Consider the following 56,577-nt stretch of genomic DNA (forward strand, 5'->3'; position numbering starts at 1 on the left):
GGTGTGCGCCGTGCGGCGCGGTTCTCGGGGGAGAGGAGGGTTCTCGGGGGCGGTGCAGGAGGAGCGCTGCGGGACGCTCCTCCCCCGGCCCGTCGCGCGGGGGCGCTCCGGGCCGGGTGGAGAGGGGATCAGCTCGCGAAGGTCCAGGTGAGCGGGAGCGAGGCGGACAGGCCCTGGTAGGCGTTGGTGGCCGACGAGTCGAGGGTCACGGCGATGGAGAAGGGGGTGGAGGTGCCGGGGGTGACCGGGGCGGTGTTGAGGGTCTTGACGGCGGAGCCGGCGAGGGTCGCGGCGGTGCCCGTGAAGACGGTGGTCCCGCCGGAGGTGATCACGACGTTGAGCTTGCCGCAGAAGTCGGTGGCGGAGCCGGAGGCGCCGGCCGCGACGTTGTTGCTCTGCGAGCAGGTGGCGCCGGGAGTCAGCGTGAAGGTGTTGGCGGCGACGGTGCCGGTGTTCTTCAGCGTGATCGCGGTGGTGACGGTCTGGCCGGGGACCATCGTGGTCGATCCGCCGAACTTGTTGATGGTCGCGCAGGTCGCGGTGTTGGTGCTGATCGAGCCGCCGTCGGTGCTGAGGCAGGTGATGGGGCTGGCGCCGGTCGACTTCTCCTCCATGACGAGCGAGCCGGAGGCGGCGGTGTTGCCGGTGTTGGAGATGCTCGCGACGAAGCCGGACAGGGTGCCGGACATCGAAACGGAGAGGAGAGCGGCGGCGGCGATGCTCGTCGCGATGGCGAGGGGAGCGAAGCGGACGCGCTTGGACTTGGCGGTGTGGGTCGACATGGCAGGACTCCTGATCGGGTGGGGCGGGCTGATGCTGAAGGGGAAGGGTCCGGCTGGTGTTCCGCCGAACTCGATTGACCGCTAAGTTACTTGATGGCAAAGATACATTGCAATCGTTCTTTCACCCCCTGTCCGGGTGACAGGCCGGGACCCCCGAGGGCGACCCGTACGATGACCCCAGCCCTACCCCGAGAAGGACGAATGACCACCGAGAGACCGACCCCGCGCGACGTCGACCAGGACGCGCCCGCCGTGCAGCTGCGGCAGTCGCTCCGCCTGCTCGAGAACGCGCAGCGGCACCTCCGCGCGAGCATCGCCGCGGGCGTGGGCGTGGGCATCTCGGAGCTCACCGCGCTCGAGGTCCTCGGCGAGTCGCCCGACCTCACGCCGAAGTGGCTGGGTCTGGAGCTCTCTCTCTCGACGGGCGCCGTGACCGCGCTCCTCGACCGGCTGGCGACCGCCGGCCACGTCGACAGGCTCGCCAACCCGCAGGACCGCCGCAGCGTCCTCCTGCGCCTCACCGCCTCCGGGGAGCAGCTGCTCGCGCAGGTGGACGAGCGCTACGACGAGGTCAGCGCGGAGGTGCTGAAGGCCTCCCCCGGGCTGAACGGCATGGCGGACGACCTGGCGCGTGCCGCCGCGGTCATCACCGCGCACACGATCCGCTGATCCGCGCCAGTCGCTAGGAGTCCAGCGCCCGGGTCAGGGTCCAGACGTTGCGCCCCTCCGAGCGCTCGTGCTCGAACGTGGTCGTCAGAGCCTGGATGAGAGCGAGCCCGCGGCCCGACTCCGCGAAGACGTCCGGCATCTCCCGCGGCCCCGTGCCGATGTCCGGCGGATCGGCCGTGTCGACCAGCTCCGCGTGGATCGCGTCTCCCTCGACGCGCACGACGAGGCGGCAGACGATCGTCGTCGTCGACGTCGCGTGCTGGATGACGTTGTCGACCAGCTCGACCAGCGCCGTCTCGACGGCCATGCGGTCGCGGGCCGGCAGGTCCGGCCGCTCGCCCCAGAGCCCGGCGAGCATCTCGTGGACGACCTCGGTGTCGTCCGGGGGCGTGCGGAACCCGACGCTGCGCTCAGTCACGGTACGCGTCGCCGGCCGTGTCGAAGAGGGTGAGCACCCGGTCCAGATTGGACAGCTGCAGCACCATCACGACCTGCTCGCTGGGCGCCGCGATCCGCAGGTCGCCGCCCGCCTGCCGCGCGGTCTTGAGAGCGCCGACCAGGGCGCCGAGGCCGGAGGAGTCCATGAACGTCACCGCGCTGAGCTCGACGACGATGCGGGGGCTGCCCTCGTCGATCGCCCGGCGGACGGCCGAGCGCAGCTCCGGAGCCGAGGCCGCGTTGAGCCGCCCCTCCCCCCGCAGCACGGCGATGTCGGGGGCGGTCGTCTCGGTCGTGAACGTCATGCGGGGTCCTTCTCGGCGGAGCGGTCGGCGCCCGTGCGGGTCAGCACGAGGGCGGTGATGTCGTCGGACGCGGAGCCGGAGGCGGCGAGCGCCTTCAGCGCCTGCAGGAACGCGGCGGTGTCGGCGGAGTCGCGGGCGAGGTCGACCGCGCGCGCCAGGGACTGCAGCGTCCCGTCGTAGAGGTCGAGGACGCCGTCGGTGAAGGCCAGGAGCGAGTCGCCGACCGCGAGCTCCACGGTCTGGGTGATCCAGCCGCCGTCCTCCGCGATGCCCAGTGGGAGGCCCAGTGCCGCGAGCCGCTGGAACGAGCCGTCGGCGCGGAGGAGGACGGTGAGCCCGTGGCCCGCGTCGACGAAGTCGATCCGGCCGGACGCGGTGTCGAGGCGCCCGTGGAAGAGGGTCGCGAAGGTCTCGGTGGCCGTGAAGTCGTCGTGCAGCTGGGCGCTCACCGCGCTGACGACCGCGTCGGGGTCGCCGCCCAGGCGCGCCCGGAACGCGGAGCGGATCGACGCGGCCACGATCGCCGCCGCCGTCCCCTTGCCCATCACGTCCACGAGGGTCAGGTCGACCGTCTCGTCGTCGCCGCGCCAGCTGTAGAAGTCGCCGGTGATCGTCCACCGCGGCAGCGAGAGCCCCGAGAGCTCGTAGCCGGCGGGGTGGTGGAGGGAGGAGGGAGCCATCTGCGTCTGCATGTCGGCGGCGCGGTCGCGCTCCGCCGTGTCGCGCAGCTCCCGCTCGACCCACTCGCCGAACTCCTCGAGCAGCTGCCGCTCGTCCGGGGTGAGGCTCCGGGGCACGAAGTCGATGAGGCAGAGGGTGCCCAGCTGCAGGTCGCCCTCGACCGACAGCGGCCGCCCGGCGTAGAAGCGGACGTGCGGGTACCCCGCGACGTGCTCGTGCCCGGCCCACGCCTCGTCGGCACCGAGGTCCGGCACGACGAAGGTGGTGCGCTTCTCGAGCGTCGCGTCGCAGAAGGTGCCGGCGCGCGGGTAGGCGAGCACGGCGTCCGGACGCTGCGGGGACTTCGTGAACAGCGTGGTGTCGTCGAGGAAGTGGATCTCGGCCACGGGCACGCGGAACAGCTCCTCGGCCATCCGTGTGATCCGGTCGAAGCGCTCCTCCGGAGCCGACCCCATCATCTCGAGCGCCACCAGCCGCGGATCCTGCTCGGCCTCGATCATCCGTGCCCCCTTCCCCCTGCGCGCCGCGCCGGGACTCCCCGGAGCGCACACGCACCTCCGACCGTATCGCCCCGCTTGACGGGTGGGGGACCTTCGGCGCCTCTGTACCCCTCACGGGGTACGGCTGTCGCAGATCGCGCGGTCGGGAGCGTCGGCGGTGGCCGATCCCGGCCGTCCTCGCCTCCGCCTCTTGCCGCCGGACGGAGCGGACCCCTACTCTTCACCCGACGCTCCCCCGGCGACCCGCGAGCACCCGAAGCCCGCAGGCTCGTGGGCGTCGCCTCAGGAGCGCCCGTGCCCACTCAGCCGCGTCCCCTCCGCCGATCGCGCGCGGAGACGAACCGACCCTCTCGATCCGACGCGCCCCGGCGCGGGAGCCCACTCGCTGCGGCGCTCCTGCTCGTGACCGTCCTGATCCTCCCGCTCGCCACCGCGCCGACAGCGTCCGCCGTCGACTCGGCGGGCGACGAGTACGACGCGATGCGCCTCGCCCTCGTCGCCGATCTGACGGGCACGATCCCGGGAAGCGGGAGCGTCGGCGGCCTCGCCGCGGCGAAGGGCCGCCTCGTCGCCGAGGCCGAGGGCTACTGGTCGACGCTCGAGACCGACGGCGGCGAGCCCTGGCCCGATCTGGTCACGGGCACCTCGGCGGTGGAGGTGTGGACCGCCTACAAGCGGGTCACCGTCCTCGCGACCGCGCTGAAGACCCCCGGCACCGCCCTCAGCGGCGACCCGGCGCTCCTCCGCGACGTCGTCACGACCGCCGACTGGCTCTCGGCGAACCGCTACAACCGCTCCACCACCGGCACCTCCCGCTGGTGGGAGCAGCAGATCGGCATCCCGCTCGAGCTGAACAGCATCACCGCCCTCCTCTACCCCGACCTCTCGGCGGCGCAGGTGCAGGCCTACCTGTCGGCCTCGACGCGCTTCGCCGACACCGTCACCCGGACCGGCGCCAACCGCGTCTGGACGGCGGCGGTCATCGCCGGGCGGGCAGTGCTTCTGAAGCAGCCGGCGAAGATCGCGGAGGCGGCCGCCGGCATCGACCCGGCGCTGAGGACGGTGGCGTCCGGCGACGGCTTCCACGCCGACGGCTCCTTCGTGCAGCACAGCGTCTTCGCCTACAGCGGCGGGTACGGGCTCTCGATGCTCGACACCCTCGACGACCTGTACTCGCTGCTCGACGGCTCCCGCTGGGAGATCACGAGCCCGGAGGGGCTCGGCGTGTACGACCGGCTCGCCTCCTCCTTCGCCCCCGTCACCTGGTGCGGCGCCGTGATGTCGACGGTCCGCGGCCGCGAGACCGCGCGGGCGGAGTCGGAGGACGGCGACGTCGGCGTCCAGCTGCAGGCGGCGGTGCTGCGCCTCGCCGACAGCGCCCCTCCCTCGGCCAGGACACGGACGAACGCGCTGGCGAAGAGCTGGCTGGCCTGCAACGCCGGCAGCCCCGTGAGCATCGAGACGGCCGGGTCCGTCAGCGACGTCGTGCGCGCGCGGCTCGTCCTCGCCGACACGGGCCTGATCGCGACCCCGATCGGCTCGGGCGTCCGGGCCTTCGCCGGGATGGACCGCTTCACGCGGACCACGGCGACCTCGGGCTTCGCCGTCGGCCTGTCGAGCACGCGGATCGCCCGCTACGAGTCGCTCAACGGCGAGAACCGCAGCGGCTGGTACACCGGCGACGGAGCGACGTCGCTCCACCTGGGCAGCGGGCGCCAGTACGACGACGGCTACTGGGCCACGGCGAACCCGTACCGGATGCCCGGCACCACCGAGGACACGATCGTCCGGAGCGCGGGCGAGGGCGCGTCGTCCCGCCCGACGACGACCTTCACCGGGAGCCTCGAGAGCCCGTCGCGGCGGACGGGGATCGCGGCGCTCGACTTCGACGCGGCGTCGGTGAGCCTGGTCGCGAAGAAGGCCTGGTTCACCTTCGACGACGAGATCCTCGCGCTCGGCTCCGGGATCACGGCGACCGACATGTCCGGGACCGGCTGGGACGGGGTGCGCCGGCGCGCGGAGACGGTGATCGACGACCGCCGCGACGTCGCTCCCGACGCGAGGCTCCGCGTCGACGGCGTCCTCCGCGGTGCGGAGGCGACCGCCACGAGCACCGCCCGCTGGGCCTCGATCACCGGCTCCGCGGAGTCGGTGGGCTACGTCTTCCCGACGCCGATCGCCCTGACCGCGCAGGGGCGGACCCGCACCGGAGCCTGGAGCGCCGTGAGCGCCGCCGGTCCGACGGCGCCGGTGACCGGCCACTACTACTCCCTCACGACGAGCCACGGCACGAACCCGACCGGCGCCTCGTACGCGTACACGGTCCTCCCCGGCGCCTCCGAGGCGGCGACCGCCGCGTACGCGGTGGACCCGGACGTGACCGTGCTCAGCAACACCCCCCAGCTGAGCGCCGCCCGCGACCGCTCGACCGGCACCGTGAGCGCCGTGTCGTGGAAGGCCGGGACCACGAGCCCCGTGCTCGTCGGAGGCACCCGGGTCGCGAGCATCACCGGCGCCGGCCTGGTCTCGATCCGGGAGGACGCGGACACGGTGACCGTCTCGACCGTCGACCCGACGCAGGTCTCGACGAGCGCGCTCACCGTGACGCTCGCGCGGCCGACCGCGGGCACGGTGTCCTCGAGCGCCGCCCTGAGCGTGACGAGCAGGACGAGCACCGCGACGACGATCACGTTCCGGCCGAGCGGGCTGAAGGGAGCGACGGCGTCCATCGTGCTCGCGAAGAGGGCCGCCACTCCGGTGCCGACGGCCACGCCCACGCCGACCGCCACCGCCGCGCCGACCTCGACCTCCACGCCGACCGCCACCGCGACTCCGCTCGCCGCCGTCGGGGCCGGCACCCACCAGAACGGCTCGCCGGCCGTCGCCGTCACGGGCACCTGGTCCACCACCTCCTCCTCCGCGGACAGCGGCGGCGGTGTCTCCTTCTCGTCGACAGGGGGCGCCTCCGCCACCCTCCGCTTCACCGGCACCGGAGTCTCGTGGGTGAGCCGCCGGTCCAGCACGTCCGGGATCGACGAGGTCCGCCTCGACGGCGTCCTCGTGGCCTCGGTCGACCGCTACAGCGCCACCACCCGCTCCGCCCAGACCGTCTGGACCAGCGGGACCCTGCCCGCCGGCACCCACACCGTCACGATCACCCGCGGCAGCACACGGAATCCGGCGGCGACCGGGGGCAACCTGATCCACGACGCCTTCGTCGTGAGGGGCTGACCGCCCGGCTATCACCGGCCGCAGTGCCTGGCCAGGCCCTCGCCCGGTGGCGGGCGGGCCCGTAGCGTCGCCCGGACCGATCGACCCGCCGGGGTCACGACGAGAGGACGCGCCATGAGCAGCACGAGCGACATGATCCGGAGCCACCCCGAGGAGCTGCGAGGCGTCGATCCGGAGGTCCTGGCCGAGTGCATCGACGCGTGCGGCGCCTGCGCACTCACCTGCACCGCCTGCGCCGACGCGTGCCTCGGCGAGGAGTCGGTCGCCGAGCTGGTCCACTGCATCCGCACCGACCTCGCCTGCGCCGACGTGTGCGCCGCGACCGGCGCCGTGCTCTCGCGCCGCGGCGTCGTCGGATCCGCGGCCGTCCGTGCCCTCGTCGAGGCCTGCCTCCTGGCCTGCCGCGCCTGCGCCGACGACTGCGAGCGGCACGCCGGGATGCACGAGCACTGCCGAATCTGCGCCGAGGCCTGCCGCCGCTGCGAGCAGGCGTGCGAGAGGCTGCTCGCGCAGCTCTGAGCGCGGGCTCCACCGCGGAACACCTCCCCCACCGGACTCGACGGGCGGCTGTCAACCGTCCTGCCCTGAGCGTCCGGCGCTCCTACGGTCGGTGGCGAGCACGGCGTCGTCGGGGCTCGGAGCGATCGCAGGCGGTCCTTCCGTCCCCGACGATCCGCAGACGCTCGAGATGGAGGACGACCGTGGCCCAGACCAGCACCGAGCGCGACCGCACCGCGCCCGACCCCGACGACTCCCGCAAGCCCGACGGACCGACGGACGTCACCAAGCGCTCGTGGGGCTACGTCCTCAAGAAGACGCTCCGCGAGTTCGGCGCCGACCAGTGCACGGACATCGCGGCGGGGCTGACCTACTACGCCGTCCTCGCGCTGTTCCCCGGGCTGCTCGCGATCGTCTCGATCCTCGGCCTCTTCGGCCAGGCCGAGACCACGACCGACACCGTGCTCGAGATCGCCGGCGGGTTCGTCTCGGCCGACGTCCTCGACACGGTCCGCGGCCCGATCCAGGAGCTCACCTCCAGCCCCGCCGCCGGCCTGGCGTTCGTCACCGGTGTCCTCGGCGCCCTCTGGTCCGCCTCCGGCTACGTCGGCGCCTTCGGGCGCGGCATGAACCGCGTCTACGAGATCGACGAGGGCCGCCCGATCTGGAAGCTGCGCCCCACGATGCTCGCCGTCACCCTCGTGACGGTCCTCCTGCTCGTCATCGCCGGACTGATCCTCGTGCTCAGCGGTTCGATCGCGCAGACCATCGGCGACGCGATCGGCCTCGGCGAGGTCGCCCTGACCGTGTGGAGCATCGCCAAGTGGCCGGTGCTGATCGCGATCATGGTCGTCATCGTCGCGGTCCTCTACCACTGGTCCCCCAACGTGCGGCAGCCGAAGTTCCGCTGGACCAGCATGGGCTCGATCCTCGCCCTCGTCGTCTGGGCGCTGGCCTCGGCCGGCTTCGCGTTCTACGTCGCCAACTTCAGCAACTACAACAAGACCTACGGCGCCCTCGGCGGCGTGATCGTCTTCCTCCTCTGGCTCTGGATCACGAACCTCGCCCTGCTCTTCGGGGCCGAGTTCGACGCCGAGCTCGAGCGCGGCCGCCAGCTGCAGGCCGGCATCGAAGCCGAGGAGCACATCCAGCTCCCGCCCCGCGACACCCGGCAGAGCGACAAGAAAGCCGAGAAGCACGCCGAGGACGTCGCCGACGGCCGCGAGCTCCGCGAGAGCGCCGGACACCCGGAGCGATGACCCCGATCGGGCGGGACCTCCCGGCCCATTAGGGGCACCGCCTTCCCAGGGCAACCCTCTTGAGGCCCCGCGGGCGGCGCGCGGAGGCTGGATGCATGCGGAAACTGCACTACTCCAGCGGCCACCTGCTCGTCGGCGACCTGACCTGCAAGGCGGTCCTCCGGTACGCCCGGGCCCTCGCGGACGTCAGCAAGTCGGATGTCGTCTCGGTGCCGGTCCTGACCGAGGGCGGCGGACGCGCCTACGCCCACCTGCTGATCGGGCCGGCGAGCCAGCTCTGGTCGGTGCCGATCGACAGCAGCGAGGTGGAGGAGCCGGACGACGCGGAAGTCATCGCCCACATCGAGCTCGAGACGCGCCGCATGCAGCCGGCCCGCCCCTCCTGGAGCGAGGAGATGACGGACATCCCGCCGCTGGACTTCCTCGAGTACACGGACATCGCCGACCTCGAGGACGCCCGGCGCGACACGACGGACTAGGCCGCCGCCGGCTCCTCGGTGGAGCGGGAGTCGCTGAGGGACAGCGAGCCGATCGTCGCGATCACGCCGACGAGGACCGCCACGACCAGGAAAGCGACCCGCTCACCCGCGAAGAAGCTCCGGACGAGGTCTGCGCTCCACGCGCCCGCCGGGAGGGTGGTCGCCACCAGTGCGGCGATCAGCGTGCCGACGACGGCCGTGCCGATGCTGGTGCCGATCTCCTGGGCCGTGTCGTTGAGCGCCGCACCGATCGAGGTGCGGTTCGCGGGCATCGCCTCGACGAGGGCGACGGCGCAGATGGTCATGATCGTCCGCAGGCCCACCGTCATCACGACCATCATCACGGCGATCGCGAGGTAGCCCCGGTCCACCGCCCAGGACATCCCGAGCAGCGCGCCGACCAGGAGCCCGGTGCCGATCAGGCAGGCCGCGCGGTGCCCCAGCTTCGCGGCGAGGCGCTCGGTGACCGGAGTGGCGGCGAGCATCGTGACGATGACGGGCAGGTTCGCGAGGCCGGCGCGCACCGGGCTCCAGCCATAGGCGTACTGGAAGTGCAGGATCAGGCCGAACAGGACGCTCGCGAAGGCGACCGAGGCGCCGAGCTGCGTGAGCGCCGCTCCCCGCGCGGGGCCGGCGCGGAAGATCGCGAGGTCGATCATGGGCGAGACGGCGCGGCGCTCGCGGACGACGAATCCCGCGACGGCGGCGACGGTGCCCGCGGCGCAGGCGATCGTGAGGAGCGACAGCCAGCCGTTCTCGACTCCGCTGGTGAGTGTGTAGCAGCCGAGCCCCACCGCGGCGACGGTGAGGGCGGTCCCCGGCAGGTCGAGCCGACCGGAGGTGAGGTCGGCGCGCTGGTCCGCGGGAACTCCGAGGCGCACGCCGATCCAGACCAGCAGCGCGATCGGGGCGTTGACGACGAGCAGCCACTGCCAGCTGACGGTGCTGAGGATCGAGCCGCCGAGGAGGGGGCCGAGGACCATGCCGGACATCCCGACGATCATCACGATCGTGATCGACCGCATGCGGAGCCTCTCGTCGTCGAAGAGCCGGAACACCAGCGACATCGTGACGGGCGCCATGGCGGCCGCGGCGCAGCCGAGCGCCGCGCGGAGGGCGATCAGCTGGCCGATGTCGGTGACGAGGACGACGGCGAGGCTGATCAGCCCGAACGCGGCGAGGCCGGTGAGGAGCACGCGGCGGCGGCCGAACCGGTCGGCGGCGGACCCGGCTGTCAGCAGCAGCCCGCCGAAGGTCAGGGAGTAGGCACCGGTCACCCACTGCAGTCCGGCGGTCGACCCGTCGAGTGAGCGTCCGATCGTCGGGAGGGCGATCGAGAGCAGCGTGTTGTCGACCATCTCGACGAAGAACGCGAGGCAGAGAGCGGCGAGCGGGAGTGCCGCGGAGCGGAGGGAGGTGTGAGCGCGGGACTCGGCGGACGTGGTCGTCGGAGCGGACATCGAGGCGCCTTCCTATCGAACGCCGTTCGACTCTCGTACGGCGTTCGATAGTATGGAACGCCGTTCGGTAAGATGCAAGCCATGCCTGCAGATCGCCCGACGGAGACCGCTGCCGCGCCCTCCCCCGCCCGGGGCCGCCGCCGAGCGTCGCACTCGCTCGACACCGTGCTGGCCGAGGCGATCGCGATCCTCGACGAGTCCGGGGAGTCGGCCCTCACGTTCCGCGCGCTCGCGGCCCGACTCGGCGGCGGTGTGGCGAGCATCTACTGGTACGTCGGCAGCCGCGACGAGCTGCTGGAGCGGGCGACCGACGAGGTCATGGGTCGGGTCCTCGCAGACAGCGAGCCGCTCACCCACGGGCCGGACCCGATCGACAACGTCCGCGCCGTCGCACTGGCCCTCTTCGACGAGTGCGTCCGCCGACCCTGGTTCGGCCTCTACATGCTCCGCACGACCGGGGTGCAGCCCAACTCGATGGCGATGTACGAGCGCCTCGGGCAGCAGCTCATGGCTCTCGACCTGACGCCCCGGCAGCGGTTCCACGCCGTGTCGTCCATCGTCAGCTACGTCGTCGGAGTCGCGGCCGACCTGGCGCAGCCGCCGCCCCGCGAGTTCCTCGAGAGCGGGATGGAGAGAGGCGAGTTCCTCGAGCATCTGGCCGACCGCTGGCGCGCCCTCGATCCGGAGGAGTTCCCCTTCGGCCACCACGCGGCCGACGTCATGGCGACGCACGACGACCTCGACGTGTTCCGCTCCGGCCTCGACCTGCTGCTGGCCGGGCTCCGGCTGCAGGCGGGGCGGGGCTGAGGCCGGGTCAGCTCCCCGAGGTCCGCCGGATCGCCACCACGGTCACGTCGTCCGCCAGCATTCCCTCGGCCGCCAGGCCTGTGACGCCGGCGACCGCGTCGGCGGCGGTCGCAGGGGCGGCGACGGCCGCGTCGGCCACCCGGTCGAGGGCGGCGAGGGAGCCGTCGAAGAGGTCCAGCACGCCGTCGCTGCAGATCAGCAGCAGGTCGCCGGGGTGGAGTCGGAGGCCGGTCGGCTGCCACTCCTGCGTGCCGAGGAGGCCGAGCGGCAGGTGGGCGGAGGGGATGCGCTCGCGCGAGCCGTCGGCGCGGCAGACGATCCCGAGTCCGTGCCCGGCGTCGACGAGCGCGATGTCGCCGGTCGAGGCGCTGAGCCGCAGGTGGAGGAGCGTGACGAACGCGTCGTTCGCCGCCAGGTCCGGCTCGACGACCCGGTCGATGAGCGCCATCGTCGCCGCGGGGCCGAGGGCGGGAGGAGTGACGCGCAGGGCGGCGCGGACCGTGGCGGCGATCATCGCGGCGCCGACCCCCTTGCCCATCACGTCGGCGACGGTGACGGCGAGCCCGTCGGGCGTGCAGCGCCAGTCGAAGAAGTCGCCGCTCACCGTCCCGCTGGGCACGCAGGCGCCGGCGACGTCGTAGCCCGGGAGGTCCGGGACCGAGCGGGGCTCGAGCCGCCGCTGCACCCTCTCGCCGTCGGCGAGCTCCTGCCGCGAGCGGGCGGCGCCGGCGGTGAGCATCTGCGCGACCTGCTCGCCGCTGAGCGACGCCATGCTGAACGACACCACGACCAGCAGCACCAGCGTGATTAGCGTGGTGGTCGGGGTCCCGAACCAGGTCGCGAACAGCTCGCTGCGCAGCCCCGCGGCCAGGAATACGGCGAACCGGAGCGCGTAGTAGAGGGAGAGGGCGCCGGAGCTCAGCAGCAGCGGCCAGCGCGTGCGCGAGCGCCCGGCGCCGAGCAGCGTGATCTCGCGGGTCGACAGGCCGATGAGGAGCGCCATCGAGGCGAGGTAGAGCGGCCCTCCCGACCAGTCGTTGACGGCGGGCGAGTCGAGGCTGGACACGCCCGTCACCACCACGGTCGGAGCGACCACCAGCCACCACGGCGTCGGCCGGCCGCGGAGGGAGCGGCTCGCCGCCCAGACCGCGGCGGCGCCGGCCACGATGAGCCCGTTGCCGAGCGGATTCGCCCACACCTGGTCGGCCGTGCCGTCGCGGAGGTAGGCGAGCGAGCCGCCCATGAACAGCGCGAGCGCCGTGCACCACCAGAAGCTGAAGGACGAGCGCGTCGACCGGTAGGTGACCAGCGCGAACAGCAGGAAGAGGGTGAGGGCGGTGACCCCGAAGGCGACGCGGAGGGTCGTGGCATCGAGCAAGGCGGGTCCGTGGCCCTTCCAGGAGACCGAGCGGCGGAGCGGCGGACGGGCGCCGTGATCAAGGGGATCCTGGCACGGCGCGCGGGCCGTACGCGGCGCGCCGTGGAGGCCGGCCCCGGGGATCCGCGGCAGTGCGGCCCGTCCGCCCACCCGACGGGGGGAGCAGGAGGGGAGCCCGCACGTTCGAGGAGAGACCACCGCCCTCGCGCTCGATACAGCATCGCGTGTACCGTCGCTCCCGTGCCCGCCTCCGCGACCCTCACCCACTCCGCCGCTCTCGCGCGCCTCGGATCCGCTCTGGCGGACGAGACCCGGTCCCGGATCCTGCTCGCGCTGCGCGAGGCTCCGGCCGTCCCCTCCGACCTCGCGGACGCGCTCGGGGTGTCGCGGCAGGTGATGTCGAATCAGCTCGCATGCCTCCGCGGATGCGGGCTGGTGGAGGCCGTGAAGGACGGCCGGTACACCTGGTACCGGCTGGCCGAGACCCGGATCGCCGGGGCGCTCGACCACCTGCTCCGCCTGGCCCTGGTCGTCGATCCGGACTGCTGCTCCGGCGACGACTGCCGCTGCGCATGACCGCCCTGCGCGCTCCGCTCCTCCCCGCCCGCCGCCGCGTGCTGCAGAGGCGGATCCGCTGGATCGTCGGCGCGACCATCGCCTACAACGTGGTGGAGGCGATCGTGGCACTCGCCGCCGGGACGGTCGCGTCGTCCACCGCACTCGTCGCCTTCGGCCTCGACTCCGTGGTGGAGGTGCTCTCCGCCGCGGCCGTCGCCTGGCAGTTCTCGGGCCGCGATCCGGAGGCGCGCGAGCGCACCGCGCTGCGGGTGATCGCCGTCTCATTCCTCGGCCTGGCCGCGTTCGTCGCCGTCGACTCGCTCCGGGCGCTGCTCGGATTCTCGGAGGCCCAGCACTCCCCCGTCGGCATCGTGCTGGCCGCCGTCAGCCTGCTGGTGATGCCCGCGTTCTCCCTGCTCGAGCGCCGGACCGGCCGCGAGCTCGGCTCGGCCTCGGCCGTCGCCGACTCGAAGCAGACGCTCCTCTGCTCGTACCTCTCCGCCGCCGTCCTGGTGGGCCTGCTGCTGAACAGCACGCTCGGATGGACGTGGGCCGACCCCGTCGCCGGCCTCGTGATCGCCGCGGTCGCCGTCCGCGAGGGCCTGGAGGCCTGGCGCGGCGAGTCCTGCACGACGCCGATCTCCGCGCTGACGAGCGAGGACTCCGAGGCCTGCGGCTGCTGCTGACGGGGCGGGACGGGATGAGACGGCGCCGTTCGACCCGGGGCGTGAGAGCCGGTGCCTCACCTGCTCCGGGGTGGTCCTGAGCTGTCCCGGACGACGAGCGCGGGTCGCTCGGACGAGAAGGCCCGGTCGGCCTCGCCCTCCATCGCCCGGAGGAGCAGTCCGAACCCGCGGCGGCCGAGCCCAGCGAAGTCCTGGCGGACGGTGGTCAGCGCGGGCGTCCACATCCGCGCCAGCGGATGGTCGTCGAACCCGACGACGCTGATGTCCTCGGGTACCCGCAGACCCGCTTCCGTGATGCCCTTGATGACACCCATCGCGATCTCGTCGTTGCCGCAGAAGACCGCGGTCACGGTCGGATCGGCGACCAGCCGGGCGGCCAGGCGGCGGCCGGACTCCGGCTCCCACGTCGCCTCCAGCAGGGCGGGAGCCGGGGCCACCCCGGCGGCTCTGAGTGCGCGGCGCCAGCCTGTGGTGCGACCGTCCTCGCGCCGGGAGGGCGGGATGCGGACGTGGTGGACCGTCTCGTGGCCGAGATCGAGGAGGTGCTGCGTGAGCGCCTCGGCGGCATGGAGCTCGTCCAGCACCGCCTGCGGCCGCTTCCCCCGGACTCCGGACAGGGCGACCACGGGAACGGTCTCGGGCAGCGCCGCCAGCGTCGCGACGCCGGGCGGGTCGAACTTGAGCACGACGATGCCGTCCGGGCTCTGATCCAGCACGAGGGTCAGCGCGCGCTCGACGTGCCGGGGGTCCGCCGACTCCACCACGGTGATCGTGACCGTGTACCCGCCGCCGCGCGCCTCCTCCTCGATCCCCCGGATCGCCTCGGCGTAGCCGTACTGCGAGGTGTTGCCCGCGATGATCGCGATCGTCCGGGACCGTCGTGTGACGAGGTTCCGGGCGACGGCGCTCGGCCTGTAGTTCAGCTCGGCGATCGCCGCGAGGACGCGCTCGCGCTTCTCGGGCGCGACACGCGCCGCTCCCGTGAGCACCCGGGACACCGTCGGGACCGAGACCTCGGCGAGGCGGGCGACGTCAGCGATGACGGGGGCCCTCGACGATCTGTCCCGCGGCACCCGGTCTCGCTTCCGTCGTCTGTCCTCCTGCAGGTGCGCCGTGAGCCACGTCGGGGCGAGAGCACTCGACTCGGTGCCGGCAAGGTCGGCGGTCACTTCACCGCGCCGCTCGTGATGCCGGAGATGATCTTGCGCTGCGCGAAGACGAACACCAGGAGCAGGGGCAGGCTCATCAGGATGATATAGGAGAAGATCAGGTGCCAGTTCTGGAGGTAGAGCCCGGCGCTGGCCACCTGGTACAGGTTCAGCGGAAGGGTGTCGAGCCGGCCGCCGACCACGAACAGCGCGTAGAAGACGTCGTTCCAGATGTAGAGGCAGATCAGGATCGTCGCGGTGGCGAGCACCGGCATCAGCAGCGGCAGGATGATCGTGAAGAACACCCGGATCGGCCGCGCACCGTCGACGCGCGCCGCCTCCTCCAGCTCCGCGGGGATGGTGCGGACGAAGCCGGTGACGAAGAAGATCACCGTCGAGAGGTACATGCCCATGTACACGCCGACCATGCCGACGGCGGTGCCGGCGAGCCCGATCTGGCGCAGCAGCAGCACCACGGTGACGACCGCGGGCGGCAGGACGATGCCGCTGATGGCGAGCGCGTAGACGACGGCCATGCCGCGGCCGGTCCGCCGACCGAGGATCCAGGCGGCCATCGAGCCGAGGACGAGGACCCCGAGCACGGAGGGGACCATGACGAGGACGCTGCCGAGAAACGCCGGCACCATGCGGCCGTCCGTGAAGACCGTGGCGAAGTTCTCGAACAGCTGCCACTGCGACGGCGGGGCGAGGTCGGGGTTCAGAGCCTCGGCCTGGGTCTTCCCGGCGGTGCCGACGATCAGCCAGAACGGCACGCCGAGCAGGAGGACGACGCTGCCGAGCGCCGCGATCGGCTGGAGCAGTGCCGGGCGGGAGCGGCGCGGACGCGGCTCCTGCGGGCGGGCCGCCGGGCGGACGGGCCTCTCGATCGTGGTGCTCACAGGACGTCCTCTCGGCGGCGCAGGATGCGGATGACGGGGAAGGCGAGGATCGCGACGGTGACGAAGAGGATCAGGCTCATCGTCGTGGCCTGCGCGAACAGTCCCTGGCCGAAGGTGCGGAAGATGAAGATGTTGAGCAGCTCGGTCGTGCCGCCGGGTCCGCCCTCGGTCGTGGCCTGGACGATGTCGAAGCCGTTCATCGAGCCGAGCAGCGCTGTCGCCACGTTGAAGGTCAGCGCGGGGGCGATCAGCGGGAACCGGATGTCGCGGAAGGTCTGCCACCACGAGGAGCCGTCGAGCCGCGCGGCCTCGAGCACGTCGCCCGAGATCGTCTTCAGTCCCGCCAGGTAGATCAGCATCGAGAGCCCCATCCACTTCCAGGAGTGGATCAGCGCGACGACGACGATCGTCCAGGTCGTGTCTCCGAGCCAGGCGATCGAGACCGGCTGCCCGGACACGGTGGAGAGGATGCCGTTCAGCGCACCGTCGGGCTTCAGGAGCGCCTGGAACACGTAGCCGACCGCGAGGGCGGACATGATCACGGGGATGAAGAACATCACCCGGGCGAATCGGTTGACCCGCGTGTCCTTCTCGAGCAGAAGCGCGAGGATCAGGCCGAAGACGTTCTGGAACACTGCGACGAGCACCGCGTAGACCAGCGTCACCCGCAGGGCCTGGATGAGGGTGCCGCTCTGGAAGAGGTCGACGAAGTTCGCTGCGCCGACGAAGCCGATCGCCGACTTGAAGCTGGACCAGTCGGTGAACGCGTAGACGAAGTTGAAGAGCGTCGGCACGAAGAAGAACACGACCAGCACCGCGAGGGCGGGGAGGAGGAAGACCAGAGGGTGGTCGGATCGCCGGCCGCGCGGGGGACGGGGCGAATCGGCGGCCCGGGCGAGGACCCGGGGTGGTGCGACGGCTCGAGTGGTGGACACGCGGTGCACTGCCTTTCAGAGGAGAGGGGGGCGGGGCCCGCCGCTGACGGCGGACCCCGCGATCGGCGGCTAGAAGCCGGTGGCTCCCTGAGCCTTCGCGAGCTGCGCGAACTGGTCCTGCGTCGCCTGGGCGACCTCCTCCGGGGTCTTGGTGCCCTGGATCATGTCGGCGAGGTAGATGTACAGATCGGGGTTGGCGATCGCCTGGGCCTGCATCGAGCCGACGGAGTCGCCGACGGAGTCGCTCACCGAGACGAGGGCGGCGGGCACGGTGTCGGGCGTGGTCACCCCGGGCTGGAGCGAGATCGTGTCCTGCGCGGTGACGAAGTCCGAGTAGCCGTCGCCGAGCCAGTAGGAGAGGAACTGGCGGGACGCCGCCTCCTTCTTCTCGTCACCGGTGGCGAAGGCGACGAGCGCGTTGGACTGGTCGGGGATGAAGGTGCCGGTGTTGCCCGAGGGCGAGATGGGGAAGAACCCGATCGTGTCGTTCAACGTCGCCGTGTCCGAGAGGGACTGGAGCTGGCTGAAGAACGAGTTGACCTGCACGACCATGGCCGCATCGCCGGCGAGGAGGGCTGCGCCCTGGTCCTCGAAGGTCGCGGTCTTGATGTCGGAGTTGAACAGGCCTTCGTCGATCAGGCCCTTGTAGGAGTCGATCGCACCCTGGATGGTCGGGTCGGTGAACTTCTCCTCGCCCGAGTTGACGCGGTCCCAGAGGCCGTCCTTCGCCGCGTCGGCGAGCTGCACCTGCACCCACCACTGAGTGGCCCAGCGGTCGGCGCCCATCTCGAAGAACGGGGTGACGCCCTTGTCCTTCAGCTGCCGCCCGAGCTCGACGAACGAGTCCCAGTCGGTGGGGGTCCCGGTGATGCCGTTCGCCTCGAAGACCTTCTTGTTGTAATAGACGCCCTCGACAGCGGGGGTCGTCACCAGGGCGGCGTAGCGGGTGTCGTCGAGCAGACCGGTGATGTCCTTGAGCGACGGGTCGACGTCATCGAGCCAGGGCGCTCCGTCGAGGTTCTGCAGGTTCGTCTTCGCGTTGAGGGCCGTGAGCTGGGAGGCGGTGGGCTGCCAGAACGCGAGGTCGGGCTTGTCGCCGGTCGCGACCTTGGTCTGCACGCCCTGCTCGTAGGGGTCCGGGATCGTCTCGACGTCGACGGTGGCCCCGGTGAGCTTCTCGAATCCCTCGATCACCGAGTCGGGGACCTTGTTCGAGTTCTGGGCTGCCCAGATGGTGAGGTCCGTGCCGGTCAGGTCCGTGTCCTGGGCGGGCCAGGACGCGGGGGCGCCGCCGTTGCCCGACGAGCCGCCGGCGCCGGGGTCGCTGCAGCCGGCGAGGAGCAGGGCGGATGTCGTGGCGATGACCGCCAATGAGACGAGTGACTTCTTCATCGAATTCCTCAGGCTTTCGGTGGTGGAGGGAGAACCGCGTGGGGGTGCGCGGAGGGGGTCAGCCGCGGGAGCGGCGGAGCAGGAAGGTGCGGGCGGAGGGACCGGAACCGGTCGGGCGCAGGATCAGACGGCCCTGATCGGCACTCCACTCAGCGCTCCAGGGCTCGAGGGTCGTAGGGAAGACGACGGAGACGTCGACCGCCGTGCCGCGCAGCTCCGGGAAGTCGAGGACGAGCTCGCCCTCGCCCGCGCGGCGCCAGACCGAGACGTGGTGGTCGTCGCCGGACGCGAGCGCCAGGGCGACCGCGTCGTCCGTCCAGCCCGGCAGTCCGAGCGGCCAGCGCGGGAGGGATGCGGCGATCGGCCCGCGCAACCGCTTCGCCGCGGCGACGGCCTCGTCGACGAGCGCGAGCTGCGGCTCCGACATCGTGTTCAGGTAGCCGGAGAGGTAGAACCGTCCGAGCAGTCCCGTGACGAGGCAGAACGCGATCTCCTCGTCGCTCATGTCCGACTGCGGGTACGCCCAGCTGGCGGCCTGCTCGGGCAGCAGCATCATCGGAGCCGCGGCCGCGATCGGCGGGTAGAGGCGGAAGTCTTGCTGGTCGGAGGTCGACTGCATCTGGAGCCGGGACATCACCGCCCAGTCGCTGCGCATCGCGCCGGAGGAGCAGCTCTCGATCACGAGCGTCGGGTGGCGGTCGAGCACGCCGTCGAGCCAGTCGAGGTAGGCCCGGTTGTGGCCCAGCAGGCCCGCGCCTGTCGAGTCGGCGTCGCGATCCGTGCCCGGGCCGGCGTCGATGTTGTAGTCGAACTTGAAGAAGCCGACGCCGAAGTCCCCGACCAGCCGGTCGATCGTGGCGTCGAGGTGCGTACGCGCCGCGGGATGGCGCAGGTCGAGATGGAACCGCTCGTGCTCCTCGATCCGCACGCCCGCCCGCTGCAGGAACGCGTCGTCCGGCAGCTCGCCGGCGAGGGGGCTGTCGACTCCGATGACCTCGGGCTCGAGCCAGAGCCCGGGCACGAGGCCGCGCGCGCGGATCCGCTCGATGACCTCGCAGAGTCCGTCCGGGAAGCGGACGGTCGAGGGCTGCCAGGCGCCGACGCTGCTCCACCAGCCGCCGGCGACTCCGCTGTCGTCGTACCAGCCGGCGTCGATGCAGAAGATCTCGGCGCCGCTCGCGGCGGCCGCGTCGACCAGAGGCAGCAGCTTCGCGGTGGTCGGATCACCGTTGAGGGTGTTCATGTAGTCGTTGAAGACGACGGGCATCGCCGCGTTGTCCGGGTGGTCGCGGCGGCGGGCCCGTCGGCTGAGGGCGAGCGCATCCCCCGCGGCCGTGGCGTCGGCGCCGACGGCGACCGTGACGGGGACGGAGCGGAACTCCTCACCGGGCTCGAGCGCGCAGAGCCAGCCGTGGTCGAGATCGGTGGGGCCCGAGAGCGCGATCGAGCCGCCGTCGATGTCCTCGCCGACCTCCCAGCGCCAGGCGCCGTTGTGCTCGATCTGCCAGAGGAGGGCGGCGTCGGGAGCGATGAGACCGGCGACCGGGAGCTGCTCCCCTGTCGACCAGCTGCCGGTCGAGACCGCGCCGATCGCGCCGCGCGGGTCGTGCCCGGTGATGTCCTCGCGGAGTGTGACCAGGCCGGCTTCGCGCAGCGGTGTGCTGCTCCAGCGGCCCTCGCCCAGCCAGTCGTTGCGTCCGCGCAGCAGTGACCAGCGGGCGAAGGACTCCTTGCCCGTCTCCGCTGCGTCGCTCGCGGTGGCACCCGGGTCGCAGCTCCACGAGGCGACCGAGCGCAGCACCTGGCGCTCGGTCGCCCGGACGACGACCTCCGAGGTGACTGCGGCGACGCCGGGCACCATCCGGAGCACGGCGACCGCGATCAGTCCGGGGGCCTCGGTCGTGATCTCCAGCACGTCGACGCCGTCGACGACGCTCTCGTGGTGCGACACGTAGCGCAGCGCCGCGCCCAGCTGCGAGTGGGACAGCCGGCTGCTCGCCGGCGCGTGGCCGGACTCGACGGTGGTGATCTCGACGAACGGCACGCAGTGGGTCGCCCGGAGCGCGACGCCCCGGGCGGTCAGCGCGACCAGCCGGAACGGGTCGGTCGGGCCGTCGGCGAAGGTCAGCTGGAGGGACTCGGGATCTCCCCAGGTCAGGTCGTGCGGCACGGGTCTCCTCGTCGTCGTGGAGTGGAAGGCTCGCTCCCGGTGGAAGCTCGACTGATACTGATACCGATTTCAGCAAAACGCAAGAGCAGATCGGGATCGAGGCCTCAGGAGCGGCTGCAAACGCGATACCGCTTTCATGAAAGCCTGGCCAGGAAGATCTGAAATCGCTATCGTGCTGCCAGCGGCGCTCCGCCGCCCCCTCCCACAGGAAGAGCATTCGATGAAGAAAGCCTCCAGAGCACTCGCCTGCGCCGCCGCGCTCGGCGTCGCCCTCAGCGGACTCGGCCTCACCGCCGTCGCAGCCCCCGCGAACGCGGCAGTCGGCTCCGAGACCCTCGCCGTGGACTTCTCCCGGACCACCGGCGACTTCCGAGGCGGCGCCACCGGCACCCTCTACGGCTTCGGCGACGAAGGGGCGCCCACGCAGGCGCTCATCGACGGAGCGCACATCACCAACACCTCGCAGAAGGCGCCGTTCGGCACCCAGCACCCGAGCGGCGACGCCCTCAAGGTCGAGGACGGCTTCTTCGCGAAGCACGGCGAGGACATGTACATCTACACGCAGGACTACTACCCCGACTGGGCCTACAACGGCGGGAAGCGCCCGGGCGACACCCGCACCTACGACCAGGCGACCGGCACCTACGCGAACACTCCCAACGGCGTGTGGGACTACCTCGAGATCGTCGAGTTCGTCACCGAGGCGGTCGCCACGAAGTCTGACCGCCCGCAGGACTACGTGCACATCCCGTTCAACGAGCCCGACGGCGGCAACTGGTACAACGACTGGGGCGCGCTGAAGGACACCTTCCTCGCCGACTGGAAGGCCGCCTACGACGTCATCCAGGAGGTCTACGCCCGCCACGGTCTCGGCACCGCCCGCGTCGGCGGGCCGGGCGACGCCTCCTACCAGCCGGCTCGCACGGCCGACTTCCTCGACTACGCGGAGTCGACCGGCACACTGCCGCAGGTCATGATCTGGCACGAGCTCGGCATCGACAACCTCGCCACCTTCCGCTCCCACCTCGAGCACTACCGCGGCCTCGAGGACGCCCGCGGCATCCCGGACATCCCGATCAACATCACCGAGTACGGGATGCTGCGCGACATGGGCACGCCCGGCCAGCTGATCCAGTGGCTCTCGATGTTCGAGGACGAGAAGGTCGACGCGCAGGTCGCGTACTGGAACTACGCCGGCAACCTCTCCGACAACAGCGCCCGCCCCAACGCGGCGAACGCCGGCTGGTGGATGTTCAAGTGGTACGGCGACCTCGAGGGCTCGAAGACCGTCGCGGTCACGCCCCCGAAGGCGGACACCGCCGACACTCTGCAGGGCATCGGCGCGATCGACGCGGCGAACAAGCGTGCGACCGTGCTCTACGGCGGCTCAGGCGCCTCGGACGTCGTCCTCGACCTCGACGGCCTCGACCCCGCCGTCTTCGGCTCGACCGTGGACGTCGAGGTCCGTGAGGCCACGCTCTCCGGTGCTCAGGGCGTGCACGGCACACCGCGCGTCGTCTCCGCCGTCGACGGAGCGGCACTCGCCTCCGGCTCGCTCGACCTCTCCGTCCCGAGCTACGACCGCTACGCCGCCTACCAGGTGATCATCACCCCCGCGCAGGACCGCACGGTCGCCACGACCCCGGACTGGCAGACCAGCATCGAGGCGGAGGACACGGTCCTCTCCGGCGCCCAGGCCTACACGCAGAACCCGACCGACGGCGGCGGCTGGAAGTTCCTCGCCTCCGGCGGACGCGACGTCGGTTCGTTCGACAACGCCTCCTCGAAGGCCGACTGGACCGTCACCGTCCCGCGCACCGGCAGCTACCGCTTCCAGGTGATCGGCTCGACCCCGGGCGTCCCCGGACGCCACGCCCTCTTCGTCGACGGCGCGAAGAACCAGCTCGTGCAGTACACCGCCGACCTCGCCCTGACGAACACGCAGAAGTGGCAGTACCGGGGCAGTGCCGAGGTGACGGTCGAACTGACCGCCGGTCGGCACACGCTCTCGCTGCGCGCGAGCGAGAACGGGACGACAGTGCTCCCTCACGCCGACATCACCCTCGACAAGTTCCTGCTCACCGACGTGACCGACGGCGAGAGGACCGTGTACCCCGCGTCCACCCTGCGCTACGCCGGCGGAGCGCAGGTCGTCTACGACCAGGGCGCCCGCGGCTTCGCCCGCATCGCCGACGGCCAGCGCGCCGACGTCTATGCGAACGCGTGGAAGACGGGCTACTACGACGTCGCACTCGACTACCGCACGAGCGGAGCCTCGAGCATCGACGTGTCGGTGAACGGCCGCGAGGTCAGCACCGTCAGCGCCGGCTCAGCGGGACTGTGGTCCTCGACCACCCGGCTGCATCTCGTCGAGGGCATCAACGAGATCGAGCTGCGCTCCGCCACCGGCGTGCTCCTCAGCACGGTGACGACGACCCGCGCAGCCGAGTCCGACTCGGCCGCGAAGACGATCGAGGCCGAGAGCGCGGTGAAGACGGGTGCGGCGGTGAACGCCTCCCTCGCCGCGAGCACCGGCTCGAACGTCTCCGGCGGGCAGTACGTGGGCTTCATCGGCAACGGCGCGGCGAACACCCTCGAGATCGCGCGCGCCGCCGGCTTCGACACCGCCGGAGCCTACGACCTCTCGGTGACCTACTCGAACGCAGAGCTGAGCGGCCGTCACGACTACAACCCGCAGGTCGTCGACCGGCGCATCGATGTGACGGAGAAGGGAGCCGCCGGTACCGTCGGCAGCGCCTACTTCCGATACACGATCTCGTGGAACAGCTTCTGGGAGCGCACCATCCCGCTGACGCTCGCGTCGGCCAGCGCGCCGATCGTCCTGGGCAACGCCACCGCCTACGCCCCGAACATCGACAAGGTGACGATCGCGCCGGTCTCGATCGGCACCCCGACCACGGAGCCGATCGCCCCCGCGCTCGCCACGACCGCGACCGCCACTGCACGCTGCGTCGCCGGCAAGGTGGTCGTCACCGTCGTGGCGCGCAACGACAGCGCTGCCACGGTGGAGCTGCTGGTGTCCTCCACCACCGGCAGCAGGACCTTCGCGGCGGTACCGCCGACGAAGAGCGTCAGCGCGGCCTTCAGCACACGCGCGGTGCGCACAGCAGCAGGGTCGGTCACTGTCGTCAGCTCGGCGACGGTCGCCGGAGCGCCGGCGAGAACGACGACCACCGTGGGCCATCCGGCACTGACCTGCTGAGCACGGCACCGAGGGCGAGGACGGACCGCCCCCGGTGACGCAGGAGCGACCGGTGGCGGCCCCCCTTCCCGGGGAGCGGCCACCGGTCGTCCGTCTCTCCGCACTCGGAGCGCGGGCGAGCCTCGCGACGCCCCCGGGAGCGGGATCCCCGGCGCGCCATACTGACCGGATGAACCGAGCGGAAGCCGACGAGCGGCGCCGGCTGAGAGCGCGGCGGAGCGAGCTGCGCGCACGGATCGACGCGGATCCGCTCGCCCTCGAGGCGCGTCAGCTCCTCGCGCAGACCTACCGCGACGAGGGCTACGACGATCAGGCGGGCCGCTGGGGCGTCCTCGTGCCCGGGTGGACGACTGCTCGCGAGCGCCGGCTCTTCGTCGCAGTGCTGGTGCGGACCGGAGCGAGCACGGAGGAGCGGCTGCGGAGACTGCTGGCACTCCCGCCGGAATCGCCGCTGGACCTCGGCGATCTCGGTGAGCTCATCGCGGACTTCGAGGCGGAGCAGGCGGAGGTGGAGCGACCGCATCGGGACCTCGACGGGTGGCAGTGGATCGCGAACACCGGGCGGATCGTCTGCGCGATCGCCCTGGTGCACGCGGTCGCGGCGATCCAGATGCTGCTGTCGGACGCTCCGATGGAGGAGTTCCTCGTGGCCGCGCGACTCCTGCTCGTCGGAGTCGCGGGGCTGCTCGTCCTCTCCGCCGCCTTCTTCACTGCGGTCGTGGTCGTGCAGCGTCGTCGCCCCCGGGAGCAGTGACCAGCGCCGCCGTCGACGGACACCGGAGCCGGAGCCGGAGAGGGTCGCCACGCGCGCGTCGGCGGGTCAGGAGGCGCCGGGGCCGCCGGGGATGAGAGGGTTGCGCGATGTCCACTGCGAGCGTGCCGTCGCCGCGCGCCGGAGTCCGGACCCGGCGCTTCCGGCGCCTCGCCCGCACGGGCTTCGCCGTGAACGGGCTGATCCACCTCCTGATCGGCGGCCTCGCCCTGCGCGTCGCGGTCAGCGACGAGACCTCGCGGGAGGCGGACGCGTCCGGAGCGATCGGGCGCATGGCGGACTCCCCCGTCGGCCTCGTGGTGGTCTGGGCCGCGCTGGTCGGACTGGTCGCGCTCGGACTGTGGCAGCTCTCCCTCGGCGGGCGCTCCTCCGCGCCGGGCCTCCCCGCCCGCCTGGGCCGCCGGATCGTCGAATCCGGCAAGGGCTTCGCCTCGCTCACCCTCGCGGGCACCACGCTCGTCTTCGCCCTCGGCGGTTCGACGAGCTCCTCGGCCACGATACGCCGCATCAACACCGAGCTGCTGACGAGCACCGTCGGTGTCGTGATCCTCGTGATCGTCGGCGGGATCGTGCTGGGCAGCGGGATCGGCTTCGTGGCGATCGGGATCCGGCGCGGCTTCCGCAAGCTCGTCCGCATCCCCGAGGGCCCGACGGGGACCGCCGTGCTGATCCTCGGCGCGACCGGCTACATCACGAAGGGGCTCGCTCTGGGCCTCGCCGGCGGGATCTTCGTGGTCGCGGCGCTGACCGGCGACGCCCGCCAGGCGACCGGGCTCGACGGAGCCATCCGCTTCCTCGACGTCCCTCCGTACGGCACGATCGCCCTGACCTTCGTCAGCGCGGGACTGGTCATGTACGGGCTGTTCCTCGTCGCCCGGGCGAAGCTCGCGAAGCTCTGAGCCGACCCGGCAGTCGTTCACAGTCGCCACCCATATCGCTGAGTATCGTTCGGAGAAACAGGAGGTCATCATGAACGGATCGTCATCGACCGGCGCGTTCGGCACCGGTACGCCCATCGAGAGCATCTGGCGTGCGATGGAGCAGGCCCGCTCCCGCATGGAGAAGCGCGTCGGCTCCCGGGTCGGCCGCGGGGACGTGCGCACCGCGGTGCTCGCGCTCCTCGCCGAGCAGCCCATGCACGGCTACCAGATCATCCGCGAGATCGAGGAGCGCAGCGGAGGCGACTGGAAGCCGAGCCCCGGCTCCGTCTACCCGACCCTCCAGCTCCTCGCGGACGAGGGCCTCATCACGGCCGACGAGCAGAACGGCCGCAAGACCTACACGCTGACCGACGCCGGCCGCGCGACGGTCGCCGAGCACGGCACCTCGACCCCGTGGAACGACTCCGACCACGTCGACTTCGGCGCCCTCCCCAAGGCGGGCCTCGAGCTCGCCCAGGCCGCGGCCCAGGTCGGACGCTCGGGCACCCCCGAGCAGATCCGCAAGGCCGTCGCCGAACTCGAGGACGTGCGCCGCCGCCTGTACGCGATCCTCGCGCAGGACTGACCCGGGTGGCCTCGGTCAGCCCGGGTCCTGCCGCCCCGGGCCACCGAGAGCGGGAGGACCGGCGGCGCTACCGCCGGATCCTCCGCTTCGCCGCGTGGCATCTCGCGGTCACCTGGTTCTTCGACCTGCTCCTGCCGCGGGTGGGGCTCACGCGCGTCGCGCTCCGCACCCGGCCCGGCCGGATGCGCCGCTTCGCCCGCAGCTTCCACGTGCTCGCGGTCGACCTCGGCGGCCTGATGATCAAGGTCGGCCAGTTCATGTCGTCGCGCCTGGACGTGCTGCCGCCCGAGATCACCCGCGAGCTGGAGGGGCTGCAGGACGAGGTCCCGCCCGTCCCGTTCCCGCGGATCCGGGCGCTGGCCGAGTCCGAGCTCGGGCTGCCGCTCGAGCGCGCGTACGCCGGAGTCGACGAGTCGCCCGTCGCCGCCGCCTCGCTCGGGCAGGCCCACCGCGCCCGGCTCTCCTCCGTCGACGCCGAGGACACCGGCTACTCCGCCGCCATCATGAAGGTGCAGCGGCCGGGGATCGACCAGATCGTCGAGGTCGACCTCGCGGCTCTGCGCCGCGTCGGCGGCTGGCTCAGTCACGTTCGCCTGGTCTCGGACCGCGTCGACGCCCCGGCGCTCGTCGAGGAGTTCGCGGTCACCAGCCTCGAGGAGATCGACTATCTGCAGGAGGCGGCCAACTCCGTCCGCTTCGCCGCGGACTTCGCGGGCGACGCCCGGGTGGCCGTCCCGGACGTGGTCTGGGAGCGCTCGACCCGCAAGGTCCTCACGCTCGAGGACGTCACCGCGATCAAGATCACCGACCACGCCGCGCTACTGGCCGCCGGGATCGACCCGCGGGAGGTCGCTCCGGTCTTCGCGGCCGTGATGTTCGACCAGCTCTTCACCAACGGCTACTTCCACGCGGATCCGCACCCCGGCAACGTCTTCGTCACGCCGACCCCCGGGGGCGAGCTGCCCTGGCGCCTCACCTTCATCGACTTCGGGATGATGGGCGAGGTGCCGCCGAGCACCCGCGCGGGCCTGCGCCGGATGCTGATCGCCGCCGCCTCCCGCGACGGCAAGGGGCTCGTCGACGCGGCCCGAGCGGTCGGCGTCCTCCTCCCCTCGGCCGACTCCCGCGAGCTGGAGCGGGCGCTCACGCAGCTCTTCGCCCGCTTCGGCGGCATGGGCTTCGCCGAGCTGCGGGAGGTGGATCCGCGCGAGTTCCGCGACTTCGCCGTGCAGTTCGGCGACGTGGTGCGCGCGCTGCCGTTCCAGCTCCCCGAGAACTTCCTGCTCGTCATCCGCGCGATGTCGCTGACCTCGGGCGTCTGCAGCGCGCTCGACCCGGCCTTCAACCTGTGGGACTCGGTCGAGCCCTACGCGCAGCAGCTGATCCGCGAGGAGCGCGGCTCCGTCGTGCAGGACGTCGGCAAGCAGGCCGTCGACACGCTCGGCCTGATCTGGCGCCTGCCGCGCCGACTCGACGAGCTCGTCACGACCCTCGACGACGGCGAGCTCGCGGTCACCGTCCCCACCATCGAGCGCCGGCTGAACCGGCTCGAGGGCACCGTCCGCCGCGTGATCTCGGCCGTGCTGTTCGCGGGCCTGCTGATCGCGGGCGCCGTCGTGCGCCCGGACGACAGCGGCTTCGGCACGGTGCTGATGATCGCGTCGGCACTGCCGCTGCTGCACGCCCTGCTGGCCCGCGGTCCGCGCGGCTGAGAGCCGCCGTCAGGCCGCGGCGGCCGCGTCGCATCCGTCACCTCCTCCGCCCACCTCACCGGCGGCGCGGTCGACATCGGCTACACGGACGCGGACAGCTGGCTCGCGCAGCACGGCACCGACTACGGGCTCTGCCAGATCTACGCGAACGAGATCTGGCACTTCGAGCTCGCCACCGAGCCGGGCGGCGACTGCCCGGAGCAGCTCCCCGACGCGAGCGCGACCTGAGCGGCTCTCCCGCGCTCCCGGGGATCCGATGCGTCGCGAAGGGTCATCATCGGAGGCGAACGGGAGCCGTTCGCGACGCATCGATCGCGCAGGCGGCCGGGCGGCGGGGCTCGGCGGCCGGGCTCAGCGGCTGGTGAGCAGCTCGACGAACTCGTCGGCCATCGCGAGCTGGGCGCTCAGCGCCTCGCGGCGCTCGCGGGCCTGCGCGACGAAGGCGTCGAGCTGCGCGCGGACCTCGGCCGGCGCGTCGTCACCCTCGGCCTCGAGGGTGTCGATCACGCGGAGCAGCGCGGCCATCTCCTCCAGCGAGAAGCCGAGCGGCTTCATGCGGCGGATGAGGATCAGGCGGTCGTAGTCGGTGGACGTGTAGAGGCGGAAGCCGCCCTCGGTGCGGCCGGACGCCTTCACGAGGCCGATCTCGTCGTAGTGGCGCAGGGTCCGGAGCGAGAGGCCGGTCCGCTCGGCGAGCTCGCCGATGTGCATGGTGCCGATCCTGCTCACCCCTTCAGATCTACCCTTACGTGAGGGTAGGGTTGCCCGTGCTGCTGACACGCCTCTGCAAGCTTGGCATCCCCGCCCGCTTCCGCCGACCCGATGCCGCAGCCCTCCGCGCTCCTCGTCGAGCACCCCTCCCACTCCCTGGAGCCGCCGCGATGGCCCTCGCCTCGAAGACCCCTGCCCGCCCGCACGCCGAGCCCACCGTGATGACGGCGCTGCGCACCCCCCGCATCCTGACCCGCGAGGTCCTCGCCGGCCTCGTGGTCGCGCTCGCGCTCATCCCCGAGGCGATCTCGTTCTCGATCATCGCGGGCGTGGATCCGCGGGTCGGCCTCTTCTCGTCGTTCGTGATGGCCGTGTCGATCGCGTTCCTCGGCGGCCGCCCCGCGATGATCACCGCCGCCACCGGCGCCGTCGCCCTGGTGATCGCCCCCGTCGCCCGCGACTACGGGATGGACTACTTCATCGCGACGGTGATCCTCGCGGGCGTGCTCCAGATCGTGCTCGGGCTGCTCGGAGTGGCGAAGCTCATGCGCTTCATCCCCCGCAGCGTGATGGTCGGCTTCGTGAACGCGCTGGCGATCCTGATCTTCTCGGCGCAGATCCCCAACCTGATCGGCGTGCCCTGGCTGGTCTACCCGCTGGTCGCCGTCGGCATCGTGATCATGGTCGTGATGCCGCGCCTGACGAAGGCCGTTCCGGCGCCTCTCGTCGCCATCGTCCTCATCACCGCGGCGGTCGTCGTGACGGCGGTCGCCGTCCCCACCGTGGGCGATCAGGGCGAGCTGCCCCGCAGCCTCCCCGAGCTGTTCCTGCCGAACGTACCGCTGACCTGGGAGACCTTCACGACCATCGCGCCGTACGCCGTCGCGATGGCGCTCGTCGGACTCCTGGAGTCGCTGATGACCGCGAAGCTCGTCGACGACATCACCGACACCCCCTCCCGCAAGACCCGCGAGTCGCTCGGGCAGGGCGCCGCGAACGTGCTCTCCGGCCTGTTCGGCGGCATGGGCGGCTGCGCGATGATCGGCCAGACGATGATCAACGTGAAGGCGTCCGGCGCGCGCACCCGCATCTCGACCTTCCTCGCCGGCGTGTTCCTCCTGATCCTCGTCGTCGCGCTCGGCGACCTCGTCGCGATCATCCCGATGGCCGCGCTGGTCGCGGTGATGGTGATGGTCTCGGTGGCGACCTTCGACTGGCACAGCATCCGCCCGTCGACCCTGAAGCGGATGCCCGTGGGCGAGACGGTCGTCATGATCGCCACGGTCGTCGTGGTCGTCCTCACCCACAACCTGGCGATCGGAGTCGTCATCGGCGTCCTGGCCGCCATGGTCGTCTTCGCCCGCCGGGTCGCCCACTTCGCCACCGTCGAGCGCACCCTCTCGGCCGACGGATCGACGGCCCACTACACGGTCACCGGCGAGCTGTTCTTCGCCTCCAGCAACGACCTCACCACGCAGTTCTCCTACGCGGAGGACCCTGCGCACGTCGTGATCGACCTCTCCGGCTCCCACATCTGGGACGCCTCGACCGTCGCCGCGCTGGACGCCGTCACGACCAAGTACGAGCGCCACGGCACCCGCGCCGTGATCGCGGGCATGAACGACGCCTCCACCCGGATGCACGGCCGCCTCGCCGGGAATCTCGGCGCGGGGCACTGAGGGTCGGGGCTGCGGGACCGCACGCGCAGCCCCTCAGAGCGGCGCGAGCACCAGCGACCAGAGCCAGCGCCCGCCGACGACCCGGTGCACGACCACGAACAGGGCGGTGATCGCGAGTCCGACCGGCAGCAGCACGGCGCCGGCCGCGAGGCGGTCGGGGGGCACGGCGAGCAGCAGGCCGAGCGGCACCGACGCGCAGGCTGCGACCAGCGCCGCGACGAGAGCGGCGCGGCGGTCCCGGGTCGGCTGCGGCACGACGCCGATCCGGCGCCGGACCAGCCAGTGGGCGAGGGCCCACGCGGCCGTGGTCCCGAGGGCGGTGCCGCCCGCGATCGCCGGCACGACGAGTTCGGCAGGCAGGAGGAGCCCGCCGACGAGCGCCCCCGCCGCGACGCCGACGGCCGAGACGACCTGGGTCGCCAGCGAGTCGCGGGCCCGACCCAGCGCGAACATCGCCCGGTTGAGGACGTAGGTCTGGCTGAAGCCGACCAGGCTCAGGGCGAGCAGCTGCAGGACTCCGCCGATCACCGGTGTGCCGAAGACGAGCTGCGTGAGCAGTGGCGCCGCCGCGACGAACAGGAGCGTCGCGAGCAGAGTGACGGCGAGCACCGCGTCCTCGGTCCGTCGGAGGTTCACCGCCGCGGCCGCCCGATCGCCGCGGTGCAGGTCCCGGCTGAGCGGCGTGAACATCGCCGTGGCGACGGAGACGACCAGGATGCCGTGCGGCAGCAGGAGCAGCAGCTGCGCGCTCGAGAAGGAGTTGAGGCTCGGCCCGTCGACGCCGGCGCGGTTCATGGCCTGGCCGGCCGCCGTCGCCGCGTTCGAGACGACGATGTACGACACCTCTGCGACGAGGGCGCCGAGGAACACCCAGACCGCGTCCCGCGACACTCCGCCGAGCCCGGCGACGCCGAAGCGCGGCCGCAGGCGGACGCCGACGGACCGCGAGAACGCGACCGCGATCACCCCCTGCACCACGATCGCCGCAGTGGCAGTGCCGCACAGGAGCGCCACCATCTCCGGCGTCCACTCGTCGGCGGGTGTCGACGCCGCCTCGGGGTGGATCAGGAGGAACACCGCGATCCCGAGCACCGAGATCACGTTCGCGCAGGCGGGCGCCCACGCGCCCGGCCCGTACTTCTCGGCGGAGTTGAGCAGCTGCGAGAAGACGGCGAAGACGATGTAGAAGAAGATCTGCGGCAGGCACCAGTAGGCCATCTGGGTGGCGAGCAGAGCCCAGTCGGCCGACCAGCCCCCGGCGTAGAGCCCGACGATCAGCGGCGCCGCGAGCGTGCAGGCGGCCGTGAGGAGCGCCGCTCCGCCGAGGCACACGGTGAGCAGCCGCTCGAGGGTCCGCACGCCCTCCGGTCCGTCGGCCCGCGCCCGGACCATCTGCGGCACGAGCACCGCGCCGAGCACCCCGCCCGCGATGAGCCCGTACAGGTAGGTGGGCGCGGAGTTCGCGACCTCGAACACCTGCCCGCCGACCGACGCGCTCGTGCCGCCGACCGCCACGACCAGGAGCGCCAGCCGGACGAACCCGAGGATCCGCGAGACGAACGACGCGACCACCATCCCCCCGGTCGCGCTGCGCATCCGGGCAGCATAGGCGGTGCGACCCGGGTCGCCACCGACCGCGGCGCCCGCCGGGGTCGATGCGTCACGAACGGTCGTCACGGGCGCGGGAGAGGGGCCGATCGTGACGCATCGATCCCGCGGGCGGCGCTAGACGCGCACGGGCGCGACGGAGGCGCGGCGGATCAGCCGCGTCTCCAGCTCCATGCGGGTGGCCGAGGCTCCCGAGGCGAGCGGGGTCGCCGACCGGTGCGCCTGGTGCAGCATGCGGAAGGCGATGGCGCCCATCTCGCCGATGGGCTGCTGGATCGTGGTCATCGGCGGGGTCGCCCAGGCCGACTCCTCGACGTCGTCGAAGCCGATGACGCTGAGGTCGCGGGGGATGCGGAGGCCGGCGTCGTCGGCGGCCTCGTAGACGCCGAGCGCCATCACGTCGGAGCAGGCGAAGAAGGCGGTCGGCGCGTCCGGCTCGGCGAGCATCAGCCCGGCGGCCTCGCGGGCCAGCTCGCGGTCCCAGTCGCAGTAGGCGACGCGCGGATCCTCGGCGCCGGCGGCGCGGAGCGCGGTGGTGAAGCCGTCGATCCGGGCGCTGCTGTAGAGCTGGGTGCGGGTGCCGCCGAGGACGCCGAAGCGGGTGTGGCCGGCGTCGAGCAGGTGCTCGGCGGCCATGCGGCCCCCGTCCCAGTTGGTCGCGCCGACGCTCGCGACGTCGGCCGGCGGCCGCGTGCTGGGGTCGACGACGACGACGGGCAGCTCGGCGGTGGTCAGCAGGTGCAGCTGCGCGGCCGAGACGTTGACCAGCACCACGATGGCGCCGAGCGAGGGGCGGCGGAGGAGGCGGCTGATCCAGGCGCCGTCGTCGCGGGCGCGGGTGAGCACCAGGTCGACCCCGGCGGCGGACGCCTCGGCCTCGATCCCCTCGAGGACCGGTCCGATCCAGGTGCCGCCGATGTGGCCGACGACGACGTCGACGATCTGGGCGGAGTGCGGATCCTCGACCGGCGGGCGCAGACGCGGACGGCGGCGGTAGCCGAGCGCGTGCGCCGCCTCCATCACGCGCAGACGAGTCGCCTCCGAGACGTCGGTGCCGCCGTTGAGCACCTTCGAGACGGTGGGGACGCTCGTCCCGGCGCGCTCGGCGATGAGCGCCATGGTCGGGCGGGTGGTCGCTCCGGAGACGTCGTCGTGGTCGGGCATGTGCTCACCGTAGCGGATGCCGACTTTCGCAACTAGCCCTGCGGCAGGACGGCTTGCTCCCGCCGGGAACCGCGGTGCATGATGGTCGGACGCCGGGGCTCCCGCGCAGAAGTTGCGCAAGTCCTGTTCGATGACGAACCGCGGAGCGATCCGCCCGCACGTGAGGACGACGATGACCGACCACTCCCCGACCACTCCCGGCAAGACGGCCCTCGTCGTCCGAGGGGGCTGGGACGGCCACCAACCGGTCGAGGCGACCGAGCTGTTCCTGCCGTTCCTCCGCGACAACGGCTACGACGTGCGCGTCGAGGAGTCGACCGCCGTGTACGCCGACGAGGCCTACATGCGGACGGTCGACCTGATCGTGCAGTCGAACACGATGACCTCCATCCAGTGGGAGGAGTTCCTGGGCCTCCGCGCGGCGGTCGAGCGCGGCACAGGCCTCGCCGGCTGGCACGGCGGGATCGCCGACTCCTACCGCGACAACTCCGACTACCTGCAGCTGATCGGCGGCCAGTTCGCCTCGCACCCCGGCAAGCACCCGGACGAGCGCACCGGCGAGCAGTCGGACAACTACATGCCGCACACGATCGAGATGACGGCCCTCGCCGCCGACCACCCGATCACGCAGGGCATCTCCGACTTCGAGCTGGTCACGGAGCAGTACTGGGTGCTGCACGACGACTACAACGACGTGCTCGCCACGACCACGCAGGCCGTCCGCCCGTGGGACCCGTGGAAGCGCCCCATCACCTCCCCCGCGATCTGGACCCGCCTCTGGGGCGAGGGCCGCATCTTCGTCTCGACGCCGGGCCACCGCGTCGAGATCCTCCAGGACGACAACGTCCGCACGATCATCGAGAGGGGAATGCTGTGGGCGTCCCGCTGAGAGTCGGCATCATCGGCGTCGGGAAGATCAGCGAGCAGTACCTCGCGAACCTCCCGACCTTCCCCGGCCTCCGCCTCGTCGCGGTCGCCGACCTGAACCAGGAGCGGGCGCAGCAGGTCGCCGACGAGCAGGGCGTCCGCGCCCTCACCGTCGACGCACTGATCGACGACCCGGAGATCGACGCGGTGCTGAACCTCACCATCCCGGCGGCGCACGTCGAGATCGGCACCCGCGCCTTGAAGGCGGGCAAGCACGTCTTCGCCGAGAAGCCGCTCGGGCTGAACCCGGCCGAGGCCGCGCCGATGCTCGACCTCGCGGACGAGCTGGGCCTGCGCTTCGCGAGCGCCCCGGACACGGTGCTCGGGACCGGCGTGCAGACCGCGCGCCTCACCCTCGACTCCGGAGCGATCGGCACCCCGATCGCCGCGCAGGTGCACTGGGCCGCGCCCGGCCACGAGCGCTGGCACCCGGCGCCCGAGTTCTACTACCAGCCCGGCGGCGGCCCGCTGCTGGACATGGGCCCGTACTACCTGACGGCGCTCGTGCACTTCTTCGGGCCGGTCGTCCGCGTCACGGGCCTGGCCACCCGCTCCGACCGCCCGCGCACGATCGAGACCGGGCCGAAGGCGGGCACGCCGATCGAGGTGACGATCGACACGCACATCACCGCGCTGCTCGAGCACGCGAGCGGAGTCACCACCACCGTCACCGTGAGCTTCGAGGTCTGGCGCAGCCGGGCCCCGAAGTTCGAGGTCTACGGCACCGAGGGCACCATCTCGGTCCCGGATCCGAACATGTTCTCGGACCCGGTCGAGGTCGCCGTCCGCGACGAGGACTGGCGGGTCGTCCCCGACTCCGCCGGCGTGATCGACACCGGTCGCGGAGTGGGACTGGCCGACCTCGCGGAGGCGATCGCGGAGGACCGCCCGCACCGCGCCTCCGGCCGCGTGGCCCTGCACGTGCTCGAGATCATGGACGCCGTGCTCCGCTCGAACGAGGAGAAGGCGGTCGTGACGATCGCGAGCACCGCCGAGAAGCCCGACGTGATGCCGCTGCGCACGGCGGGCTCGATCGGCGCCTGACAGCGCCGGGGGCGACGACGGGAGGCGGGGGATCGCCGCCAGCGCGTCGCTCCCCGTTCGGGGGTGACGGCGGGGCGCGACGCCGTAGACTCGGCGGATCGACGGTCCTCAGCCGCCGTCGCACGCGGAGGGGGATCGGCCGTGGCAGTCGGCTTCCGGCGGAGCGGTGAGCTCCGTGCCCTCGCGCGCCCCCGGCTCCGGGCGGCCGGCGACCCGCTCTCCCCCGAGGACCACCGCTCCCGGCTGTCCGGTTGGCTCAGCATGCCCGGCGGGCCGGGTCTCGTGCGCCCCTCCGCCCTCGCTCCGGCGTGGGAGGCGCCCCTGCTCCGGCTCGTGCGCGCCGGGGCGCCGGCGGAGGACCTGCACGAGGCGACCACCGGCTCCCCCGAGGGCTCGCGCCTCGCGGCCGTCGTCGAGCTCGTCCGCGACGCCCTGCACTCCGCGGACGACGATCGCGCTCTGCGGCTCACCGGCTGGCTGGTGCGCATCCGCTACGACCCGTCGGCCGACTCCTTCCTCCGCCGCTACGGGATCGCGCTGACCGTCCGCCTGCCGCTGAGCGGCGGCCTCGACGTGGAGGTGCCGCTCGACGCCCCGGCGCTGCGCCTGCTCTACGCCGAGCTGGCAGCACCGATGGATCCGGCCGCGGCGGTCGTGGCGGTCGAGACCCTGGAGCCGTCGACCCTCGCGGCGTCGACGCTCGCCTCCCTCTACTCCGCCCGCCGACGCTGGAGCGACGTGGCCGAGTTCTCGGCGCCCGTCGAGAACGTGGACGCCGCCTCCGCCGCGGTGCTCATCCGCCGCGGCGTCGCTCTTCGCGAGCTCGGCCTGATCGAGGGCGCCCTCGAGGCGTTCGACCGGGTGGTGCGCCCGACCGTCACCAGTGCGCGGCCCGTGGAGCTGCGGGCGGAGGCGCTGCTCGAGCGCGCGAGCACGCTCCTCTCGGACGGGCGCACGGCTCCGGCTCGGCGCGATCTGGAGCGCGTGCTCTCCCGCTACCCGGACAGCGCCGCGGCGCACGAGCTGCTGGCGGTCACCGGGCGCTGACGCGACGGAGGGGCGCACCCTCTGCAGGATGCGCCCCTCCGGGGAGTGCGTCGGCTCAGCCCTCGGCCTTCGAGGGCTTGCCCTCGGCGGGCAGGACCTCGTGCGGGGTGTCGCGCTCGTCCTCGCCCTCGGCCTGCGACGGCTTGTCGGACTGGTCGTCCGGGTCCTCGACGGGGCTCGGGGTCTGGTCGCTCATCGGAGTCCCTCCGGCTCGTCGGACGTGGCGGACGGCTCGGGGTGCGCCTCGAACTCCATCCAGGCGCGGTCCAGATCGGCCTGCGCCGACTCGGGCTCGCTGGCGAAGTAGCCGTCGTAGATCGCGCGGCCGCCGTGCTCGGGCAGGTCGTCGCGACCGCCGAAGGCCTGCGCGAAGCGGCCGACCTCGTCGTCCCTCTTCTGCTGATCCCGCAACCAGGCGGGGAAGGTCTGCGTCATGGTGACACCTCTCTCTCCTGCCCTCCAGCCAATCGCCCGCCGCGGATCCGGGCAAGCCCTTCCGCCGCGGGCCCCGAGGGGCCAGGCTCCGCCCTGGAGGGCCCGGGCTCCGCCCTGGAGAAGCGGCGCTCCGCCCTCTAGAGGACATGTCCGCTACAGGGCGCCCCCGCCCCCGCCGCGGAGGAGAGCCGGCCCCTAGCGTGAGCCCGTGACCGACCCCGCTTCTCCGCGCCCCGCCCGCACCGCCGCGGGTCTGCGCCGCACTCTGCTCGCTCTGACCGCGACCGTCGCCCTGCTCGCCGGCACCGCGGCTCCCCTCGCCTCCGCCGAGCCGGACCCGGTGCCGGTCGGGAACGACCACCTCGCCAACGGCGTCGCCGCCTGGGGGCGCTACCTCAACGGGGAGTGGGACGTGCCGGCGGGCATGTCCGACCTCACGGACGTCGCGAGCAGCTACAGCCACACCCTCGCGCTCCACACCGACGGCACCGTCGAGGCCTGGGGCGCGGATCTGGAGGGCGAGCGGGACGTGCCGGCCGGGCTCCGCGAGGTGACCGCGATCTCGACCGGGTACCTCCACAGCATCGCCCTCACGATGGAGGGGACGGTCGTCGCGTGGGGCGACGACCGTCAGGGCCAGACCGACGTCCCGGCCGGACTCGGCGGCGTGACCGCCGTCGCCGCGGGCAGCTACCACACACTCGCTCTGCGGGGCGACGGGACCGTGGCGGCCTGGGGCTCCGATCAGTTCGGAGCGACCGACGTGCCGGCGGGTCTCTCCGGAGTGGTCGCGATCGCCGCGGGCGGCTGGAACAGCCTCGCGCTGCGCGCCGACGGGACGGTCGTGGCGTGGGGCGGCGACGACAGGGGCGCGTACACCGCCCCGGCAGGGCTCCGCGACGTCGTCGCCGTGTCGGCCAGCTACTCCCACAGCCTCGCCCTGAAGCGGGACGGCACCGTCGTCACCTGGGGCGACCCCGCCGACTCCGGCTTGCCGCGGGTCCCCGCCGATCTCGGCGGCATCACCGCGATCGCCGCCGGCATCGGCTTCAGCGTCCTGCTGACGTCCGACGGCACCGTCGTCTCCCTGCACCCCGACGGCGACACGGAGCTGGACGTCCCGGCCGGGATCACGGGCGCCACCGGCATCGCGGTCGGCTTCAACCACGCCTTCGCGATCGGCCCGCTGCCGACCCTCACCGCCGACACCGCCGAGACGCTCGTCAAGACCGGGACCCGCTACTCCGCGACCTTCACGGCGTCCGGCCCGGCTGCGACCTTCGAGGTCTCGTCCGGCGCCCTTCCCGCGGGGGTGGCCCTCTCGCCGGAGGGCGTCGTCTCGGGCAGGCCGACCACCGCAGGCGACTCCACCTTCACGGTGAGCGCGCGGAACGCGTACGGCACCACGGCCGGCGTGCCGCACACGGTCACCGTGGTCCCCGCGAACACCCCGCCCGTCGTGACGGTCGCCTACGCCACCGACGGCGCCTCCTACGAGAAGGGCTCGGAGCCGAGGGCCGCCTGCGCGATCACGGATGCGGAGAGCGGAACGTTCAGCGAGGAGGCCGTCGTCACCGGCACGCTCGTGAACGGCCTCGGCACCCGCACGGCGACCTGCACTTGGACCGACCCCGGAGGACTGACCACGACCGCCGCCGCGACCTACCGGATCGTCGACACCGGCGTCCCCACCATCGCCGCGACGACCGCGCCGACGGCTCCGAACGCCGCGGGCTGGTTCCGCTCCCCCGTCTCCGTCGGCTTCTCCTGCGCCGACGGCAGCGGCTCCGGTATCCGCAGCTGCACCCCCGCGCGGATCCTGCGCGAGGGCCCCGGCCAGAGCGTCACCGGCACCGCCGTCGACAACGCGGGCAACCGCGCCACGACGACCCGCAGCGGCATCGCCATCGACACCACGAAGCCGCAGCTCTCGTTCACGTCGAGGCCCGAGGGGTCCTACCCCTTCGGCACCGTGCTCCCGGAGGCGCGCTGCCTCGCGGACGACGCGCTCTCGGGCCTCACCGGCGACTGCGTGATCACGGGCGGCGGCCGCTCCGTCGGACCGCACGTCTACCGGGCGACCGCGACCGACCGGGCGGGCAACGTCTCGACCCTCACCTCGTCCTACACCGTGACCCCGTGGACGATCGGCGGGCTCAGCACCTCGGTGAAGAGCGTGGCCGCCGGAGCCGCGACCGGCATGACGTTCCAGGTGACGTCCACGTCGTCCGCGGGCACGTTCCGCCACTCCGCCCTCGCCGACGTGCGCAGCGTCACGCAGAGGCAGACCTCCTGCACCACCGGCGCCGTCCTCACCGGAGCGCCGACGACCGCCCTGACCGGACGCCTCCGCTACGACACCGCGACGAACCGCTACGTGAAGGCGTGGACGGTGCCCGCGAAGCGGGGCACCTGCTGGACGCTGACGGTCACGACGGCGGACGGCAGCACGGGGAGCGCCCGGTACTCGGTGAAGTAGCGGCGCCGGACGGCCGCCGCGGTCCTGTCAGGCTCCCGCCGCGGCGTACCGCTCCGCGAGCACGCGGAACGCGGCGGCCAGCTCGGGCGGCTCGGCCCCGGCCATCGGAGCGTCGAACCGGCCGAACGACGCGGCGAGCGCCTCCCACGACCAGGCGCCGAGGGCGAGTCGGCAGCCCGCGTCGCCGAGGTCCTCCACCTCCCCGTCGCTCGCGTAGGGCAGGACCTCGGCGGCGGGCGCCTCCAGCACCACCGAGCCGCGGCACGGCCACCCCTCCCCGGGCGCTCCACCGCGGAACCGCGCCTCCAGGAACTCGGCGGGACTCCCGCCCGGCAGCATCCGGCGGCGGAAGCGGGCGCCGCGGGGCGAGCGCGGCTCGAGCCGGTCCACGCGGAACACCCGCCAGTCGTCGCGGTCGAGGTCGAAGCCGATGAGGTACCAGCGGCCCTGACGCGCGACCAGGTGGTGGGGCTCGACGCGGCGCACCGCCTCCGCGTACGCGAAGCGGAGCACCTCCGAGGCCCGGACGGCCGCCGCGACCGCGACCAGCCGCCGCGGAGGGACTGCGGGGGCCGGCGCGGCCGCGACCGTGAAGCGCAGCGCATCCGCTCGGGGCCGGAGCCGGGCGGGCAGGACCTGCCGCACCGTCGCCAGCGCCCGGGCCGACGCCTCCTCGAGCCCCGCGATCGGCGCGCGCAGGGCGGCGGTGAGGGCGAGCACCTGCTCGTCGTCGAAGAGCAGCGGCGGGAGCTCGGCGCCGGCCTCGAGCCGGTACCCGCCGTCGGGGCCCTTCGCCGCGTCGATCCGGTAGCCCATCGTGCGGAGTCGGTCGACGTCGCGACGCACCGTGCGCGGCGCGATCCCCAGGCGCTCGGCGAGCACTCCGCCCGGCCAGTCGCGGCGGGTCTGCAGGAGGGAGAGGAGCAGGAGGAGCCGCTCGGTCGTCGTGGGCACGTCCCGAGGGTATTCCGAGAAGAGGACCGTCGCCGTCCTCTTCTCCTGGGAGCGTCGGGGCACCGGGTGATCGGCCCGGCACGACTGCGAGGAGCGCACCATGAGCATCACCACGACGACCCACCTCAACTTCCGCGGACAGGCCCGCGAGGCACTGGAGTTCTACGCCTCGGTCACGGGAGGCCGGGTCGACGCGATGTCCTACGCGGACGCGAACGCTGTCACCTCGCCCGACGAGGCCGACCAGCTGATGTGGGGCCAGGTCGTCTCCGAGGCCGGCTTCCGCGTCATGGCGTACGACGTCCCCGCGCACACGGCTTACGACCCGGGCACGATCCCGGTGTTCGTGTCGCTGCGCGGCTCCGACGCCGACGAGCTGCACCGCCTCTGGGACGGCCTCTCGGAGGGGGCGGCGGTCGTCGTGCCCCTGGCCCCGGCGGCCTGGTCGCCCCTCTACGGGATGCTGCGCGACCGCTTCGGAGTGACGTTCGTCGTCGACCTCGAGGTCGCCTGGGGCTGAGGCCCGCGGGCTCGGCGGCGGGGCGCGTCCCACTGCGGACGCGCCGGCCGCCGACTCGGTACGCTCAGCACCGGATCCGGTCGGAGGGACGCTGCATGCTGGAGACGATCTCCGAGGCCCTCTCGCTGGTCACCCTCCCCCTCGGCGTGCTGTTCCTGCTCGCCGCGTTCGTCGCGGCGCTGATCGACGGACGCTGGCTGACGACGACCGCCTACCTCGAGGAGGGTCCGCCCCTCGCGCTGCACTGGGTGACCCGGGCCGGCGAGGTGCGATCGCGTCCGCTGTCCGCCGGGGACCCGCTGACGCCGACGCGGTCGGACCAGCGGGAGGTGCACTACCGCGAGGAGGATCCGCACCGCATCCGCCTGCACCGGTGGAGCGACGCGGTGCGGGCGCTGCGCCTGACCGGCCTGATCCTGCTCGGGGCGGGGGTCGTCCTCGGGATCCTGTCGACGGCACTGGCGGTCCTCGCCTAGGCGGCGCCCCGTGCGCGAGGATCGGACCCGTGGATGCGGAACGGGTTCTCGGAGACGGACGGGCCGACGGGGTGTGGTGCCGGCTCGGGGAGCCGCTGACGGTCGCGCAGATCGCTCGCGGCGGGCCCGCGTGGCTGTGCCTGGACGCGCAGCACGGCGCGTTCGACGACGCCGCGGTCCTCGCCTCCCTGCGCGCGCTCGGCGTCGTGAGCGGGAGGCCGCCCGTCGGCGTCCGGGTCGCCGGGCTCTCCGACGCGCTGATCGGCAGGGCGCTCGACGCCGGAGCGGACGTCGTGGTCGTCCCGATGATCGAGACGGTCGAGGAGGCGCTCGCGGCCGTCCGCGCCGCGCACTACCCGCCGCTCGGCCGCCGCAGCTGGGGGCCGATGTCCGATCTCTGGGGCGCCGCTCCCCCGTCGGCCGCCGAGGCGCGCACCGCGCTCTGGGTCATGATCGAGACGCAGGCCGGCCTCGACGCCGTCGATCGGATTCTCGCGGTGCCGGGCGTGAGCGGAGTCTTCGTCGGCCCGTTCGACCTCGCGATCGGCCTCGGACGGGACCTGTCCGACCTGCTCGCCGCGGACGGACCGGACGACCCGCTGCCGAGGATCGCCGCGGCGGCCCGGCGCGCGGGCAAGGGTGCCGGGGCCTACGCGGGCGACCGCGAGCGCGCCGGGCTGCTGCGAGCGCTCGGCTTCCCGAGGGTCGCGGTCGCGACGGATCAGTCGCTGATCGCGCTCGGCACCGCGGCGGCGCTCGACGCGGACGCCGCCGACTCCGGCTGCTGAGCCCGAGGCCGGGCACGGGGCCGGCCGCCGGTCACCGGCGAGCGCTCCCGCCGGGGGGATGCACGGGCTCCGGCGGCTCGGGGACGAAGCGGAGGCCGCCGGCGGAGTTCGCGAGATCGGTGAGCGCCGAGATCCAGGCGGGGTTGATGCGGGGCATGCGGCCGCCGGCGTAGGTGTAGCGGAGCGTGTGCGAGGGGTGCAGCCAGATCGCGCTGCGGCCGTCGCTCATCCCGTTCTCGTCGCGCCAGGTGAGCAGGCACGACTCCCCCCGGCGCAGCTTCGCGGTGAGGACGATCTGCAGGTGGGCGAGCACCCGGTCCTCGACGTCGATCTCGACCGATCCGTCGTAGTGCAGCTTCCCCATCGGCGTCTCCCGGCCTCGTCCTCGGAGGACGGGCGCGCCTCCGGCCCACCATCCTCGGGTGTCGTCCAGTGACCAGTTCGGGGCGGCGACACCCGGCGGATCAGCTGGTATCGGCGAATCCGCTGGTCTCGACGGGGCAGGGCTCAGGCCGGCGGGTTCGCCGCCATGAAGTCGCGCATCGGCAGCAGGTTCTGGAGGGGCGCGAAGTACCCGAAGCGGGGCAGGTCGAAGACCACTCCCGCGACTCCGGAGGACCCCATCGCCGCGATCCACTCGAGCGCAGCCGGCATCGGCACCTTCAGCACGCGCGACGCGTCCTCGTCGGAGAGGCCGGCGTGCAGCGCCCCGGCGCGGGCGCGCTCCCCCGTGGTGAAGGCGAAGACCATCGGCCCCGACTCCAGGCCGCCGACGAAGGGGATGGGCGCGTCGTCCGGCCCCCGCGCGATGAAGCACCACATCGGCAGGGCGTAGACGCTGCGCCAGAGCGCGTCCATCGCGGCGAAGCTCTCGGGGTCGGCGCGCAGGGCCTCCGCCCGGGCGTCGATCTCGACGGTCTGATCCATGGGGCTCCCCTCGGCGCCGGCGATCGGCGCGGACCTCCACGCTAACGATGCTCCCGCTGGGCCGCACCCGCGATCGATCCGTCAGCAGCGGCCCGTCCCGGCGGCGGGCACGGGCCGCGGACGACGGATCGACGCGGCCGCGGAGGCGCGACCGGACCGCTGATCCGCCCGGCCACTGGCCCCGTCCAGGCGGTTAGGTTAGGTTAACCTTCGCAACCCCCACCACCCCCTTCGAAGGATCGCCGTGCCCGCCACTCGCACCCCCCTCCGCCTGACCGCCGTCGCCTCGCTCGGCCTCGCCGCGCTGCTGCTCACCGCCTGCTCGGGAGGAGCCGACGCCGGCTCCGAGGGCACGTCCGAGAGCAGCGCCGCCGAGAGCAGCGAGGGCTTCCCCGTCACCGTCGACCACGCCTTCGGCAGCACCACCGTCGAGTCGGCCGACCGCGTCGTCGCGACGAGCTGGACCAATCAGGACGTGGCGCTCGCGCTGGGCGTGACCCCGGTCGGCTTCACCCGCGCCTCCTACGGCGACGAGGACGGCGACGGCCTGCTGGTGTGGACGAAGGAGGCGCTCGACGCCTCCGGCGCCGAGACCCCGACCCTGTTCGACGAGACCGACGGCGTGCCCTTCGAGGCGATCTCGGACCTCAGCCCGACCGTGATCCTCTCGGCCTACTCCGGCATCACCCGGCAGGACTACGACACCCTCAGCCAGATCGCACCCACCGTCGCCTACCCGGGCCTGCCCTGGGGCACGACCTGGCAGGACTCCGCGAAGCTCGACGGCGCCGCGCTGGGCCTCGAGGACGAGGCCGTCGCGAAGGTCGGCGAGATCGAGAGCGACATCACGCAGACCACCGCGTCCTACCCGCAGCTCGCGGGCACCACGTTCATGTACGGCTGGTACGACCCGACCGACGCGAGCACCTTCACCTACTACACGCCGAACGACGCGCGCGTGAAGTTCGTCGAGGACCTCGGGCTCGACGTCGCCCCGAGCGTCGTCGAGCTCTCCGGCGACTCGGAGGCGTTCAGCGGCACCATCAGCTCCGAGAACGCCGACCAGCTCGACGCCGACGTGCTCGTCGTCTACGGCGACGACACGACCCTCGCCGCACTGCAGGCCGACCCGCTGCTCTCCAAGATCCCGGCCGTCGAGCGCGGCTCCGTCTACGTGCTGGAGGACGGCTCCTCCGCCGCCATGGCCACCTCGTCGCCGAACCTGCTCAGCATCCCGTGGGTGCTCGACGAGTACACCGCCGGCCTCGCCGCGGCCGCCGACAAGGTGTCGTGACCCGCACCGCACCCACCCGGAAGACGAGGGCGACCGCGCTGGCGGTCGCCCTCGTCGCGCTGGCCGTCGCGTCGGTCCTCTCGCTCGTGTACGGCTCCCGCGAGATCCCGCTCGGCGAGGTCTGGCCGGCGCTGACCTCGCCCGATCCGGCGTCCATCGTCGACGCGGCGGTGCAGGGGCGGGTGCCGCGGACGGTCCTCGCGATCCTGGTCGGCGCCGCGCTCGGGCTCGCCGGAGCCGTGATGCAGGGCCTGACCCGCAACCCGCTCGCCGATCCGGGCATCCTCGGCCTCAACTCGGGCGCCTCGCTCGCGGTCGTGCTCGGGATCGCCGGGGTCGGCGCGACGAGCCTGCCGCAGTTCATCTGGCTCGCGTTCCTCGGAGCCGCCGCCGCCGGGGCGTTCGTCTACGCGGTCGCCTCGCTCGGCCGCGAGGGCGCCACTCCGCTGAAGCTCGCCCTCGCCGGAGCCGCCACCGCCGCCGCGCTCACCTCCCTCATCAGCGCGGTCCTGCTCACCCAGGAGACCACGCTGAACCGCTTCCGCTTCTGGCAGGTCGGCGGAGTCGGCGGCGCCGAGACCGCGAGCATCCTGCAGGTCCTCCCGTTCCTCGCGGTCGGCGCGGTGCTGGCCCTCTCCAGCGCGCGAGGGCTCGACGCCCTGGCGCTCGGCGACGACCTGGCGACCGGCCTCGGCCGGCGCGTGGGGCGCATCCGCCTGGTCGCGGGGCTCGCGGCCGTGCTGCTCTGCGGCGCCGCGACCGCGATCGCCGGACCGATCGGATTCATCGGCCTGGTCGTCCCGCACCTCGCCCGCCGCGTCACCGGCCCCGCGCACGCCTGGCTGCTGCCCTCCTCCGCTCTGCTCGGCGCCCTGCTGCTGCTCGTCGCCGACGTGGTCGGCCGCGTGGTCGCCCGGCCGAGCGACGTCGAGGTGGGCATCGTGACCGCGCTGATCGGCGCCCCGGTGCTCATCGCGATCGTGCGCCGCTCGAAGGTGCGGGCGCTGTGAGGACCGCGGAGGCGCCCGCCGCGGTCGGCATCGCGGCCGGCCGCACGCTGCGCCGTCAACGCACGGTCATCGGCTGCGCGGTCCTCGCGGTGCTCGCGCTGGCGCTCGTCGTCGTCTCGCTCACGGTCGGCAGCACGGTCTACTCGGTGCCGGAGGTCGTCCGCGTGATCCTCGGCGAGACCGTGCCGGGCGCCTCCTTCACCGTGGGCACGCTGCGGCTGCCGCGCACCATCACGGCCGTCCTGGTGGGCGTGGGCTTCGGGATGGGCGGCGTGATCTTCCAGACGATGCTGCGCAACGCCCTCGCCAGCCCCGACATCATCGGCATCACGTCGGGGGCGAGCGCGGCGGCCGTCGTCGCGATCGCGTTCTTCGGGCTCTCGGGCGGCGCGGTCTCGGTGATCGCGGTCGCGGCCGGGCTCGCGACAGCCCTGATCATCGCCGGGCTGGCCGAGGGCGGCGGAGTGATCGGGGCGCGGCTGATCCTCATCGGCATCGGCGTCGCGGCGATGTTCCAGAGCGTGATCGCCTATGTGCAGACCCGCGCCGACTTCGAGGACGTCCAGGAGTCGCTGCGCTGGCTGACCGGCAGCCTCAACTCGGCCGCCTGGCCCTCCGTCCCGCCGCTCGCGCTGACGATGCTCGTGCTGGTGCCGCTGGCGCTGCTGCTCTCGGGCCGGCTCGGCGTGCTGCAGCTCGGCGACGAGTCGGCGACCGCGCTCGGACTCGACGTGCGGCGCAGCCGGCTGGCCCTGCTCGCGGTCGGAGTCGGCCTCGTGGCCGTCGCGACCGCCGCCACCGGCCCGATCGCGTTCGTCGCCTTCGTCTCGGGGCCGATCGCGCGGCGGATCCTGCCGAGCGCGCGCACGCTGCTGATCCCCTCCGCCCTGGTCGGCGCGGTCGTAGTGCTCGCCGCCGACCTGCTCGCCCAGTACGTCGTCGGCGCGCTGTTCTCGGGCGCGCGCTTCCCGGTCGGCGTCGTCACCGGCGCCCTCGGCGCGCCCTTCCTGCTCTGGCTCCTCGCCCGCCGCAACCGCTCCGGAGGCTCCCTGTGACCGACGCCCCGCCCACCCTCGCCGCCGACGCGGTCACCCTCGCCTACGACGAGCGCGTCGTGGTCGACGGGCTCTCGCTCGCCGTGCCGCCCGGCCGGATCACGGTGATCGTCGGCGCGAACGCCTGCGGCAAGTCGACGCTCCTGCGCGCGATGGCGCGGCTGATCACCCCGCGCTCGGGGAGTGTCCTGCTCGACGGGCGCGCGATCCACCGGCTCCCGACGCGCCAGGTCGCGCAGCAGGTGGGGCTGCTGCCGCAGACCCCGATCGCGCCGGAGGGGATCGCCGTCTCGGACCTGGTCGCCCGGGGCCGCTACCCGCACCGGGGCCTCTTCGGCCGCGGCTCCGGATCGGACGACGACGCGATCGTCGAGGAGGCGCTGCGCGACACCGGCACGCTCGAGCTCGCCGACCGCCCCGTGGACGAGCTCTCGGGCGGGCAGCGCCAGCGGGTGTGGATCGCGATGGCCCTCGCCCAGCGGACCGACGTGCTCCTCCTGGACGAGCCGACGACCTACCTCGACGTGTCGCACCAGGTCGAGGTGCTCGACCTGCTCACCGACCTCAACCGCTCGCGCGGGACGACCATCGTGATCGTGCTGCACGACCTCAACCTCGCCGCCCGCTACGCCGACCACCTCGTCGCCGTGCGCGACGGCGCCCTGTACGCCTCGGGCACGCCCGCCGAGGTGGTGACGCCGGAGACGGTGCGCGCGGTGTTCGGGATGGAGTCGCGCGTGATCGAGGACCCGGTCTCGCGGACGCCGCTGGTGCTGCCCATCGGGCGCCACCACTCGGGCTGAGCCCGGCCGTTCAGACTGAGCGGTCAGGCCGGGGCCGCGGCCAGGGAGGCGCCGTCGACGAGCGTGCAGCGGAGGAGCTGCTGCTCCCGTCGCGCGGGGTCGCCCTCGATGAGGATCTGCACGGCGCGGCGGCCCATGTCGCGCCGGGGCAGCTCGAAGCCGGCCTGCCAGCCGGTGCGGTCGGCCGATCCGGAGAGCGACACCAGCGACAGGTCGCCCGGCACCGCCACCCCCTCGGCCTCGGCGGCCTCCTGCAGGAGGACGAACTGCTCCTCCTGCTCGGCGAGGACGACCGTGACGCCCTCGGCGGCGATCCGGCGGATCCACTCCCGCGGCGACGCCTCCGGCCCCGGCACGAGGTGGAGGAAGCCGTCGCCGAGCTCGGCCCGCGCGCCGGCCATGCGGTCGGTGTACGACTCGACACCCTCGCCGTGGCCGGCGTAGGCGAAGCGGGTGTGGCCGAGGGCGCGCGCGCAGGAGATCAGCTCGCGGACGATCGACGCGTAGTCGGCGGCCACGTAGGGCACGGGCCCGCCGGCGTCGTCGCGGCGGCCGATGCTGACGAAGGAGAAGCCGCTCGCGTTGAGGAACTCGAGCTCCTCGCGGGGCATGCGCTGCCCGAGGAGGATGCAGGAGTCGGCCAGGCGCAGCCGGGTGGTGCCGCCGCTGAGGCCGCCGCGACGGCCGCCGACGCGACCGCTGGTCAGCAGGAGGAGGTCGATGTCGCGGTTCTGCGCCTCCTCCTCGATGCCGGCGAGGAACGGGTGGAAGAAGTCCTCGCGGTCGAGCGGGAACAGGCTCTCGTAGGTGTAGACGCCGATCATGCCGGTGCCGACCTGCTTGAGGCGGCGCGCGATGGGGTCGGCGACGTACCCCGTCTCCTGGATCGCCTTGAGGATCCGCGCCCGCGTCGCCTCCGGGACCCGGGCGAGCTGCTCGCCCTTGTCGTTGAGCACGAACGACACCGTCGTCTGGCTGACTCCCGCGAGACGCGCGATGTCCTTCTGCGTGATCCGCGGCACCCGGACACCCCCGCTTCATCCTGGTAATAGGTATTACTTCTTGACCTCAGGCTACCGATGACGAAGGATCGCCGTACGCCCATCCGGGGCGAGAGAGGGCGGAACGTCGACGATGATGAATCCCGCAGACCCAGACAACCAGACCACGGCCTCCCCGAGGCCCGATCGGCAGCACAAGCCCGATCAGCAGCCCGAGCACGATCCGCAGCGCAGGCCCGACAACTCGCGCCGCCTCTTCCTCGCCGGGGGCGCCGCCGCCCTCGCCGGCGCGGCAGGAGCCGTCGGCGCCGCCACTCCAGCCGCCGCCGCGCCCCCGGCCGACGCTCCCGGGCAGAAGAAGCGCCTGAGCGTCACCGAGGGGCCGATCTCACCGCTCGACAAGGAGTTCCGCTGGGACGACCGCGCCGGCGCCGACAACACCCGCGCGGTGCAGGCGGCCATCGACAAGGCGATGACCGCTCCGGGCGGCGAGGTGTCGCTGCCCGCCGGCGAGATCCGGGTGACGGGCCTCGCGGTCGACTACCGCGGCTACCCGGTGCAGCCCGAGAACGGGCCGCCCTACGGCTACGCCGGGCCGAAGATCGTCGGCGCCGGCATGCGCCAGACGAGGATCGTCCAGATCGAGGGCTCGACCCGCGACATCTTCACCGTCTCCGGCCAGACCGGCGACGCGGCCGGTCCCGCCAACAACAACAAGGCCACCGGCGTCGTCCTCGCCGACTTCGAGATGACGGGCACGCCCTCCGGCGGCCACGGGATGTCGCTGCGCTCGCTGGTCAACTGCGAGTTCCGCAACCTGTGGATCCAGAAGACCGGCAAGTCGGGCATCTTCCGCGAGCGCGCCACCTTCGTGTCGGGCGTCGACGACGAGTACTCGTACGCCAACTCCTGGAACAAGATCAAGATCGTCGCCCCCGCGGGCTGGGGCGTGGAGGACTCGGGCAAGGCCTCCATCGGCGGCTCGATGACCAACGTCGAGGCGATCAGCCCCGGCCTCGGCGGCTTCCTCCTCGCGCCGACGAACATGACGCTGCTCGACTGCCAGGCCATCGGCGGCACGGTCGGCCTCCGGTCGATCCGCAACGAGAACCGGCGCTCGGTCAACTCCGGCCTGACCCTGATCAACTTCCGCTCGGAGGGCTCCCGCGACGGCTGGGAGGTGCTGATCGAGGCCGGCACGAGCCACATGATCGTGAACCCGAACTTCTTCCCGACCTCGGGCGCGAACTGCCTCGGCGTCGGCCTGACGAACGGCGGAGCGGACTTCGAGGTGCGCAACCTCACCGTCCTCGGCGGCTTCTACGGGCTCAGCCTCGGCCGCTTCCCGCAGCAGAAGGCGATCGTGCTGGGCAGCGACTCCTCCCAGACGCGCCTCGTGAACCCGTTCATCGAGCGCGGCGCCGCGGGAGTGGACGAGGGCTCGCTGATCGTCGACGACGGACGCCTGACCTCGTTCGAGCTCGGCCGCGGCCGGGTGGAGCGCGCGGCCGGCTACACCACGGTCGCCCGCGCCCCCGAGACCATCCCGACCCCTCCGGCCGGACAGGTCAACGAGGGCTGGGAGCGCTCCGGCGACACCTGGCGGAAGGTGGCCGTCTTCCCCGACGGGCACCGCGTCGTCATCGCCTCCTGACCCCGGGCGGCGGCGCCCTCCGCGCCGCCGCCCTCCCCCACTGCACACGGAACGAGCACCAGAACGCATGCATGACGACAGCACCCGCATCGAAGCCCGCATCGCCCGCTTCCGCGCCGAGAGCCTCCGGCCGGCGATCCACCGGGCGGTCGAGCCGCTCGGGATCGAGTCGTGGACCGCTCCGGGCGAGCCGGTCCCCTTCGACCAGGCGCGGGCCGCGTCCTACGCGCCCGCCCGCATCGGGGAGCCGTGGGGCGCCCCCTGGGGCACCGTGTGGTTCCACGTGCGCGGCGAGATCCCCGCCTCCTGGGTCGGCGTCGACGGCTGCGAGCCCGAGCTCGTCGTCGACCTCGGCTACACCGGCGCCCAGTCCGGCTTCGAGGCGGAGGGGCTCGTCTTCACCGCGACCGGCACGGTCGTGAAGGCCGTCGAGCCGTTCAACCAGTCGGTCCCGCTCGACCGGCTGCCCGGCCGCGAGGCGGGCGACCGCACGGTCGAGCTCTACATCGAGGCCGCCGCCAACCCGAACATCACCGGCGACTGGTCCTTCACCCCCACGGCGCTCGGCGGCCGCCCCGCCGACGGCGCCCTGCCGTCCGACCCGCTCTACCGCCTCCGACGCCTCGAGCTCGGACTGCTCGACCGGGAGGTCTGGGAGCTGGAGCAGGACATGGCCGTGCTCGTCGGGCTGATCGGGCAGCTGCCCGAGTCCTCCCAGCGCCGCGCCGAGATCGTGCGCGCCCTCGACCGCGCCGTCGACGTCCTCGATCCGGACGACGTGTCCGGCACCGCCGCCGCCGGCCGGGAGGCGCTGAGGACGGTCCTCGAGCGCCCCGCCTCGGCCAGCGCGCACCACCTGCACGCCGTCGGCCACGCCCACATCGACTCCGCCTGGCTCTGGCCCGCCCGCGAGACCGCCCGCAAGGTGGCCCGCACCTTCTCGAACGTCTGCGACCTGATCGAGCGCGAGGAGGGCTTCGTCTTCGCCGCCTCCTCCGCGCAGCAGTACGCGTGGCTCAAGCGCGACCACCCGGAGCTGTTCGAGCGCGTCCGCGGCCACGTGCTCGCGGGCCGCTTCGTGCCGGTCGGCGGGATGTGGGTCGAGTCGGACACGAACATGCCCGGCGGCGAGGCGCTCGTACGCCAGCTGCTCGAGGGCAAGCGCTTCTTCCTCGACGAGTTCGGGATCGACACCGAGGAGGTCTGGCTCCCGGACTCCTTCGGCTACTCCGCCGCGCTGCCGCAGATCATCGCCGGAGCGGGCGGGCGCTGGTTCCTCACGCAGAAGATCTCGTGGAACGAGACCAACACGATGCCCCACCACACCTTCTGGTGGGAGGGCATCGACGGCACCCGCGTGTTCACGCACTTCCCGCCCGTCGACCTCTACAACTCCGACCTCTCCGGCGAGGACCTCGCCCGCGCCGAGCGCCAGTACGCCGAGAAGGGCAGCGGCACCATGTCGCTCGTGCCCTTCGGCTACGGCGACGGCGGAGGAGGCCCCAACCGCGAGATGATCGCGGCCGCCCGCCGCACGCGCAGCCTCGAGGGCTCGCCGACCGTCGAGCTGTCCACACCCCGCCGCTTCTTCGAGGAGGCGCAGGCCGAGTACCCGGACGCGCCCACCTGGTCGGGCGAGCTCTACCTCGAGTTCCACCGCGGCACCTACACGTCGCAGGCGCGCACCAAGCAGGGCAACCGCCGCAGCGAGCACCTGCTCCGCGAGATCGAGCTGTGGGCGACCACGGCCCTCGTCCGCGCCGGGGTCCCGTACCCGGCCGACGAGCTGCGTGAGATGTGGCGGACGGTCCTCCTGCAGCAGTTCCACGACATCCTGCCCGGCACCTCCATCGCCTGGGTGCACCGCGAGGCGGAGGAGAACTACGCCCGCATCGCGCAGCGGATCGAGGAGATGATCGCCGAGACCGTCCGGGCCCTCGCCGGCGAGGGCTCCGCGGAGCTGCTGGTGAACTCCTCCCCCTTCGCCGTCGGGGGCGTGCCGGCGCTCGGCGCGGCCGCGGCCGACCCCGCCGCGGAGCACTCGGCCCCGACGCTCCGCTCCGACGGCGACGCCCACGTCCTCGACAACGGGCTCGTCCGGGTGCGGATCGGCGCCTCCGGACTCCTCGAGTCGGTCGTGGACCTCGCGAGCGGCCGGGAGGTCGTGCCCGCCGGCGCCGCCGCGGGGCTCCTCCAGCTCCACCGCGACACCCCGAACAAGTGGGACGCCTGGGACCTCGACGACAACTACCGCCGCACGGTGGAGGACCTCGTCGGCGTCGACTCGGTCCGCGCCGGCACCGTGAGCGACCCGCTCGGCCGCGAGGTGCCGGCGGTCGTGATCACCCGCTCGTTCGGCGGCTCCACGGTCGTGCAGACCGTCTCGCTGCAGATCGGCAGGGCGGCCGTCGACCTCGACCTCGACATCGACTGGCACGAGCGCCGCAAGCTGCTCAAACTCGCCTTCCCGCTCGACCTGCTCTCGGACCGGGCGACGTCCGAGATCCAGTTCGGCCACGTGCACCGCCCGACCCACGTGAACACGACGTGGGACGCCGCCCGCTTCGAGACCGTCGCGCACCGCTGGGTGCACGTCGGCGAGCCGGGCTTCGGCGTCGCGGTCGTCAACGACTCCACCTACGGGCACGACATCACCCGCGACCGCGCCGCGGCCGGCACCCCGACGACCACGGTCCGGCTCTCGCTCCTGCGCGCGCCGCTGTTCCCCGACCCGGACGCCGACCAGGGCCGCCACCGCCTCGCAGTGTCGCTCGTGGTCGGCGCCGAGCTGCCCGACGCCGTCGAGGCCGGCTACGCGCTGAACACCCCGGTCCGCAGGCTCACCGGCGCCGCGCCCGTCGCTCCCCTGGTGTCGATCGACGACCCCTCGGTGATCGTCGAGGCTGTGAAGGCGGCGGACGACGGGAGCGGCGACGTGATCGTGCGACTCTACGAGTCGCTCGGCCGCCGCGCCGCAGCGACCCTCCGCGCCGCCTTCGCCGTCCGGGCGGTCACCCGCACCGACCTGATGGAGCGCCCGACCGAGCAGGTCCGCATCGAGAGCTCCGTCGAGGCGGAGTCGGCCGACGTGCGCCTCGAGCTGCGTCCGTTCGAGATCGCGACGGTGCGCCTGGCGCGCTGAGCGCGAGGGGACGCGGGGGCGGGAGCAGGCCGAGCCGGCTTGCTCCTGCCCCTGCGTCATGTGGTCTGCTCGATGCACACCGTCCCGATCGGAGAGGCCCCCCCATGCAGTCGTTCCCCGCCCCGCCACGCCAGGTGCAGATCGGCGACGCCGCCGCGTTCGCCGGCGTCACTCCGCGGGCGATCCGCCACTACCACCGGCTCGGCCTGCTCCCCGAGCGCGAGCGGGGCGGAGACGGTCGTCGGCGCTACGGCTACGACGACATCATCCGGCTGCTCTGGATCCGCCGCCTGGCCGACGCCGGGGTCGCGCTCGAGGACATCCGGGACGCCTTCGCCGTCGCAGCCCCGGCCGGCGCCGAGGACAGCGCCGACCGCGAGGACGAGGTCGCGGGCGTCCTCGCGCGGCTGGACGCCGCGCTCGCCGCGCAGGAGGAGGAGCTGCAGCGGAAGCGGGCCTCGGTCCGGCGCATGCGGACCCTCGGCGGCCGACTGGGGCTGCTCGACGACATCGTCTCGCGCCGCCTCGAGGGCGCACCCGAGGGCTCGCTGCGCCAGGCCGACCTCGACACCCTGCTGGTCACCGAGCGGATGTTCGGCCCGCTGGGCGCCGTCTCCCAGGCCGGCCGCTTCGTCGTCCTCGCCGCCGATCCGGCGCTGCGGGCGGAGGCCGACCGCGTCGACGCCGCCGAGGAGGCCCTCGACGACACGGTCGCCGAGGACGACCCCCGGGTGGAGCAGGTGGCGCAGGAGCGGCACGCCTTCGAGGCCCGGCTGATGCGCGTCGTCAAGGAGTCCGGTCAGCTCGAGGAGGACGAGGCGATCTTCGACGCGTGGGACGAGGCGCACCCGCCCGAGGACCCCGCGCCGGCCCCCGATCCCGCACAGGGCTCCCGCGCCCGGAGCGCCGGCGAGATCATCCGGAGCCTGCCCTACGACGTCTCGCCGGCCCGCCTGCGCGCCATGGACCTGGCGATGCGGCTCGGGATGGAGGAGGAGCCGACGTCCTGAGACGCGGGGTCACGCCCGTCCGGTCACAGGACCTCTCGCAGCACCTCCAGCGCCCGCTCGCGGTCGCCGACCCCGCCGCCCTCGTGCCCGCTGTACGGCCACACGTCGATCGACGTCTCGCCGCCGGAGACGTTGTGGGAGGCGAAGACCGTCGAGGGCGGGCAGATCGGGTCCATCAGGCCGACCGAGCGGTGCACCCGGCAGCGCAGGCGCCGCGAGAAGTGGACGCCGTCGACGTAGGAGAGGGTCCGCTCGACGGCGTCGAGGTCCTCGGGGCGGGTCGCCAGGTAGCGGGCGATCTCCACGTAGGGCGCCTCGTTCGTGACGGTCGTGGCGCGCAGGACGTCGGAGAGGAAGGGCACCAGGGCGATCGCCGCGCGCACCCGGGGGCGCAGCGCCGCCGCGGCGGTCGCGAGCGCTCCGCCCTGGCTGCCGCCGAAGACCGACACTCGGTCCGGGTCCAGCCCGGGGAGCGCCTCCACGGCGTCGACGGCGAGCGCCGCGTCCGCGATCAGGCGCCGGTAGTAGTACTTCTCGGGCGACTCGATGCCGCGGGTCGTGACCCCGGGGTACGCGGGTCCGCTGCCGTGGGGGTCGGGGGTGGCTCCGGAGCGGGCGAGGCGGCCGGCTCCCTGGCCTCGCGCGTCGACGACCAGGTGCGCGTACCCGGCGGCGGCGATCCAGAGGTGCTCGATCGGACGGCCCCGTCCGCTGCCGTACCCGGGGTACTCGATCACCACGGGGAGCGGGGCGCCCGGGTCCGCTGCGGGGGTCACCAGCCAGGCGGCGATCGGCTCGCCCGCGAAGCCGGGGAACCGCACGTCCCGCACCCGCACCAGCGGGAGGCCCGCGTCGACCGGCGCGGCGCTGACGCCGGGGCCGCCCTCCCGCCCGAGCGCGAGGGTGGCCCGCCAGAAGGCGTCGAAGTCGTCGGGCTCCGCGACCTCCGCACGGAACTCGCGGAGGGCGGCGAGGGGGCGATCCGTGAACACCGGGTCAGCCTTTCAGACCGGAGTGCGCGAGCCCTTCCACGAACTGCCGCTGAGCGAGGAGGAACACGGCCAGCACGGGCACGACCGTCATCGTCGCCGCGGCGAGCTGCACGTCCCACATCTCCCCGCCGTAGGCGTCGGTGAAGCGGGTGAGCGCCTGGGGCAGGGTGAAGAGCTCGGGTGAGGTCAGGTAGACCGTCGGCTCGAGGTACATGTTCCAGGACCCGAGGAAGGTCAGGATCGCGACGGCCGACAGCGCGGGCTTGGACAGCGGCAGGAAGATGCGCCGCCAGATCCCGAAGCGGCCGAGGCCGTCCAGGCGCGCGGCCTCCTCGAGCTCGCCGGGCATCGCGATGAAGTACTGCCGCATGATGAACGTGCCCAGCACCGCCGGCGCTCCGACCATCGGCACCAGCAGCAGCGGCACGTGGGTGTCGATGAAGCCGAGCTGCCGGAAGATCTGGAACAGCGGGATGATCGTCACCTCCGTCGGCACCAGCAGGCCGGTCAGGACGACGAGGAACACCGCGTTGCGTCCCGGGAACGGGATCCGGGCGAAGGCGTAGCCGGCCAGGCTCGAGACCAGCAGCGTCACCACGGTGACCGTGACCGCGATGTAGAGGCTGTTCCAGTACTGGAGCGCGAACGGCTGGAACCGGAACGCCTCGGCGTAGCCCGCCAGGCTCGGCGAGTCCGGCAGCAGGGTCGGCGGGTTCGAGAAGATCTCGTTCACCGGCTTGAACGACGAGGCGATCATCCAGAACGTCGGCACCGCGAACGGCAGCACGAGCAGGATCAGCGTCACGACGAGCAGGGCGGTCATGAGCGGGCTGCGGCCGCGGCGGCGCTTGACGGGCGGCTCCGGGACGGCTTCGAGGCGTGGCGTGAGCGGGGTCCCCTGCTCGACGACGGCGTCAGTTCTCATAGAAGACCCATTTCCTGCGCAGCTGCCACTGCACGACCGTGAGGATCAGGACGAAGAGGAGCAGCATCAGCGAGAGCGTCGCGCCGTAGCCGATGTCGCTGAACTCGAAGGCCTGTTGGAACACGTAGTAGACGAGCACTGTCGTCGACAGCTCCGGCCCGCCCTCGGTCAGGACGGCGACCTGCGCGAACGCCTGCAGCGAGCCGACGATCGTGAGGATGGCGGTGAGGAGCAGGGTGGGCGAGATGAGCGGGAGCGTGATCCGGAAGAAGATCGCGCGGGGGCTCGCGCCGTCCAGGCGGGCCGCCTCGTAGAGGTCGCCCGGCACTCCCTGCAGCGCGGCGAGGAAGAGCACCATGTTGACGCCGACGCTGCGGATGACCTGCGTGACGATGACGCTCGCCATCGCGGTGGGCCCCTCCCGGAGCCAGTTCGGCCCGTCGAGGCCGACCAGCGAGAGCAGGCCGTTGATCGCGCCGTTGTCCTGGAGGAGGAAGCCCCAGACGAGGGTCCAGGCGACCACCGAGATGACGACGGGCGAGAAGAAGAGCGTGCGGAACAGGGCGCCGCCCGGGATCCTCCGGTTGAGCAGCACGGCCAGGCCCAGCCCGAGGGCGAGGTTCAGGACGACCACTCCCCCGGAGAAGACCGCGGTCGTGCCGAGCACCGCGCCGATGCTCGGGTCGTTGATCGCCCGCTCGTAGTTCTCGCCGCCCACGAAGGTCATGGAGCCGGTGAAGACGTTCCACTCGTTGAGGCTGAACCAGACCGCGAGCCCGACGGGCAGCAGCACGAACACGATCACACCGAGCAGCTGGGGCGCGATGAAGAGCCAGCCGGCGAGCGCGTCGCGGCGCCGGAGGTTCCAGTAGGCGCCGGCGGGAGCGGATCGGCGGCTGTCCGTCGAGGTCGCGGTCACGGGATCACTTCCCCTGGAGGACGGGCGCGATGGCGTCGCAGACGCCTCCGAGCACCTCGGCGACGTCGGCGTCGGCCGACCACATGCGGTCCAGCGCCGTCTTGCCGACCGAGGTGATCTCGGCGGGGCTCGTCACCGGAGGGGTGGCGGACACGTCGGCGAGCTCGTCGACCACGACGCGGTCGAGCTGCTCGGCGCTGAGGCGGGTGTTGACCTTCGCCAGCTCCTCACCGGACAGCAGCGACTCGCGGGGCGGCGGGAAGAACTGCGCGAGCTTCGCGGAGTTCTCCGGGTTGGTCATGAACGAGAGGAAGCCGGTCGCCTCCTCCACGTGGTCGCCGCCTGCGAGCGCCGCCATGCCGGCCTGGCCGATGTTGCCGTACTCGCCGGCGGGGCCGACGGGCAGCGGGTAGATCTCGAACGGGAACGAGCCGTCGAGCAGGCTCGCGCGCGAGACCTGCGCGGTCGTGAACGCGGCGTCGCCGGCGAAGAAGTCCGCCGTCACGCCGGGTCCGGGGGTCGCGC

Annotated in this window: 52 protein-coding genes (1 of these 52 only partly in view); 28 read left to right on the forward strand and 24 right to left on the reverse strand. The window is 72.8% G+C overall.

Translation table 11 applies throughout. The features are described 5' to 3' along the window. Window positions 1-128: 128 nt before the first annotated feature. Window positions 129-782: a hypothetical protein gene (locus C5C25_RS14285; RefSeq protein WP_104234050.1), complete on the reverse strand. Its 654-nt coding sequence runs from the start codon at window positions 780-782 to the stop codon at window positions 129-131. Window positions 783-983: 201 nt separating this feature from the next. On the opposite strand from C5C25_RS14285, the gene C5C25_RS14290 reads away from it, so the two are divergent. After that, window positions 984-1,451 carry a MarR family transcriptional regulator gene (locus C5C25_RS14290; RefSeq protein WP_104224277.1) on the forward strand — a complete coding sequence of 156 codons (468 nt, stop codon included), beginning with the start codon at window positions 984-986 and terminating at the stop codon, window positions 1,449-1,451. Window positions 1,452-1,464: 13 nt separating this feature from the next. Here C5C25_RS14290 and C5C25_RS14295 read toward each other — a convergent pair whose 3' ends face one another. Genes C5C25_RS14295 through C5C25_RS14305 form a run of 3 tightly spaced genes read right to left on the reverse strand, consistent with a single transcriptional unit; the run spans window position 1,465 to window position 3,375 of the window. Next, on the reverse strand, window positions 1,465-1,869 hold the full coding sequence (locus C5C25_RS14295; RefSeq protein WP_104227126.1) for an ATP-binding protein: 405 nt from the start codon (window positions 1,867-1,869) through the stop codon (window positions 1,465-1,467). Next, the gene (locus C5C25_RS14300; RefSeq protein WP_104227127.1) at window positions 1,862-2,194 is read right to left on the reverse strand and encodes an STAS domain-containing protein; all 333 of its coding nucleotides are present in this window, start codon (window positions 2,192-2,194) and stop codon (window positions 1,862-1,864) included. Before C5C25_RS14300 ends, C5C25_RS14295 begins: the two co-directional genes overlap by 8 nt. Then, window positions 2,191-3,375 (reverse strand): PP2C family protein-serine/threonine phosphatase, encoded by a 1,185-nt coding sequence (locus C5C25_RS14305; RefSeq protein WP_104250988.1) that lies wholly within the window; start codon window positions 3,373-3,375, stop codon window positions 2,191-2,193. Before C5C25_RS14305 ends, C5C25_RS14300 begins: the two co-directional genes overlap by 4 nt. A 402-nt stretch (window positions 3,376-3,777) precedes the next feature. Between C5C25_RS14305 and C5C25_RS14310 the strand changes: the two genes are divergently transcribed. From C5C25_RS14310 to C5C25_RS14325, 4 genes are all read left to right on the forward strand, one after another. Beyond that, window positions 3,778-6,606, forward strand: coding sequence for a polysaccharide lyase 8 family protein (locus C5C25_RS14310; RefSeq protein WP_104250989.1), 2,829 nt, complete (start codon window positions 3,778-3,780; stop codon window positions 6,604-6,606). Between the two features lie 114 nt (window positions 6,607-6,720). Beyond that, entirely contained in the window at window positions 6,721-7,125 is a 405-nt protein-coding gene (locus tag C5C25_RS14315) for a four-helix bundle copper-binding protein (protein ID WP_104250990.1), read from the forward strand. A 182-nt stretch (window positions 7,126-7,307) separates the two neighbouring features. Then, the gene (locus C5C25_RS14320) at window positions 7,308-8,363 is read left to right on the forward strand and encodes a YihY/virulence factor BrkB family protein (protein ID WP_104224283.1); all 1,056 of its coding nucleotides are present in this window, start codon (window positions 7,308-7,310) and stop codon (window positions 8,361-8,363) included. Between the two features lie 95 nt (window positions 8,364-8,458). After that, window positions 8,459-8,842, forward strand: a complete 384-nt coding sequence (locus C5C25_RS14325) for a hypothetical protein (protein ID WP_104250991.1) — start codon at window positions 8,459-8,461, stop codon at window positions 8,840-8,842. Here C5C25_RS14325 and C5C25_RS14330 read toward each other — a convergent pair. Beyond that, window positions 8,839-10,302, reverse strand: coding sequence for an MFS transporter (locus tag C5C25_RS14330; protein WP_104227133.1), 1,464 nt, complete (start codon window positions 10,300-10,302; stop codon window positions 8,839-8,841). The two genes, C5C25_RS14325 and C5C25_RS14330, sit on opposite strands and share 4 nt — an antisense overlap. A gap of 81 nt (window positions 10,303-10,383) precedes the next feature. On the opposite strand from C5C25_RS14330, the gene C5C25_RS14335 reads away from it, so the two are divergent. Beyond that, a complete protein-coding gene (locus C5C25_RS14335) occupies window positions 10,384-11,109 on the forward strand; it encodes a TetR/AcrR family transcriptional regulator (protein ID WP_219812210.1) in 726 nt (241 codons plus the stop codon). A 7-nt stretch (window positions 11,110-11,116) separates the two neighbouring features. Here C5C25_RS14335 and C5C25_RS14340 read toward each other — a convergent pair whose 3' ends face one another. Beyond that, window positions 11,117-12,487 (reverse strand): PP2C family protein-serine/threonine phosphatase, encoded by a 1,371-nt coding sequence (locus C5C25_RS14340; protein ID WP_104250992.1) that lies wholly within the window; start codon window positions 12,485-12,487, stop codon window positions 11,117-11,119. Between the two features lie 240 nt (window positions 12,488-12,727). Here C5C25_RS14340 and C5C25_RS14345 point away from each other — a divergent pair, with 240 nt between their 5' ends. Next, window positions 12,728-13,063 carry a helix-turn-helix transcriptional regulator gene (locus C5C25_RS14345; RefSeq protein ID WP_104224288.1) on the forward strand — a complete coding sequence of 112 codons (336 nt, stop codon included), beginning with the start codon at window positions 12,728-12,730 and terminating at the stop codon, window positions 13,061-13,063. Further along, a complete protein-coding gene (locus C5C25_RS14350) occupies window positions 13,060-13,731 on the forward strand; it encodes a cation diffusion facilitator family transporter (protein ID WP_104250993.1) in 672 nt (223 codons plus the stop codon). Before C5C25_RS14345 ends, C5C25_RS14350 begins: the two co-directional genes overlap by 4 nt. Before the next feature lie 56 nt (window positions 13,732-13,787). On the opposite strand, the gene C5C25_RS14355 is transcribed toward C5C25_RS14350, so the two are convergent. The 5 genes from C5C25_RS14355 to C5C25_RS14375 all read right to left on the reverse strand — a co-directional run bounded on the left by C5C25_RS14355 (window position 13,788) and on the right by C5C25_RS14375 (window position 20,275). After that, on the reverse strand, window positions 13,788-14,804 hold the full coding sequence (locus tag C5C25_RS14355; protein ID WP_104251011.1) for a LacI family DNA-binding transcriptional regulator: 1,017 nt from the start codon (window positions 14,802-14,804) through the stop codon (window positions 13,788-13,790). A 92-nt stretch (window positions 14,805-14,896) separates the two neighbouring features. After that, on the reverse strand, window positions 14,897-15,778 hold the full coding sequence (locus C5C25_RS14360; protein WP_258069426.1) for a carbohydrate ABC transporter permease: 882 nt from the start codon (window positions 15,776-15,778) through the stop codon (window positions 14,897-14,899). Next, window positions 15,775-16,713: a carbohydrate ABC transporter permease gene (locus tag C5C25_RS14365; RefSeq protein ID WP_104251013.1), complete on the reverse strand. Its 939-nt coding sequence runs from the start codon at window positions 16,711-16,713 to the stop codon at window positions 15,775-15,777. The genes C5C25_RS14360 and C5C25_RS14365 overlap by 4 nt, the downstream gene beginning before the upstream one ends. Before the next feature lie 69 nt (window positions 16,714-16,782). Next, window positions 16,783-18,105: an ABC transporter substrate-binding protein gene (locus C5C25_RS14370; RefSeq protein ID WP_104250994.1), complete on the reverse strand. Its 1,323-nt coding sequence runs from the start codon at window positions 18,103-18,105 to the stop codon at window positions 16,783-16,785. 58 nt (window positions 18,106-18,163) lie between these two features. Further along, window positions 18,164-20,275, reverse strand: coding sequence for a glycoside hydrolase family 36 protein (locus C5C25_RS14375; RefSeq protein ID WP_258069427.1), 2,112 nt, complete (start codon window positions 20,273-20,275; stop codon window positions 18,164-18,166). Between the two features lie 220 nt (window positions 20,276-20,495). Here C5C25_RS14375 and C5C25_RS14380 point away from each other — a divergent pair, with 220 nt between their 5' ends. The 5 genes from C5C25_RS14380 to C5C25_RS14400 all read left to right on the forward strand — a co-directional run bounded on the left by C5C25_RS14380 (window position 20,496) and on the right by C5C25_RS14400 (window position 27,488). Continuing rightward, entirely contained in the window at window positions 20,496-23,498 is a 3,003-nt protein-coding gene (locus tag C5C25_RS14380; RefSeq protein WP_146079483.1) for a CBM35 domain-containing protein, read from the forward strand. A 169-nt stretch (window positions 23,499-23,667) separates the two neighbouring features. Continuing rightward, window positions 23,668-24,252, forward strand: coding sequence for a hypothetical protein (locus C5C25_RS14385; protein WP_104250995.1), 585 nt, complete (start codon window positions 23,668-23,670; stop codon window positions 24,250-24,252). A gap of 107 nt (window positions 24,253-24,359) precedes the next feature. Beyond that, on the forward strand, window positions 24,360-25,169 hold the full coding sequence (locus C5C25_RS14390) for a DUF1206 domain-containing protein (protein ID WP_104250996.1): 810 nt from the start codon (window positions 24,360-24,362) through the stop codon (window positions 25,167-25,169). Between the two features lie 70 nt (window positions 25,170-25,239). After that, window positions 25,240-25,776 carry a PadR family transcriptional regulator gene (locus tag C5C25_RS14395; protein ID WP_104224292.1) on the forward strand — a complete coding sequence of 179 codons (537 nt, stop codon included), beginning with the start codon at window positions 25,240-25,242 and terminating at the stop codon, window positions 25,774-25,776. 5 nt (window positions 25,777-25,781) lie between these two features. Then, window positions 25,782-27,488: an AarF/ABC1/UbiB kinase family protein gene (locus tag C5C25_RS14400; protein WP_104250997.1), complete on the forward strand. Its 1,707-nt coding sequence runs from the start codon at window positions 25,782-25,784 to the stop codon at window positions 27,486-27,488. Between the two features lie 351 nt (window positions 27,489-27,839). Here the strand turns inward: C5C25_RS14400 and C5C25_RS14410 are convergent, their stop codons facing one another. Next, the gene (locus C5C25_RS14410; protein WP_104227142.1) at window positions 27,840-28,199 is read right to left on the reverse strand and encodes a MerR family DNA-binding transcriptional regulator; all 360 of its coding nucleotides are present in this window, start codon (window positions 28,197-28,199) and stop codon (window positions 27,840-27,842) included. Between the two features lie 170 nt (window positions 28,200-28,369). Here C5C25_RS14410 and C5C25_RS14415 point away from each other — a divergent pair, with 170 nt between their 5' ends. After that, entirely contained in the window at window positions 28,370-29,878 is a 1,509-nt protein-coding gene (locus C5C25_RS14415) for a SulP family inorganic anion transporter (protein WP_104224295.1), read from the forward strand. Between the two features lie 33 nt (window positions 29,879-29,911). Here C5C25_RS14415 and murJ read toward each other — a convergent pair whose 3' ends face one another. Then, window positions 29,912-31,474, reverse strand: coding sequence for a murein biosynthesis integral membrane protein MurJ (gene murJ, locus C5C25_RS14420; protein WP_104250998.1), 1,563 nt, complete (start codon window positions 31,472-31,474; stop codon window positions 29,912-29,914). A 129-nt stretch (window positions 31,475-31,603) separates the two neighbouring features. Continuing rightward, a complete protein-coding gene (locus C5C25_RS14425) occupies window positions 31,604-32,650 on the reverse strand; it encodes a LacI family DNA-binding transcriptional regulator (RefSeq protein ID WP_104250999.1) in 1,047 nt (348 codons plus the stop codon). 172 nt (window positions 32,651-32,822) lie between these two features. Here C5C25_RS14425 and C5C25_RS14430 point away from each other — a divergent pair, with 172 nt between their 5' ends. The 3 genes from C5C25_RS14430 to C5C25_RS14440 all read left to right on the forward strand — a co-directional run bounded on the left by C5C25_RS14430 (window position 32,823) and on the right by C5C25_RS14440 (window position 35,668). After that, window positions 32,823-33,539, forward strand: a complete 717-nt coding sequence (locus C5C25_RS14430; RefSeq protein WP_104224320.1) for a ThuA domain-containing protein — start codon at window positions 32,823-32,825, stop codon at window positions 33,537-33,539. After that, window positions 33,524-34,621, forward strand: a complete 1,098-nt coding sequence (locus C5C25_RS14435; RefSeq protein WP_104251000.1) for a Gfo/Idh/MocA family protein — start codon at window positions 33,524-33,526, stop codon at window positions 34,619-34,621. Before C5C25_RS14430 ends, C5C25_RS14435 begins: the two co-directional genes overlap by 16 nt. A gap of 141 nt (window positions 34,622-34,762) precedes the next feature. Then, entirely contained in the window at window positions 34,763-35,668 is a 906-nt protein-coding gene (locus tag C5C25_RS14440) for a tol-pal system YbgF family protein (protein ID WP_104251001.1), read from the forward strand. A 55-nt stretch (window positions 35,669-35,723) separates the two neighbouring features. On the opposite strand, the gene C5C25_RS16610 is transcribed toward C5C25_RS14440, so the two are convergent. Then, on the reverse strand, window positions 35,724-35,864 hold the full coding sequence (locus C5C25_RS16610; RefSeq protein WP_159940045.1) for a hypothetical protein: 141 nt from the start codon (window positions 35,862-35,864) through the stop codon (window positions 35,724-35,726). Beyond that, the gene (locus tag C5C25_RS14445; RefSeq protein ID WP_104227148.1) at window positions 35,861-36,103 is read right to left on the reverse strand and encodes a hypothetical protein; all 243 of its coding nucleotides are present in this window, start codon (window positions 36,101-36,103) and stop codon (window positions 35,861-35,863) included. The genes C5C25_RS16610 and C5C25_RS14445 overlap by 4 nt, the downstream gene beginning before the upstream one ends. A gap of 208 nt (window positions 36,104-36,311) precedes the next feature. Between C5C25_RS14445 and C5C25_RS14450 the strand changes: the two genes are divergently transcribed. Next, on the forward strand, window positions 36,312-38,582 hold the full coding sequence (locus C5C25_RS14450) for a PxKF domain-containing protein (RefSeq protein WP_104251002.1): 2,271 nt from the start codon (window positions 36,312-36,314) through the stop codon (window positions 38,580-38,582). 27 nt (window positions 38,583-38,609) lie between these two features. Here the strand turns inward: C5C25_RS14450 and C5C25_RS14455 are convergent, their stop codons facing one another. Beyond that, entirely contained in the window at window positions 38,610-39,536 is a 927-nt protein-coding gene (locus C5C25_RS14455; RefSeq protein WP_258069428.1) for a YafY family protein, read from the reverse strand. A gap of 100 nt (window positions 39,537-39,636) precedes the next feature. Between C5C25_RS14455 and C5C25_RS14460 the strand changes: the two genes are divergently transcribed. The 3 genes from C5C25_RS14460 (at window position 39,637) to C5C25_RS16620 (ending at window position 41,320) form a co-directional block, all read left to right on the forward strand. Next, window positions 39,637-40,056 (forward strand): VOC family protein, encoded by a 420-nt coding sequence (locus tag C5C25_RS14460; protein ID WP_104251003.1) that lies wholly within the window; start codon window positions 39,637-39,639, stop codon window positions 40,054-40,056. A gap of 95 nt (window positions 40,057-40,151) precedes the next feature. Beyond that, complete coding sequence (locus C5C25_RS16615; RefSeq protein WP_104267914.1) at window positions 40,152-40,532, forward strand: hypothetical protein; 381 nt, start codon at window positions 40,152-40,154, stop codon at window positions 40,530-40,532. A 29-nt stretch (window positions 40,533-40,561) separates the two neighbouring features. Further along, window positions 40,562-41,320 carry an HpcH/HpaI aldolase/citrate lyase family protein gene (locus C5C25_RS16620; protein WP_181027211.1) on the forward strand — a complete coding sequence of 253 codons (759 nt, stop codon included), beginning with the start codon at window positions 40,562-40,564 and terminating at the stop codon, window positions 41,318-41,320. A gap of 31 nt (window positions 41,321-41,351) precedes the next feature. On the opposite strand, the gene C5C25_RS14470 is transcribed toward C5C25_RS16620, so the two are convergent. Together C5C25_RS14470 and C5C25_RS14475 are read right to left on the reverse strand one after the other, a co-directional pair. After that, window positions 41,352-41,684 (reverse strand): ATP-dependent DNA ligase, encoded by a 333-nt coding sequence (locus C5C25_RS14470; RefSeq protein WP_104224304.1) that lies wholly within the window; start codon window positions 41,682-41,684, stop codon window positions 41,352-41,354. Between the two features lie 143 nt (window positions 41,685-41,827). Beyond that, window positions 41,828-42,247: a hypothetical protein gene (locus C5C25_RS14475; protein ID WP_104251005.1), complete on the reverse strand. Its 420-nt coding sequence runs from the start codon at window positions 42,245-42,247 to the stop codon at window positions 41,828-41,830. A gap of 244 nt (window positions 42,248-42,491) precedes the next feature. On the opposite strand from C5C25_RS14475, the gene C5C25_RS14480 reads away from it, so the two are divergent. The 4 genes from C5C25_RS14480 to C5C25_RS14495 are packed head-to-tail and all read left to right on the forward strand — an operon-like array spanning window position 42,492 to window position 46,409. Further along, window positions 42,492-43,541 (forward strand): iron-siderophore ABC transporter substrate-binding protein, encoded by a 1,050-nt coding sequence (locus tag C5C25_RS14480; protein WP_181125670.1) that lies wholly within the window; start codon window positions 42,492-42,494, stop codon window positions 43,539-43,541. After that, window positions 43,538-44,551, forward strand: coding sequence for an iron ABC transporter permease (locus C5C25_RS14485; protein WP_104224306.1), 1,014 nt, complete (start codon window positions 43,538-43,540; stop codon window positions 44,549-44,551). The genes C5C25_RS14480 and C5C25_RS14485 overlap by 4 nt, the downstream gene beginning before the upstream one ends. Then, on the forward strand, window positions 44,548-45,606 hold the full coding sequence (locus C5C25_RS14490; protein ID WP_104251006.1) for an iron chelate uptake ABC transporter family permease subunit: 1,059 nt from the start codon (window positions 44,548-44,550) through the stop codon (window positions 45,604-45,606). The genes C5C25_RS14485 and C5C25_RS14490 overlap by 4 nt, the downstream gene beginning before the upstream one ends. Next, window positions 45,603-46,409, forward strand: coding sequence for an ABC transporter ATP-binding protein (locus C5C25_RS14495; RefSeq protein WP_104224308.1), 807 nt, complete (start codon window positions 45,603-45,605; stop codon window positions 46,407-46,409). Before C5C25_RS14490 ends, C5C25_RS14495 begins: the two co-directional genes overlap by 4 nt. A 23-nt stretch (window positions 46,410-46,432) precedes the next feature. On the opposite strand, the gene C5C25_RS14500 is transcribed toward C5C25_RS14495, so the two are convergent. Then, a complete protein-coding gene (locus C5C25_RS14500) occupies window positions 46,433-47,431 on the reverse strand; it encodes a LacI family DNA-binding transcriptional regulator (protein WP_104227154.1) in 999 nt (332 codons plus the stop codon). A 115-nt stretch (window positions 47,432-47,546) separates the two neighbouring features. Here C5C25_RS14500 and C5C25_RS14505 point away from each other — a divergent pair, with 115 nt between their 5' ends. The 3 genes from C5C25_RS14505 to C5C25_RS14515 all read left to right on the forward strand — a co-directional run bounded on the left by C5C25_RS14505 (window position 47,547) and on the right by C5C25_RS14515 (window position 53,216). After that, the gene (locus C5C25_RS14505) at window positions 47,547-49,064 is read left to right on the forward strand and encodes a hypothetical protein (RefSeq protein ID WP_181127060.1); all 1,518 of its coding nucleotides are present in this window, start codon (window positions 47,547-47,549) and stop codon (window positions 49,062-49,064) included. Window positions 49,065-49,131: 67 nt separating this feature from the next. Beyond that, on the forward strand, window positions 49,132-52,206 hold the full coding sequence (locus C5C25_RS14510; RefSeq protein WP_104234017.1) for a glycoside hydrolase family 38 C-terminal domain-containing protein: 3,075 nt from the start codon (window positions 49,132-49,134) through the stop codon (window positions 52,204-52,206). 104 nt (window positions 52,207-52,310) lie between these two features. Continuing rightward, the gene (locus C5C25_RS14515) at window positions 52,311-53,216 is read left to right on the forward strand and encodes a MerR family transcriptional regulator (protein ID WP_104251007.1); all 906 of its coding nucleotides are present in this window, start codon (window positions 52,311-52,313) and stop codon (window positions 53,214-53,216) included. A gap of 23 nt (window positions 53,217-53,239) precedes the next feature. Here the strand turns inward: C5C25_RS14515 and C5C25_RS14520 are convergent, their stop codons facing one another. The 4 genes in view from C5C25_RS14520 to C5C25_RS14535 are tightly spaced (at most 4 nt apart) and all read right to left on the reverse strand, a layout consistent with a single transcriptional unit that may run on beyond the window. Next, the gene (locus C5C25_RS14520) at window positions 53,240-54,208 is read right to left on the reverse strand and encodes an acetylxylan esterase (protein ID WP_104234015.1); all 969 of its coding nucleotides are present in this window, start codon (window positions 54,206-54,208) and stop codon (window positions 53,240-53,242) included. A 4-nt stretch (window positions 54,209-54,212) separates the two neighbouring features. Continuing rightward, window positions 54,213-55,133 (reverse strand): carbohydrate ABC transporter permease, encoded by a 921-nt coding sequence (locus tag C5C25_RS14525; RefSeq protein WP_244229554.1) that lies wholly within the window; start codon window positions 55,131-55,133, stop codon window positions 54,213-54,215. Continuing rightward, on the reverse strand, window positions 55,123-56,052 hold the full coding sequence (locus tag C5C25_RS14530; protein WP_104251008.1) for a carbohydrate ABC transporter permease: 930 nt from the start codon (window positions 56,050-56,052) through the stop codon (window positions 55,123-55,125). The genes C5C25_RS14525 and C5C25_RS14530 overlap by 11 nt, the downstream gene beginning before the upstream one ends. A 4-nt stretch (window positions 56,053-56,056) precedes the next feature. After that, a protein-coding gene (locus tag C5C25_RS14535; RefSeq protein ID WP_104224315.1) for a sugar ABC transporter substrate-binding protein crosses the window boundary here: on the reverse strand, window positions 56,057-56,577 show its 3' portion. Its footprint extends 745 nt past the window's final position; the window shows 521 of its 1,266 coding nt (coding positions 746-1,266); its start codon lies off the right edge, out of view; its stop codon occupies window positions 56,057-56,059.

Origin of the sequence: Rathayibacter sp. AY2B9 (assembly GCF_002931595.1) — a bacterium.
Taxonomy (GTDB): Bacteria; Actinomycetota; Actinomycetes; order Actinomycetales; family Microbacteriaceae; genus Rathayibacter.

Excerpts from the sequence above, each read along its gene's own strand:
- C5C25_RS14510 (WP_104234017.1), top strand. The coding sequence starts at position 49,132 with ATGCATGACGACAGCACCCGCATCGAAGCCCGCATCGCCCGCTTCCGC.
- C5C25_RS14285 (WP_104234050.1), bottom strand. The coding sequence starts at position 782 with ATGTCGACCCACACCGCCAAGTCCAAGCGCGTCCGCTTCGCTCCCCTC.
- C5C25_RS14290 (WP_104224277.1), top strand. The coding sequence starts at position 984 with ATGACCACCGAGAGACCGACCCCGCGCGACGTCGACCAGGACGCGCCC.
- C5C25_RS14300 (WP_104227127.1), bottom strand. The coding sequence starts at position 2,194 with ATGACGTTCACGACCGAGACGACCGCCCCCGACATCGCCGTGCTGCGG.
- C5C25_RS16615 (WP_104267914.1), top strand. The coding sequence starts at position 40,152 with ATGCTGGAGACGATCTCCGAGGCCCTCTCGCTGGTCACCCTCCCCCTC.
- C5C25_RS14305 (WP_104250988.1), bottom strand. The coding sequence starts at position 3,375 with ATGATCGAGGCCGAGCAGGATCCGCGGCTGGTGGCGCTCGAGATGATG.
- C5C25_RS14325 (WP_104250991.1), top strand. The coding sequence starts at position 8,459 with ATGCGGAAACTGCACTACTCCAGCGGCCACCTGCTCGTCGGCGACCTG.
- C5C25_RS14330 (WP_104227133.1), bottom strand. The coding sequence starts at position 10,302 with ATGTCCGCTCCGACGACCACGTCCGCCGAGTCCCGCGCTCACACCTCC.
- C5C25_RS14410 (WP_104227142.1), bottom strand. The coding sequence starts at position 28,199 with ATGCACATCGGCGAGCTCGCCGAGCGGACCGGCCTCTCGCTCCGGACC.
- C5C25_RS16610 (WP_159940045.1), bottom strand. The coding sequence starts at position 35,864 with ATGAGCGACCAGACCCCGAGCCCCGTCGAGGACCCGGACGACCAGTCC.
- C5C25_RS14350 (WP_104250993.1), top strand. The coding sequence starts at position 13,060 with ATGACCGCCCTGCGCGCTCCGCTCCTCCCCGCCCGCCGCCGCGTGCTG.
- C5C25_RS14395 (WP_104224292.1), top strand. The coding sequence starts at position 25,240 with ATGAACGGATCGTCATCGACCGGCGCGTTCGGCACCGGTACGCCCATC.
- C5C25_RS14425 (WP_104250999.1), bottom strand. The coding sequence starts at position 32,650 with ATGCCCGACCACGACGACGTCTCCGGAGCGACCACCCGCCCGACCATG.
- C5C25_RS14475 (WP_104251005.1), bottom strand. The coding sequence starts at position 42,247 with ATGGATCAGACCGTCGAGATCGACGCCCGGGCGGAGGCCCTGCGCGCC.
- murJ (WP_104250998.1), bottom strand. The coding sequence starts at position 31,474 with ATGCGCAGCGCGACCGGGGGGATGGTGGTCGCGTCGTTCGTCTCGCGG.
- C5C25_RS14335 (WP_219812210.1), top strand. The coding sequence starts at position 10,384 with ATGCCTGCAGATCGCCCGACGGAGACCGCTGCCGCGCCCTCCCCCGCC.
- C5C25_RS14380 (WP_146079483.1), top strand. The coding sequence starts at position 20,496 with ATGAAGAAAGCCTCCAGAGCACTCGCCTGCGCCGCCGCGCTCGGCGTC.
- C5C25_RS14525 (WP_244229554.1), bottom strand. The coding sequence starts at position 55,133 with ATGAGAACTGACGCCGTCGTCGAGCAGGGGACCCCGCTCACGCCACGC.
- C5C25_RS14315 (WP_104250990.1), top strand. The coding sequence starts at position 6,721 with ATGAGCAGCACGAGCGACATGATCCGGAGCCACCCCGAGGAGCTGCGA.
- C5C25_RS14370 (WP_104250994.1), bottom strand. The coding sequence starts at position 18,105 with ATGAAGAAGTCACTCGTCTCATTGGCGGTCATCGCCACGACATCCGCC.
- C5C25_RS14385 (WP_104250995.1), top strand. The coding sequence starts at position 23,668 with ATGAACCGAGCGGAAGCCGACGAGCGGCGCCGGCTGAGAGCGCGGCGG.
- C5C25_RS14505 (WP_181127060.1), top strand. The coding sequence starts at position 47,547 with ATGAATCCCGCAGACCCAGACAACCAGACCACGGCCTCCCCGAGGCCC.
- C5C25_RS14515 (WP_104251007.1), top strand. The coding sequence starts at position 52,311 with ATGCAGTCGTTCCCCGCCCCGCCACGCCAGGTGCAGATCGGCGACGCC.
- C5C25_RS14470 (WP_104224304.1), bottom strand. The coding sequence starts at position 41,684 with ATGGGGAAGCTGCACTACGACGGATCGGTCGAGATCGACGTCGAGGAC.
- C5C25_RS14415 (WP_104224295.1), top strand. The coding sequence starts at position 28,370 with ATGGCCCTCGCCTCGAAGACCCCTGCCCGCCCGCACGCCGAGCCCACC.
- C5C25_RS14430 (WP_104224320.1), top strand. The coding sequence starts at position 32,823 with ATGACCGACCACTCCCCGACCACTCCCGGCAAGACGGCCCTCGTCGTC.
- C5C25_RS14390 (WP_104250996.1), top strand. The coding sequence starts at position 24,360 with ATGTCCACTGCGAGCGTGCCGTCGCCGCGCGCCGGAGTCCGGACCCGG.
- C5C25_RS14445 (WP_104227148.1), bottom strand. The coding sequence starts at position 36,103 with ATGACGCAGACCTTCCCCGCCTGGTTGCGGGATCAGCAGAAGAGGGAC.
- C5C25_RS14460 (WP_104251003.1), top strand. The coding sequence starts at position 39,637 with ATGAGCATCACCACGACGACCCACCTCAACTTCCGCGGACAGGCCCGC.